Consider the following 57671-nt stretch of genomic DNA (forward strand, 5'->3'; position numbering starts at 1 on the left):
GTAGACTACCCTATGTTGTTATCCCATAAATGAATAGCTTCTCATGTGAGAGCACTGTGGAGAGTTGTCCGAGTGGTTGAAGGAGCACGCCTGGAAAGCGTGTGTGCGGTGATACCGTACCGAGAGTTCGAATCTCTCACTCTCCGCCATTTTTATTGATTTTTCTCAGGGCGGGCTGCAGTGCCTTGGTCTCGCGCAATGGAGCCCTGTGAACCCCGTCAGGTCCGGAAGGAAGCAGCGGTAAGCGGATCGTTTCATGTGCCGCGAGGGTGCCTGGGAACTGCGGTCTGCCGTGGGAGAAATCGGAACAGCGCAGCCCGTGTGGGCTGTTTTTTGTTTGTCAAAAAGGAGGTGCGTGATGGCATACGTTGCACTCTATCGGCGGTGGCGGCCGGAGAGTTTTGCCGATCTCGTGGGGCAGGAGCATATCAGCCGCACGCTTTCCCGTGCGGTGACGAGCGGGCAGACCAGCCACGCCTACCTCTTTACAGGGCCACGCGGCACGGGCAAGACGAGCACGGCAAAGATCCTCGCGCGCGCACTGAACTGCGCCGAGGGGCCGACGCTCACGCCGTGCGGCATCTGTGACTCCTGCCGCAGCATCAGCGACGGCTCGTCGATGGATGTCTTTGAGATCGACGCAGCGTCCAACCGCGGTATCGACGAGATCCGCGATCTGCGCGAGTCGGTGAAGTTCGCTCCGACGGAGGGGCATTATAAGATCTACATCATCGACGAAGTGCACATGCTCACGACGGAGGCGTTCAACGCTCTTCTCAAAACGTTGGAGGAGCCGCCCGAACGTGTGATCTTCATCCTCGCGACGACGGAGCCGCACAAAGTGCCCGCGACGATTCAGTCACGCTGCCAGCGCTATGACTTTCACCGCATTACGGTGACGGAGATCCGCGACCGTCTCATCTATGTCTGTAAGGAATCGGACATTGCGGCGGAGGAGGATGCGCTCGGTATCATCGCTGAGCAGGCGGACGGCGGGATGCGCGACGCACTCTCGATTCTCGACCAGTGTATGGCACTCGCGGAGGGGACGCTGACGGCGGAGCGCGTGCAGGAGACGTTGGGGCTTGTCGGGCGTGCGTGGATTCGGCACATGGCGGGAGAGATCGCTGCGCGCGATGCGGCGGCACTGATCGCACAGCTCAGTGAGCTCCTGCAGAGCGGGCGCGAGTTGAAGCAGGTGCTCGCCGAGCTCGCGCAGCACTTCCGCCGCCTGATGATCGCGGGCGTCGGCGGCGCGGTCAGCGCAGCGGAGCTCTGCGCGGGCGATGCGGAGGAGCTGCGCCTGGACGCGGCTCAGTTCACGCAGGAGGAGATCATGTCGATTCTGCGTCGTCTCAATGAGACGATGCAGGAGCTGCGTACCTCGCCGCAGCCGCGCATTGCGGTGGAGACGCTGCTGATCGGCCTCTGCCATACGGAGGGGACTGCTCCTTCGGGAGAATCGACTGCGCCCCCTACGGGCGGCGCGGATGCTGCGCGGATCGCGCGGCTCGAGGCACAGGTCGAGGAGCTGGCGGCGCGCCTTGCCGCAGGCGGCACGCCTGTATCCGCCTCCGCTTCTGCCACAGCGAGTGCTGCACCTTCGCCGCGCCCACATGCGGCGAAGGCGGACGGCGCAGCAGCCAAAACTGCGACGAAGAAAGCGATATCGTCTGCCGCAAAAGAAGCGGCGGACGGTGCGCCGCGTCAGCTCGACATGAAGATCTGGCAGAGCTTTCAGACACGGCTCAAGGAGCGAAATCGGCTCGCCGCATCCCTCCTCTCGGGCGCGGCGTACGAGGGCATGACGGAGACACATTTCTTCATCCGTCCGTCATCGGATATGGCGCGTGACTATATCAAGAAACGCCATCGTGCCGTCTTTGATGAGGTGATGACGGAACTCGCAGGCCGCCCGCTCGCCGTCGTCTGTACGGGCGGCGAGGAGGAGGAGCTCCCACCACCTCCGCCACCCAAAGAGCCGGACTATCCTGCGCCTGTGGCGGCGCTGCTCGAAGTCGCAGGCGAGGGGGCTCGTGTGGAGGAGGTGACGGCGCCGCTGCGTGCGGCGCAGAAGAAGCCTGCCACGCCCCCGCAGGAGAGCGCAGCGGAAGAGGATGACTACGAGCCGTATGAGCCGACGCCCGATGAGGAAGCTGAGATGTTTGATGATGAGCTTCCGCCCGATGAGTAGGCTTGACGTTGCGGACGGATTTTGCTAGGCTAGGGAAGCAATAGAAGAATTCACTAAGATAAAGGAGAGATACTATGTTTAACGGCGGCGGAAATATGGCCGGCATGATGAAGAAAGTCCAGAAAATGCAGGCGGACATGAAGAAGATGCAGGACGAGCTGCGCAAGAAAACAGTCGAGGTCTCCTCGGGCGGCGGCGCGGTGAAGGTCGTCATGGATGGCGAGAAGCAGGTGCAGAGCCTCATTATCGCTCCCGCGGCGGTTGATCCTGAGGACATCGAGATGCTGCAGGATCTCATCTCGGCGGCGTTCAACGAGGCAACGAAAAAGGTGGACGACATGATGGCGCAGGAGATGGGCAAACTGACGAGCGGCCTCGGCCTGCCGCCCGGACTGCTCTGATATGCAGCAGATCGCACCCCTCGCGCAGCTCATCGAGCAGCTGCGCGCCCTCCCCGGCATCGGGGCAAAGACGGCGACGCGGCTCGCCTACCATATTCTGGATATGGATATGGAGCGTGCGAAGCGTCTTGCCGCTGCCATTACGGGAGCAAAGGAGAAGATCGGCTTCTGTTCCGTCTGCTTCAACCTCACGGACAGCGACCCGTGCGCCATCTGCATGGCGGAAAAACGCGACCACACGACGATCTGCGTCGTCGAGCAGCCGCAGGATGTTGCGGCGATGGAGCGCATGAACGACTATGACGGCGTGTATCATGTTTTGCATGGCGCACTCTCCCCGCTTGAAGGCGTGGGGCCGAACGACATCCGCATCCGAGAGCTCGTCCTGCGTGCGGGCAAGGAAAATGTGCAGGAGGTCATCGTTGCGACCAATCCCAACGTCGAGGGTGAGGCGACGGCGATGTATATTGCCAAACTCCTGAAGCCGATGGGGATTCGTGTGACACGCATTGCTCACGGGCTGCCCGTGGGCGGTGATCTCGAGTATGCAGATGAGGTGACGCTCTCGCGCGCCATGGAAAACAGAAGGGAGATATAACTTGGATATTGCTGCAGGCGTCGCACTCGCCGTTTTGATTTTTGCCGTCCTCGGCAAGGTGCTTTCTTTGCCGTTTCGCATCGTGTGGAAGCTCATCACGAACAGCGTTGTCGGCGCGATCATCCTCTGGGTGATCGACCTCTTTGGCGCGGGGATCGAGATCAACTTCCTGCGCGCCTTGATTGCGGGATTCTTTGGCATCCCGGGCGTCATTGTCCTGCTCCTCGAACGCATGATGGGGCATTGACACCAATTTTTTCAAAAAAACGAAAAAAGGGGTTGACGGGACTCGTGACGTGTGTTATATTATGACAGTCGCGCCGATGAGAGCGGCGGGCGAGCGCAAGCAAGCCCCAGCACTAGAGTGGCGCAGGATGTACCCTGAAAACTACACAATGCAAAACAAGTTAGAGGAAACTCTAACAGCCAGATGCAACATCGTTGTGAAGGTGGCAACACCTTCGGTCAACGAAACAACAATTCTTTTACAAGAATGACATTTTGAGCCAACAGGCTCTCAGATAGACTACGGTCTTTTATGGAGAGTTTGATCCTGGCTCAGGACGAACGCTGGCGGCGTGCTTAACACATGCAAGTCGAACGGGATGATCTTAAAGCTTGCTTTTAGAGAATCTAGTGGCAAACGGGTGAGTAACACGTAGACAACCTGCCGACAGGATGGGGACAACATTCCGAAAGGAATGCTAATACCGAATGAAGTCAGAGGAGGGCATCCTCCTCTGATGAAAGATGGCCTCTTTTTATGCTATCACCTGTTGATGGGTCTGCGTCTGATTAGCTAGTTGGTGAGGTAACGGCTCACCAAGGCGACGATCAGTAGCCGGTCTGAGAGGATGAACGGCCACATTGGGACTGAGACACGGCCCAGACTCCTACGGGAGGCAGCAGTGGGGAATCTTCCGCAATGGGCGCAAGCCTGACGGAGCAACGCCGCGTGAGTGAAGAAGGTCTTCGGATCGTAAAGCTCTGTTGACGGGGACGAACGTGCCTAGTGCGAATAGTATTAGGTAATGACGGTACCTGTCGAGGAAGCCACGGCTAACTACGTGCCAGCAGCCGCGGTAATACGTAGGTGGCGAGCGTTGTCCGGAATCATTGGGCGTAAAGGGAGCGCAGGCGGGCCGGTAAGTCTTACTTAAAAGTGCGGGGCTCAACCCCGTGATGGGAGAGAAACTATCGGTCTTGAGTACAGGAGAGGAAAGCGGAATTCCCAGTGTAGCGGTGAAATGCGTAGATATTGGGAAGAACACCAGTGGCGAAGGCGGCTTTCTGGACTGCAACTGACGCTGAGGCTCGAAAGCCAGGGGAGCGAACGGGATTAGATACCCCGGTAGTCCTGGCCGTAAACGATGGATACTAGGTGTGGGAGGTATCGACCCCTACCGTGCCGGAGTTAACGCAATAAGTATCCCGCCTGGGGAGTACGGCCGCAAGGCTGAAACTCAAAGGAATTGACGGGGACCCGCACAAGCGGTGGAGTATGTGGTTTAATTCGAAGCAACGCGAAGAACCTTACCAGGCCTTGACATTGACTGAAAGCGCTAGAGATAGTGCCCTCTCTTCGGAGACAGGAAAACAGGTGGTGCATGGCTGTCGTCAGCTCGTGTCGTGAGATGTTGGGTTAAGTCCCGCAACGAGCGCAACCCCTGTTCTTTGTTGCCATCACGTAAAGGTGGGCACTCAAAGGAGACTGCCGCGGAGAACGCGGAGGAAGGCGGGGATGACGTCAAGTCATCATGCCCCTTATGGCCTGGGCTACACACGTACTACAATGGAACGGACAGAGAGCAGCGAACCCGCGAGGGTAAGCGAACCTCAAAAACCGTTTCCCAGTTCGGATTGCAGGCTGCAACCCGCCTGCATGAAGTCGGAATCGCTAGTAATCGCAGGTCAGCATACTGCGGTGAATACGTTCCCGGGTCTTGTACACACCGCCCGTCACACCACGGAAGTCATTCACACCCGAAGCCGGCGCAGCCGTCTAAGGTGGGGAAGGTGACTGGGGTGAAGTCGTAACAAGGTAGCCGTATCGGAAGGTGCGGCTGGATCACCTCCTTTCTAAGGATTAGGATGAACCAACGGTTCACAATCTTAGGTCGGTCATTTGGCTTAGTTTTGCATTGTCTAGTTTTGAGGGTAACATCCACATAAAATGGGGGCGTAGCTCAGCTGGGAGAGCACCTGCCTTGCAAGCAGGGGGTCAGGAGTTCGATTCTCCTCGTCTCCACCATCTTTTGTATGTTATCCTAGATCGTAGGAACGTTACGATATAACGGAACTCCGATTTAGTTTACACTCAGCAAAGCGAAAGTTTTGCGTAGGGCAAGGAATGAGAATAAGTTCAAGGGAGCTGTAATGGCAATTACGTTGACCGCAGGACTTATTTGAATGACACAGCCATACACAAAAATCTCGCCTTTGCGCCTAATATGGGCCTATAGCTCAGCTGGTTAGAGCGCACGCCTGATAAGCGTGAGGTCAGTAGTTCAAGTCTACTTAGGCCCACCATTTATTTGTTCCCTGAAAACTGCACAGAAGAAACAAGAAAATCTAAACATGGGAGATATGGTGAACTCATGTCACGATATTTTCCACACTGAAAGATTTTCCCAAGCAAATTAGGATAAAGCGAAAATACCTTAAGTCACAAGATGATGACTTTCGTGATAAACCATGAGAGTTTAAGTTCTGCGCCGATGTGAGATCGACGCCGAAGATTCTGCCGGATGCAAGGAGGCGCAAGGAAACGTAGTTCGCTACGTTGACTGAGCCGACACAGCAGGCGGCGGGATATGCGGTGTCCCCCTCATCGAAGGAGAACCGTAAGTCAAGTGAACAAGGGCATACGGCGGATGCCTAGGCGTTTCGAAACGAAGAAGGACGCGATAAGCTGCGATAAGCCATGACGAGCTGCAAGTAAGCTGTGACTCATGGATTTCCGAATGGGGCAACCCGGCGGGAGTAACGTCCCGTCACTCTGTACTCGATACAGAGAGAAAACACCCGATGAACTGAAACATCTAAGTAGTCGGAGGAAAAGAAATCAAAGAGATTCCCTGAGTAGCGGCGAGCGAAACGGGAAGAGCCCAAACCAAGAGACTTCGGTTTCTTGGGGTTGCGGACCTGCAACAAACTGGACACTTTAGTGGAAGCATCTGGGAAGGTGCGGCAAAGAGAGTGAGACCCTCGTACACGAAAGAGTGAAAGGCGGGCAGGAATCCAGAGTACCACAGGGCACGAGGAACCCGGTGGGAAGCAGGGTGGACCACCATCCAAGGCTAAATACATCGAAACGACCGATAGCGATGAGTACCGTGAGGGAAAGGTGAAAAGAACCCCGGGAGGGGAGTGCAATAGAACCTGAAACCGTATGTCTACAAACAGTCGGAGCACTTTATATGTGCGACGGCGTGCCTATTGAAGAATGAACCGGCGAGTTAATTTATGCTGCGAGGTTAAGCGGGAGACGCGGAGCCGAAGCGAAAGCGAGTCTTAAGAGGGCGCAAGTAGCATGGATTAGACCCGAAACCACAGTGATCTATGCATGTCCAGGTTGAAGCTCAGGTAAAAATGAGTGGAGGACCGAACCCGTGCGTGTTGAAAAACGTTGGGATGAGGTGTGCATAGGGGTGAAATGCCAATCGAACGTGGAGATAGCTGGTTCTCCCCGAAATAGCTTTAGGGCTAGCCTCAGGCGAATCACCATAGAGACGGTAGAGCACTGATCGGGCAAGGGGGCGTAAAGCCTACCGACCCCAGTCAAACTACGAATGGCTCATATGGGCAGCCTGGGAGTCAGAATGCGAGTGATAAGACCCGTATTCAAGAGGGAAACAGCCCAGACCGCCGGCTAAGGTCCCAAATGCTGTGCTAAGTGGAGAAGGATGTAGGACTTCGAAAACAACCAGGATGTTGGCTCAGAAGCAGCCACCATTAAAAGAGTGCGTAATAGCTCACTGGTCGAGAGGCCCTGCGCCGAAAATATCCGGGGCTCAAGCACAGAACCGAAGCCGCGGCAGGGGTGCACATGTTCACAGAGCGCTCAAAGCGCAGGAAAAATTGGTATCTGCAAGGAAACGGAGAGCGTCGTAGCAGCGCTACGGCAAACGACGTTGACACAGCAGAGAGCGATTTTAACAAGCTTTTTGAACGTTGTGTGGATGTGTGCATCACTGGGTAGGGGAGCGTTCTTATCTGGACGAAGGCAGACCGGAAGGACTGCTGGACGGATAAGAAGTGAGAATGCCGGTATGAGTAGCGAAACGACAGGTGAGAATCTTGTCCACCGAAAGCCTAAGGAATCCCGGGCAACGCTCGTCGTCCCGGGGTAAGTCGGGACCTAAGCCGAGGCGAAAAGCATAGGCGATGGACAACTGGCGAAAATTCCAGTACCGGGCGTCTTCGTTTGAGGATGGAGTGACGCAGGAAGGAAGCTGAGCGCGCGAATGGTTGGGCGCGTCGAAGGCGGTAGGCTGATATGGAGGCAAATCCCCGTATCATAAGGCCGAGAACCGATAGATAGGAAAGACTACGGTCAATCTGAATTCAGCTGCACTACACTGCCAAGAAAAGCTTCTAACGAGAAGACGTCCGCCCGTACCAAAACCGACACAGGTAGGCGGGGAGAGAATCCTAAGGTGCGCGGGAAAACCCTCGTTAAGGAACTCGGCAAAATGCATCCGTAACTTCGGGAAAAGGATGGCCGCTGATGGTGAAGACATTTACTGTTGGAGCTATTGGCGGCGGCAGAAAAGAGGCCCAAGCGACTGTTTACCACAAACACAGGTGCCTGCGAAAGCGCAAGCTGAAGTATAGGTGCTGACGCCTGCCCGGTGCAGGAAGGTTAAGGAGAGTTGTTATCCCTTGAGGAGAAGCAGCGAACTGAAGCCCCTGTAAACGGCGGCCGTAACTATAACGGTCCTAAGGTAGCGAAATTCCTTGTCGGGTAAGTTCCGACCCGCACGAAAGGCGTAACGATTTGGGCACTGTCTCAACGAGGGACCCGGTGAAATTGAAATACCTGTGAAGATGCAGGTTACCCGCGACTGGACAGAAAGACCCCATGGAGCTTTACTGCAGCTTGGCATTGGTCTTTGGCATATAACGTACAGGATAGCCGGGAGACTGGGAAGATCGATCGCTAGATCGATTGGAGTCACCGTTGGGATACCGGCCTTTATATGCTAAGGATCTAACCGGAACATTAACCGTGTTCGGGACAGTACCAGGCGGGCAGTTTGACTGGGGCGGTCGCCTCCGAAAGAGCAACGGAGGCGTCCAAAGGTTCCCTCAGCGCGGACAGAAATCGCGCGCAGAGCATAAAGGCAGAAGGGAGCTTGACTGCGAGACTGACGGGTCGAGCAGGTACGAAAGTAGGGCTTAGTGATCCGGTGGAAAGAGAGTGGAATTGCCATCGCTCAACGGATAAAAGCTACCCTGGGGATAACAGGCTAATCTCTCCCAAGAGTCCATATCGACGGGGAGGTTTGGCACCTCGATGTCGGCTCATCACATCCTGGGGCTGAAGCAGGTCCCAAGGGTTGGGCTGTTCGCCCATTAAAGTGGTACGTGAGCTGGGTTCAGAACGTCGTGAGACAGTTCGGTCCATATCCATCGCGGGCGCAAGATACATGAGGGAGGCTGCTCCTAGTACGAGAGGACCGGAGTGGACGGACCAACGGTGTACCGGTTGTCCTGCCAAGGGCACGGCCGGGTAGCTGCGTCCGGAAGGGATAAACGCTGAAAGCATCTAAGCGTGAAGCCCGTCCCGAGATGAAGTATCTCATTCCTATAAGGAAGTAAGACCCCTTGAAGAAGACAAGGTAGATAGGCTGGATGTGGAAGCACAGCAATGTGTGCAGCTGACCAGCACTAATCGGTCGAGGGCTTGACTTAAGCAGCGAACCAAAACTGCGTGAACAAAAGCGAACGAGCAGTTTTGTGTGAGTCACTTAGTCGACGTTTGCGCAGCAAATGTCGACAGTATCAAGTGAGTAAGTATTTCGCTTTAATTTGCAAGGAAGTTTCTTCTGTGAAGTTTTGAGTGAGCAAGACTCATTCAACAAGATGCGGTGATGATGCCTGGACGGTTCCACCTGTTCCCATTCCGAACACAGTAGTTAAGCGTCCACAGGCCGAGGGTACTTCGTTGGAGACGACGTGGGAGAGTAGGTAGTTGCCGCAAGAACGAGGGATTCGTGATGATTCACGAGTCCCTTTTGCTATATATGGAGGTATATGATGAAGAAAAAACTCGCAGTAATTCTGTTTGGGCTGATTTCCCTTGGCATCGGATTGCTGCTGCTGCATCTCTCCCCCGACCCGATGGCTGAGAACCTGGAGCTGGCACGGGAAGCCTCGAATGCTCAGGAAGCGGCGGCGGCGATTTCCGCCAATAACAAAAAGGATGTTGTTTACAGCACGGTCGCTTATCTCTTTGTCGGCATTGGGTTCGGCGCAGCGGGCTACGGTGTTTTTATGAGCGGAAAAAAGGAAGATTCTGAGGAAAAATCCTAAAATATCCTTGTATCGTCAGTATACTTTGACTATAATATGTGCCAGCTATCTTTTTCAATGCAGTGAAAGAAATCCATGATTTCTTCGGGAGGTACTTTCATGATTCTGGATCGTCTGGAAAATCTGCCGCTCGGCAGATTCCAGTACAAGCTGCTTGTTGTCACGGGGCTTGGCTGGCTGTTTGATGCGATGGACACGGGGCTGATCGCTTTCGTCCTGCCGGTACTGGCGCGCGAGTGGAGTCTCACGCCGGCACAGGTGGGATGGATCGGCTCGATTGGGCTGATCGGCATGGCGCTTGGAGCGGTGCTCGCGGGGATGATTGCCGACCGCATCGGCCGCAAGCGGGTGTTTACGATCACGGTTCTCCTCTATAGCATCTCAACGGGGCTCTGTGCCGTTGCGTGGAGCTATGAGTCGCTGCTTGTGTTCCGCTTCCTTGTCGGCTTCGGCCTGGGCGGAGAGCTGCCCGTCGCAGCGACGCTGATGAGCGAGTATGCACCGGCACGCCTGCGCGGACGCTTCATTGTGCTCCTTGAGAGCTTCTGGGGGCTTGGCTGGCTTGCGGCGGCATGCATCGCCTATCTTCTCATCCCTGTCTTTGGCTGGCAGGCGGCGTTCTTTATCGGTGCCCTGCCCGCGCTCTATGTGTTCCTCCTGCGCCTGCACATGCCGGAGTCGATCCGTTATCTCCTTGCCAAGGGGCGTGTGGACGAGGCGAAGGCGATTGTACGCGATATCGAGCGCCAGCTCCATATGCCGGAGCGTCCCTTCCTCGATCAGCTTGCCCCGCACCGTATGCAGGCGGAGCAGGTGGAGACACCGGGATTTTCTGCGCTCTGGGCGAAGGGAATGCGCCGCCGCACGGTGATGCTCTGGCTCGCATGGTTCGGTATTGTGTTCAGCTACTACGGGATCTTTATGTGGCTGCCGTCGATGGTCTATGCGCAGGGCTTTGCCATTGTCAAGACGTTCGAGTATGTCCTCATTATGACGGTCGCTCAGCTGCCGGGCTACTATGCGGCAGCCTACCTCGTGGATGTGATCGGCCGCCGCTATACGCTCGGGCTCTTCCTCCTTCTCAGCGGCGTATGCAGCTATTTCTTCGGCAATGCAGGTGATGTCACTGCCCTCCTTGGTTGGGGCGCGGCGATGAGCTTCTTCAATCTCGGCGCGTGGGGCGTCATCTATACCTATACACCCGAGCAGTACCCAACGGCGATGCGCGCGCTTGGCAGCGGCTGGGCGGCAGGATTCGGCCGTATCGGCGGAATGATTGCGCCGATGCTCGTCGGCGTGATGCTCGCCAATGCATTTCCGATGAGCGGCATTTTTATGATGTTCGCGGCGGTCTTTGTCGTTATCGCGGGGACGGTGCTCCTTCTCGGACGTGAGAGCAAGCAGCAGACGCTCGAGGAGCTGGAGCAGACGCTCGGCGCTGCTGAGTCCTCGGCACTGCGCAACGAATAGAGAAACATCGTTAGACTTGTATGAAAAATTAGTCAGACAGGTTAAAAATTTATAGTAAAAATCCTTTCCGAATGAAATTCTCTGTGGTATACTTGCAGGACAAAAGAAGCAACACGGCTGCTTCTTACCGAGAGATTTTGTTTGACGATGGAGCGTCTGAAACAAATGCGTACCGGTATGGTACGCATTTGTTTTGGGGAGCTAAGGAATTGCTGATAAAATGAAGTCCGTCAGATGGCGGTGCTGAATTTATCCGTGCTTACTTAAGGAAAGAGGGGGTATTTATGCCAGCGGGAACGGAGTCATGAAGCGTCGCCCAGGGCCGGGATGACAGCGTGGTGATGAAGAATCTCTATGAGCTGTCGGGCATTAAGGGCGAGGATGTCTTTAAGAGCACGGCAGAGCATCCCTTCACGATCCGCAAGGACTCCTCCAGCATGTATGCACCGATTTCCTTTGACGGCGTTACGGCGCAGTGGGGCATCGGCTCAGCGACGAACTATGACGTGTTCACCGCCGTGGCACGCCACATGATCTATATCCTCGTCGCCGTTGGCATTATCGGTATTCTCCTGCCTCTGGCGGCACTGATCTCCTTTGTCACGAAGCGGATCTCGACGCCGATGAGCGATTTGCAGGGCGTGGTGGAGAACTTTGCCCGCCTCGATCTGCGTGCAGATAACCCCGCGAATGTACGTGCACGCGGCTATCTCGGCAGAGAGGATGAGATCGGAGCGATGACGGGGGATCTCGCCGAGCTCGCAAACAATCTGCGCGCAACGATGGGCAAGATCAACGCCTCGTCGGAATCCGTGGCAGCGACGAGCGAGGAGCTGACGGCGAGAACGCAGACGACGGCGCATAGCTCTGAGGAGGTCTCGAAGGCGATCCAGAACATCGCTGAGGGCGCGACGAGTCAGGCGGAGGATACGCAGAAGGCCGCCGATCATCTCAGTGAAGTGCTGCGCATCGAGCAGGAGACGGAGCATATCGTCAATGTCCTCAACGAGACGACACAGAAGATCAGTGACCGCAAGGCGGAGGGCTCGGAGATCCTAAACGATCTGCTTGGCCGCGCCGAGGAGATGTTCAAGGCGACAGAGGAAGTCGCCAAGGTTGTCGAGGAGACGAATCAGGGCGCGGACAAGATCGACGAGTCCAGTATGATGATCAAGAGCATCGCCAACCAGACGAACCTCCTCGCGCTCAACGCTGCCATCGAGGCGGCGCGTGCGGGTGAGGCCGGGCGCGGGTTCACCGTCGTGGCGGAGGAGATCCGCAAGCTCGCGGAGCAGAGCTCGAGCTTTACGGACGACATCTGCGGCATCATCCACGAGCTGAAGACGAAGAGCCAGCAGGCGGTGGATACGATGCACGTATCGACGAAGCTCGCATCGGAGTCGCATCAGGGGCTTGAGAGCACGAAGGAGTGCTTCGACCGTATCTCTGAGACGGTCGAGGAGACGGGCGAGGTCGTCAAGAAGCTGAACACATCAGCGAAGACGATGGGCGAGAAGCACGCATCCATCTCGGATGTGGTGCAGAACCTATCCGCACTCGCCGAGGAGAATGCTGCGACAACCGAAGAGGGCAGCGCGTCCGTGGAGACACAGTCGAATGCGCTTGAGGATATCGCGAAGGCGAGCGAGGGGCTCGCAGAGATCGCGACCGATCTCCAGTGCGAGGTGGAGCGCTTCAAACTATAAGATGTATGAAAGAGAGCTGCGGCACGAAGATGGTTCGGTCTTCGTGCAGCGGCTCTTTTCTATTGTGAGCAGTCCTGCTGTGGATGCACGCGAAAACACTAGCGAAATCTCCCTGTGTATGCTACAATAGGGCAGATAACATGAGGGTATTATATTTTGAGGTGACATTTTGCGATATAACTGGAAGCGCCTTGCGGCGGCATCTCTTTTTGCGCTGGCGGTACAATTCTACGCACCGCCGTCCTTTGCGATGCCTCCGATTCTCCCGTACAATGAGGTGACGGAGGGGATGCAGGGAACGGCGTATACCGTGCTCGATACGACGGGCGAGGTGCGCACATTCCCCGTGGAGATCGTCGGTCAGATGGAGGGCGGCAAGGGCTCTCAGCGGATGATTATGGCGCGGACGAGCGGCAATTTCATCGAGCACGTCGGCGGTGTCCTGCAGGGGATGAGCGGCAGTCCGATCTATGTAGACGGTCGTCTCGTAGGAGCGCTTGCAGCGGGGCTGAAGGATCTCAGCCCCTATACCTTTTTCATCACGCCGATCGAGGACATGATTCCGCTTTGGTCGATGCCCGACACGAAGAATAAGACGCGCATCGACACGGTGGATGTCGTGCGCGCCGTTGAGGAGCGCAAGAAGGCAAAGGAAAAGGACGAGCTGCGCGAGCGCAAGAAGAAAGTCGGCAAGATGACACACGCCGAGCGTGAGGCGGAGTGGCGTGATACACTCGCCGCCCTGCGCGGAGAGAAGACAGAGGAAACATCTGTGAGCGGTGCAGGTGCGTCAGAGGCGCAGAAGGCTGCGGACGACACGCATGACGCGACCGCTGATGCTGTGCAGAGTGCGGACAAAGGTGAGCAAACGTCGACCGATCCCGTCACATCATCTCCTGCAGCTAAGAAAGAGAATGTGCATGCTGCCGAGGAGAAGTCCACCTTCTTCGTGAGCGGATTTGGATCGGCGGGGCTGCGCTATCTAGAGAACAATATGCCTGCAGGCAGTACGTTCCTTCCGCTGGGAACGGTCAGTGCAAATACGCCCCTTCCCACGCGCTATGATGCCTCTCTTGCAGGCGGTCAGCCCGTCGGGGTCGCCATTGTCTACGGCGACTTCAGCATCGGCGCGACGGGAACGGTGACGGCGGTGGACGGCAAGAAGGTGCTGGCATTCGGTCACTCCTTTATGCACAAGGGAAACGTGAACTACTTCATGACGGATGCCGATGTGGTCGGGACGATTGCAGGACAGAGCAACGGCGTGAAGATCGCGAACATCGGCAGTGTGATCGGGCGCATCAATCAGGATCGTGAGACGGGCGTTGCGGGGATCCTTGGGACGTTTCCCACCGCTGTTCCCATTCGCATTCACGTGAAGGACGACGCGCTTGGCACGGAGGAGACCTTCGGTGCGCAGATTGCCTACGATGAGGATTTCCTGCCCGTGCTTTCGGGTAGTATTGCCTATGCGGCGATGAGCCGCGTGTCGGATTCCCTTGGCAGCAGCACGGCGCGCATCCGCTTTGCCATCCGTACGAACGCCGTGGACAGCGGGGCCTTTGAGCGGCGCAATATGTACTACAGCGCGGCGGATGTCGGGCAGGTCGCCGTGACCGAGCTGCTGCAGGCGATGAATATGATCGTGACGAATCCGCAGGAGGAGTCCGATATTCTCGATCTCGATGTGGATGTGGAGCTCACGGGCGGACGTCAGACGGCCGTTCTGGTCTCGGCGGTGCCGGATAAGCTGGTGGTAAAGCCGGGCGACACGGTGACGTTCAAGACGAAGATTCGCCCCTATCGCAAGCCGGAGGAGACGCTGTCGATCCCCTATCGCGTGCCGAAGGCGCAGCCGGCGGGGACACTGAACCTCGATATTCGCGGCGGCGGCTTTGTCCCCGTGAACCCCTTGGCACTCCTCGCGCAGGCGGGGCTCGAGATCCCCGACGACGAGGAGAAGTTCAAGTCGACGGCAGATAAGCTGCGTGAGCTTGCCGACCAGGGACAGAACAACGAGATTATCATCGCGCCCGGAGCTGCCCCTGCACCGTCCTCGGAGAAGGAAATGAAGAAGCGCATGCGCGCGGCGGCAAAGGCGTCGGCACGCGCGGCAGAGCGCGAGGAGCCGAAACGCGTGACGCTGCTCGGCGATCCGAAGAAGAAGGATGAACGCGAGAAATTCTATGCGCCGTATGTGATCGAGAACGTGATCCACGCGACGCTGAAGGTTGAGGAATAAGGACGAATGGAACAACTGGTCATTCATGGAGGGCATCCCCTGCGCGGCCATGTGAAGATCGGCGGGGCGAAGAATGCGGTGCTGCCCATCATTGCGGCGGCATTACTCGGTACAAACGGAAAAAGTGTGCTGGATGAGGTGCCTGCACTCGAAGATGTCTATACGATTACGGCGGTGCTGCGTGCCCTTGGCGTGACGGCGGACTACACGGTATCGGAGCATCGTCTGGTCATTGATGCATCACATATTGCGACGGTCGCAGCCCCCTACGACCTCGTCCGCAAGATGCGCGCGTCATTTCTCATCATGGGCCCCTTGCTCGCACGCGAGGGGCACGCAGAGATCTCGCTGCCGGGCGGCTGTGCCATTGGGACACGTCCGATCGATCTGCATCTCAAGGGCTTTGAGGCGCTCGGGGCGGAGATCGAGATCACGCAGGGCGACATTCACGCGCGTGCGCCGCATGGGCTGAAGGGGGCTCGCATCTACTTCGACTTTCCGAGTGTCGGGGCGACGGAGAATGTGATGATGGCGGCTTCCTGTGCCGAAGGGCAGACGATTCTCGAAAATCCTGCGCTCGAGCCGGAGATCGTCGATCTCGCAAACTATCTCAATGTGATGGGGGCGCGCATCCGCGGTGCGGGGACGAACCGCATCAAGATCGATGGCGTGCCGGAGCTGCGCGCGGCAGCCTATACGATTATCCCTGACCGTATCGAGGCGGGGACCTATATGGTTGCGGCGGCAATGACGCGTGGTGATGTGTTCATCGAGAACGCGATTAGCGAGCATCTGAAGCCAGTCATTGCGAAGCTAAAGGAAGCGGGCGCACAGATCGAGGAGGATATTGCAGGCGTACGCGTTTTTGCTGACTGCCCGATGAAGGCGATTGATCTCAAGACGATGCCGTATCCGGGATTCCCAACGGATATGCAGGCGCAGTTCATGGCGATGCTCGCCGTTGCCGAGGGGACGAGCGTCGTGACGGAGACGGTGTTTGAAAACCGTTTTATGCACGTCGATGAGCTTGTGCGCATGGGTGCACGGATCCGTGTGGACGGACGGACAGCAACGGTTGAGGGCGGCACGTCGCTCAGCGGTGCACCGGTGCGTGCGACGGATCTGCGTGCAGGTGCGGCGATGGTGCTTGCGGGACTGGTCGCGTCGGATGAGACGCGTGTCGGCTATATCCATCACATCGACCGCGGGTATGATGATCTTGTGGCGAAGCTCGTGGCACTCGGTGCAGATATTCAGCGCGTGGATGCGGAATGGGCAGGCGTGTAAAAATTGCTTGCATAATAAAGAATGATGCGATAGAATAAATTCAGAACGATGGATTGAGGAGGTATGAAGGATGAAGCACATCAAGACGGTCAACAAGCCGACGATGCAGTCCACGCTCTACACGGGCGGCTGCGGCGAATGCCAGGCATCCTGCCAGTCTGCCTGCAAGACTTCCTGCACGGTGGGCAATCAGCCCTGCGCGAAGTAAGACGGGGAAATCGGCACAGCCCTTCTCGTTTGCGAGAGGGGCTTTTTCTATGTGTTGCTCCACTAAGGTTTGCTTAAGCGTATTACATTTCCAAGAGTGGTTATGAAGGAGAACAAATGAAAGTCCGAACGCATAAGTTCAAGCAGAACGGCATGCACATCCTCGTCGATGTGAACAGCGGCGCGGTTCACGTGATCGACGAGATGATTTACGATATGATGGATGATTTCGACGGGACGAACGATGAGGCGGTCGTGGCACGTCTCAGGGGGCGTTATCCTGAGGGAGATCTGCGCGAGGCGTGCGGCGAGCTGCATGAGCTGATGGCGGCAGGGGCGCTCTTTGCCCCCAATATTGACGTGCCGCCGACCTTCAAGTCGCGCGGATTGGTGAAATCCCTGTGCCTGATGGTGGCACAGGACTGCAATCTGCGCTGCAAGTACTGTTTCGGCGATGGCGGCAGCTATGGTGGGCAGCGCGCAGTGATGTCGCCTGAGGTGGGGCGTGCGGCGGTCGATTTCATCATTGACGGCTGTGGTCCGCGCAAGCACTGTGAGATTGATTTCTTCGGCGGCGAGCCGCTGATGAATCTGAGCACGGTGAAGGCGGTAACGGAGTATGTGCGTCAGCGTGAGCAGGAGACGGGCAAGGAGTTCAAACTGACGCTCACGACGAACGGGATGCTGCTCTCCGACAAGAATATCGCATGGCTGAACGACAACCATATCTCCGTCGTGCTCTCGGCGGATGGACGGCGCGAGGTGCACGATGCGATGCGTCCCGATGCGGGCGGACATGGAACGTACGATGTGGTCATGCGGAATTTTAAGAAGCTCGTCGATGCGCGCGGCGGCAACGACTACTACCTGCGCGGGACGTATACGCACGAGAATCTCGACTTTACGAAGGATGTGCTCGCCATGAATGCAGCGGGCTTTGACATCCTCTCGATGGAGCCGGTCGTGCTGAAGGACAGTCCGCTTGGCTTTACAGAGGAGGATCTGCCGCGCATCTATGCGGAGTATGACCGCCTGACGCAGACCTATCTCGACCGCGTGCGTGCGGGGAAGGGGTTCTTCTTCTTCCACTTCAACATGGATCTCAACCATGGACCGTGCGTCGCCAAGCGCCTCGCGGGCTGCGGTGCGGGGCATGAGTACTACGCCGTCGCAGAGAATGGCGATCTCTACCCGTGCCATCAGTTCGTGGGGCGTGAGGGCTATCGCCTCGGCTCGGTCTTTACGGGCGTTGAGAGCATGGAGCTGCCGACGTACTTCCGCAACTCACATGTGCTGAACAAGCCGCTCTGCCGCGACTGCTGGGCACGGTTCTACTGCAGCGGCGGCTGTCATGCCAACGCCGATCTCTTTCATGGGGACATTCGCCATCCCTACGAGGTCGGCTGCGCGATTCAGAAGAAGCGTCTGGAGTGTGCGATTCTCGTGCAGGCGGTGCTTGCCCTGGAGAAGGAAGAGGCAGAGGAGGAGCAGCGTAAGTTGTAAAATAAATTGACGCAAAAAGTTCCATTTTGCAAACGGTTCAGTTAAACTTTTAGTCACAACACAAAAAGAAACTGAAAGTGAGACTGCAAAATGGAACAGAATCATTGTACTACAAAAACAGGGAAATGGAAACAGCTGACGGAGCGGGATCGGTACAAAATTGAAGCCTATTTCCAGGCCGGGTTGAAGCCGCAGGAAATCGCCGCATACATTGGCTGCTCCAAGCGTACGATTGAGCGGGAGCGGCGTCTTGGAATGACAGCACAGCTCAAACCTGCGACAAAGAATATCAAGACCTGCGGAGACCTGCAGGTGCAGTGGGTGTATCTTGCCGATGTAGCACAAAGACGACACGAGGAAAACGCTGCTCGTAAAGGGCGGGGGCTGAAAATCGATAAAGACCACGCGCTTGCTCGACACATTGAACATAAGATCAAAACAGAAAAATGGTCTCCTGCGGCAGTTATCGGTGAGCTCTGTCAACGCGGCTGGAGCTATGATGTCCGCATTTGTGTCAAGACCCTGTATAACTATATCGATCAGCAGCTGTTTCTCGAACTCACAAACGACGACCTCCTCTACAAAAAGAATCGAGACAAACGGACAGAAAACAGCAGGCACGGCGTTGCGTGGAATAACCGGGACGGGAAAAGCATCGACGAGCGCCCTGAGCCGGTGAATCGGAGAGAGGAGTTCGGACATTGGGAGATTGACTTGGTCGTCGGTCGCAAAGGGACAAAGCCGGTGATTTTAACATTGGTCGAACGGCAGACGAGGAAATCACTCTATGTTCTGATAAAGAACAAGAGCCAAAAAGAAGTACTGCAAGCACTTCGTCGGTTGCAGCGGCGCGTCAAAGGAGACTTTACGCACGTATTCAAGAGTATCACGGCGGACAACGGGTCAGAGTTTTTGGATGGCGAAGGAATGAAGCGTGCCGCCAAATGCGGCGAGGTATATTACGCGCATCCATACAGCAGCTGGGAGCGTGGAAGCAACGAAAACGGAAATCGGATGCTGCGCAGGTTTCTTCCCAAGGGAACGGACTTCAGCAAATTGAAGCCGAAGGAACTGCAGCGGATCGAAGATTGGGTTAACAACTATCCGCGCAAGATTTTCGGATATAAGTCAGCAAATGATATGTATGCTGCGATGATATAACTCGCTAAAAGTTTAACGAGACCTTGCGACAATTAAACTTGCAATTTGCCGGCAGAGGAGGAGCAGAAAAAAATTTCTTGACAATGTTTTCATCTTCCGCTATAATTCGCTATGTTGCTGAGAGAGCGATAGGGGTATCGCCAAGTTGGTAAGGCACGGGATTCTGAATCCCGCATGCGTTGGTTCGAGTCCAGCTACCCCTGCCATTTGAATTTTGAGGAGCTGCCCTGAGGGGCAGTTCTTTTTTTATTGAAAATTTTTATCATCTCTGGTAGGATAGATAAAAATGGCAGATAAGGAGAATGATCATGAGCAGCGAGAAAAAGGGAATCGGCGTGTGTCCGCTTCTGCAGATTGTGCTGAATGCGATATTTTTCATTGGCATACAGACGACTTTTGCACCATGTGCACCGCATGAGGATGGAACGTGGATGACTTGTCATTGGGCAGGGGAGGCGCTGACGGGGCTTGCTGCCGTTATGCTCATCCTGTCCCTCCTGCATCTTGTGCCGCTGCGCTCAGGAGCAAAGACAGGGCTGGCCATTGCGATGATTCCTCTCGCTGTGCTGGTGATCTGTCTTCCGGGACATCTTATTCCGCTCTGCATGATGGAGACCATGCGGTGTCATACGTTAATGCAGCCGTCGGTCAGCGTGATTGCCGTGCTGAACATCATCCTTTCTGCTCTGTATCTGTGGCAGCATCGAAAGGGGGAGAATGAGTGAAGTTCAGTGAAGCACTTGCCCTGCGCACCTGCCGCAGGAATATGGCACGCTCCGCGACGCTTGCTGTGCTGACGGGGATTCTTGCCCTCGTGATCTTCGGCGGCTCGGAGATGCTGCTCGGGCTCCAGGGGGGGCTGATTCAGTTTCAGCAGCGGCTCGGTGCAGATGTCATTGTCCTGCCGAAGGCGGCAGAGGGAGCGGGATCGCTGGAAGGGGTGCTCGTGCAGGGCATTCCTGCGCAGTTCTACATGGAGGAGCACTATCTCTCCGATCTGCGCAGCATGGCGGGGGTGGCGCATGCGACGCCGCAGTTCTTCCTTGCCTCGGCACATGCGGGCTGCTGCTCCGCAGCGGTGCAGCTGATCGGCTTTGATCCCGCCTCGGATCAGACCATTCAGCCGTGGATCCGCGAGAGCTATGGCGGTACGGTCGGCTATGGCGATATTCTCGTCGGCAGCGGCATTTCCGTGCCTGCGGATGGGATGCTGACGTTCTACGATCTGCCCTGCCGCGTTGTGGGACGGCTCACGCCGACGGGAACGGGAATGGATACGGCGGTTTACACGAATATGGAGACGATCCGTGCAATGATGGCGAATGCGGCGAAAAGGGGCTTTGATGTGTTTCAGGGGGTTCCAACGGAGGATGCGATCTCTGCCGTGATGATACGGACGGCGGACGGGTTCTCGCCCGAGGGGGTGGCAGAGGCGGTCAATGCGGCATATCCCGCGCTTACGGCGCGCCCTGCACACGGAATGGTGCACGCAGTGGAGCAGGGACTGGGCGGTATCTTGGAGATGATCGGCGGGCTCGTTATAGTGGTCTGGGGGATCGCCGTCATCGTTCTCGGCATCGCCTTTCACCTGTCGGCGCGCGAGCGGCGGCGCGAGTATCTGATGCTGCGCATCGCGGGGGCGGCGCGCGGATTTTTGACGCGCATGATGCTGACGGAGGCGGCACTTGCCTCGGCGGCGGGCGCTGCGGCAGGAGTTGCACTCGGTGCACTGATTATTCTGCCCTTCGCGGGCCTGATGAAGGCGGGGCTGATGCGCCCCTATATTCTCCCCGACGGCGGAACGATTCTGCTGCTGGCGGTGAGTACGCTCCTCATGGCGACACTGTCAGGGATGCTGGCGGCGGCGTGGACGGTCGGGCGCGTATGTACGGCGCCGGTCAGCACACTGCTGCGGGAGGATGGATGATGGAACTGCGGGCGGAGAAAATCAGTCAGGATTTCCTGCGCGACAGTGCGCGGGAAGGGTACATTGTCGCTGTGGCGGAGACGGATCTATACCTTCCCTCCGGTACGGTGACGGCGGTCATGGGGCGTTCGGGCAGCGGCAAGAGTACGCTGCTGCATATCTTGGGCGGGCTCCTGCCGCCCGTGACGGGGAAGGTGCTCATAGGGGAGACGGATCTCTACGCACTGCCCGAGGATGCGCGTGCGGAGCTGCGCAGCAGTACGCTCGGCATTGTACCGCAGCAGCTGATGTCACTTCGCGCGCTGACAGTGCGGGAGAATGTCCTCCTCTCGGCGCTTCTCTATGGCAGGGAACAGGACGTGTCTGCACATGCGGATGCTCTGATGGAGCGGCTTGGCATCGCACCGCTCGCTCATATCTGTCCGTCGGAACTTTCGGGCGGGGAGCTGCGCCGCGTGATGATCGCGCGGGCCCTTGCCGGCGTGCCGCAGATTCTGCTCCTTGATGAGCCGACGGGCGACCTCGATGCGGAGAATACACGGCGCGTGCTTGATCTCGTGCGCGAGACCGCCGACGCAGGCACGGCAGTCCTCCTCGTCACACATGAGCGCGAGGCAGCATCATATGCGGATATTTGCTATACGATGGCAGAGGGGCGGCTGACGCGCTCTGCGTAGTACAGAAAAACGCCCTTATGGCGCGATGCACCATAAGGGCGTTTTTGTATGCGTTTGTCTGTCTCCCCTAATCCCGCAGCAGCATCAGTGCTTCAGGCGGAAGGCAGATGCGCAGGGATGCGTTTTCGCTCACATGAAGTGCATCCCATGCGGGCTTGTCCACCTCCCAGCGCACGCGGTGAGCACCATCGGCGAAGCGAAGCATGACGATCATGCTGAAGGTGCTCTCGATGATCTCCGCGATCTGTGCAGTGAAGACGTTTTCGCCGTTTTCCTGCACGGGAACGAAGTAATGTGCGCGGATGGCGATGTGGTGCGCATCCGTCACATCGTCTGTGACCGCGAGCGTGATGCCCCAGTCGGTCGCCTCGATATGCGCCGCGTCGAGACGGCGGGCGGCGGAGATGTTCTTGCATCCTGTGAGGCGTGCACCCGCACACGTGCCGGGACTGCGGAAGAGTTCGTGCCGATCCATCGGGGGCGTGAGCTGTCCGCGGTCGACGGTCGCGATCTCCTGCGCGATGCGGAATGCCTCGTCGCGGTCATGCGTGACGAGGATCGCCGCGATGTTCTGACCCATGAGGATCTCGCGCAGTGCGGTTTCGATCTGCCACTTGAGGTGAGTGTCGAGTGCGGAGAGCGGCTCGTCGAGGAGCAGCACATCCGCACCGCGCGCGAGGATGCGCGCAAAGGCGACGCGCTGCTGCTGTCCGCCTGAGAGCCTTGCCGGATAGGCGCTTTCGAGTCCGTCGAGGGAGAAGCGCGCCACGTTCTCGGCGAGGGTGCGCTCCTTTTCCTCCTGTGATCCGTCCAGTGCAAAGATGATGTTCTCTCGGACGGTCATATTCGGAAAGAGCGCGTAGTTCTGAAAGAGATAGCCGACACTGCGCTCCTGCGGCGGGAGGTTGACTCCTGCACTGCTGTCATAGAGCGTGCGGCCGTTGAGGATGATCTGCCCGCGATCCGGCGTCTCAAGCCCCGCGATGCACTTCAGCGTCATGCTCTTGCCGCTGCCCGATGCACCGAGCAGGGCGAGCGTCGTATCCGTGAGCGTAAAGTTTGCGCAGAGCGTGAAGTCACGCAGGCGTTTTTCGATGTTGACGACGAGGTTCATTCACGCACCTCCCGTTTGAGGTAGAGGTTCATCGCACCGATAAAGAAGAGCGAGAACAGGGAGATGATGACTGCCCAGCGAAAGGCAAGGTCGTAGTCGTTCGCCTGCACCGCCGCATAGATGGCGGTGGACATGGTCTGCGTGCGTCCCGGGATATTGCCCGCGAACATGATGGTCGCACCAAACTCGCCGAGGGCACGGGCAAACGAGAGAACGAGCCCTGCGAGGATGCCGTGCCGTGCATTCGGCAGGATGATGCGCCAAAAGATGCGCCCGTTGCTGACGCCGAGCGTCTGCGCCGCATGAATCATGCTGCTGTCGAGTGACTCGAAGGCGCCGCGTGCCGTGCGGTACATGAGCGGAAGACTCACGATGACCGCTGCGATGACCGCCGCACGCCACGTAAAGACAAGCGGCAGGTCGATGGCGAGGAGGGCGCTCCCGATGGCACTGCGCTTTCCGAGAAAGAGCAGGAGGAAGAACCCAACGACGGTCGGCGGCAGGACGAGCGGCAGCGTGATCACAGCATCGGCAATGGTCGCCGCGAGGCGGCTGCGGATACGCAGCACGGCGTAGGCGAGCCCAATACCGACGAAGAAGGTGAGGACCGTAGCAAGCCCCGCCACCTCAAGGGAGATGATGAGCGGGGAGAATGTTTCGTCTGCCATTATTTGACGGTGAATCCGTATTTCTCAAAGACCTTGGCTGCCTTGTCCGTCTGGAGGAAGGCGAGGAATTCCTTCGCGGCCATCTCGTTCTTGGAGTCCTTCAGCACAGCGGCGGGGTAGACGATGGGCTTATGCGTGTCGGCAGGGGCAACGGCGGCGACCTTCACCTTGTCCGAGATGGCGGCATCCGTCGCATAGACCACGCCGCAGTCCGCATCGCCCGTCTCGACCCATGCGAGCACCTGACGTACGTCGGAGCCGTAGACGGCACGCGCCTTGACCTGGTCGAGGATGCCGAGCTTCGTAAAGACCTCCTCGCTGTACTGTCCGACAGGAACGCCCTTCGGCTCACCGAGAGCGATGTGCGCAACCCGCGGGTCGAGCACTGCCTTGAAGTCGGGAAGGTTCAGCTTGCTGTCCTTTGCCGTGATCAGCACGATGTCGTTGACGAGGAGATCGACGCGCGTACCGTCCGCGAGGAGCTTCTTCTCGTCGAGCGCATTCATCTGCTTCTGTGCGGCGGAGACGAATACGTCGGCGGCTCCGCCGTTCTCGATCGCCTGCTGTAGGGCGCCGCTGCTGCCGAAGTTGTAGACGATATGAACCTCTTTGTTGTTCTCCTCGTACATCGTGGCGAGTTCTTTCATCGCGTCCGTGAGGCTCGCTGCCGCAGAGACCTGCAGCTCGATGGGGCTCTCCTGCGGCGTCTCCATCTTGTTCGCGCTGTTGCCGCCGCCGATGCAGCCGGCGGTGAGAAGAGCCGTGCCCGCCAAGAGGGCGGTGAGTGTCTTTTTGATGTTCATGTGATGTTTCTCCTTTGCAAATGGGAGGTATGTCCGTTTCCCGACATACCCTGTGACGATATGCGTCAGGCAGAGTGCCATAGATGTTTCCTTAGACGTGCTCTGCTCGGAGAGGGTGAGGGCGCTGCCCTCCTTCTCAGCGGACGAATGTGCCGCTCTTGCCGCCGGACTTACGCTCGAGACGAATGTCTGTGATCTCCATGCGCTTGTCGATCGCCTTGCACATGTCGTAGATCGTGAGCAGCGCCGTGCTCACGGCGTGCAGCGCCTCCATCTCGACGCCCGTCTCGCCCGTGACCTTGACCGTCGCCGCAGCATATACCGCATGACGCGGCACCTCCTCAAGCGTGAAGTCGATGCTGCACTTGGCAAGCGGCAGCGGGTGGCAGAGCGGGATCATGTCCGCGGTGCGCTTTGCCGCCATGATGCCGGCGATGCGCGCGACACCGAGGACGTCGCCCTTTTTTGCCGTGCCCGCCGTGATCGCCGCATAGACCGCTTCGCTCACGCAGATCCGTCCGCTCGCGATGGCCTCGCGATGTGTCTTGTTCTTGCCGCTGACATCGACCATGATGGCGGCGCCGCCCGCATCGAAATGCGTCAGTCCTATTTCTGGCATCGATATCCTCCTTTCTTCTTGAAATAATTTTATCATAGCGGAATCAGCGTAGAAAATCAATTGTGTTTCTCTAACATTAAATGAATCTATCTATAATTTAGGAAAACTCATAGAGGTTATTTATTTTTTGTGGTATAATCAATAATAGATATTCATAGTTGAGAATCATTTTATGCGATATAATTTAATTTGTGCCGTGACGGCGGTGGATGGAGTGCTTTATAGGAGAGTGACGGCACTTGCGGAATGCCGCCGAATCAAGCGGGGAGAGCAGTATGCGTGAGGTTCGTGTTCAGGATGCGGTGGGGATGGTGCTCTGCCACGACATTACAGAGATTGTGCGCGGGGAGCGAAAGGGCGCACGCTTCCGCAAGGGCGATGTGATCCGTGCGGAGGATATTCCCGTTCTTCTGCGCATTGGCAAAGAGCATATCTTTGTCTGGGAGGACGATCCGAATCTGCTGCATGAGAACAATGCGGCGGCGATTCTGCGTGATGTCTGTCAGAATGAGCACATGGCGGCGAGTGAGCCGAGCGAGGGCAAGATAGAGCTGACCGCGACGACGGCGGGCGTGTTCGAGGTGAACGAGGATGCGCTCAATGCCGTCAACGACATCGAGGATGTGATGATTGCGACGATTGCGCAGCACATGCCTGTCAAGGCGGGGACGAAGCTCGCGGGGATGCGCGTGATCCCGCTCGTCATCGACAAGGCGGTGATGGAGCGGGTGCGTGAGACGGCGGGCACTCAGCCGATGCTGCGGATCCTGCCGTATCAGAAGATGAAGGTCGGCGTGGTGACGACGGGCTCTGAGGTGTTCCATGGGCGCATCAAGGATACGTTCACGCCCGTGATCGATGCCAAGCTGCGTGCCTTCGGCCTGAAGGTGGATGAGCACCGTCTTTCGGATGATGGGACGGAGCACACGCGTGCGGCGATTGAGGAGCTGCTCGACGCGGGGATGGATATGGTGCTCTGCACGGGCGGCATGAGCGTCGACCCCGATGACCGCACGCCGGCGGCGATCAAAGCGACGGGGGCGCGCATCGTGACGTACGGCGCACCTGTGCTGCCGGGTGCGATGTTCCTGCTCGCCTACTATGAGAAGGATGGGCGGCAGGTGCCGATCATGGGGCTGCCGGGCTGCGTGATGTACTCGCCCGCGACGATCTTTGATATTATTCTGCCGCGTGTCGCGGCGGGCAGCGCGTGGACGCGGCAGGAGATCACGCGCCTTGGGATTGGCGGGCTCTGCATGGGATGCAAGGTTTGCCACTATCCCATTTGCCCGTTCGGAAAGTAAGGGGTACAGTGGTTTTGTATCGGGGTACATGCCCTGCGCGAACGCCTCGCTTGCAAGTGATCGCGAGCTTGTACGCTTAAATACCGTTGGACTTCTTAAACGCGCTTCGCTTGGACGAAAGAAGTCCAACGGGGCGTACCGCTCGCTTTACTCACTTGCGCCGCTAAGGTTCGCTTAGGGCATTATCCCATATATCATCACATAACTGCAAGAAGATCATTCAATGCAGAGACAATGACAGGTATCAGCAAGGGAGGATTCCATGCAGGACATAGAACTGGAGCAGGCAATCGAGGTACTGCTCGCACATGCAGTACCCGTCGCGGAGACGGAGCGCGTTCCCTTGCTGGAGGCGGTGGGGCGCGTGGCGGCGGAGGATGTGTACGCAGCGTTTGACAATCCGCCGTTTGACCGTTCGCCGCTCGACGGCTATACCTTTGCGTCGGCGAGCACGGCGGACGCCTCGGCAGAGCACCCTGTGCGCCTGTCGGTGATCGGCGAAGAGTGCGCGGGCGATTTTTTCGACGGCGCAGTCAGCGCGGGGGAGTGTGTCCGCATCATGACGGGCGGCGCGATTCCGAAGGGCTGTGACTGTGTCGTGCGGCAGGAAGATGTGCGCGAGGAGGGGGATGCGATCTTTGTTCCCTTTACGTCACAGCCGTTCGAGAACTACTGCTATGCGGGCGAGGATATTAAAAAGGGAAATCTGCTCGTGCGCCGAGGAAAGCGCATCCATGCGGCGCAGATTGCGGTACTCGCGAGTGAGGGTTATGCTGCGGTATGTGTCCATCGGCGCGTAAGCATTGCCGTTGCCAGTACGGGCGACGAACTGCTGCAGCCCGGCGAGCCGCTGCGTCCCGGCAAGATCTACAACAGCAATCTCTACCTCCTTGCGGGACGCCTGAAGGAACTCGGCGCAGAGGTGACGGTGGTCGGCTCGGTGCCTGATGATGTGGAACGCGCGGCGGAGGTGATCGCCTCCTATGCGGATCGTGTGGATCTCTTTCTCACGTCGGGCGGCGTCTCCGTGGGCAAGAAGGACATCATGCACGGCGTTGTGCCCGCCCTCGGGGCGGAGCGGCTGTTCTGGCGCGTCTGCATGAAGCCGGGCGCCCCCGCCATTGCCTATACGCGCGGCAGCATGCTCGGTATCGCGCTCTCAGGCAACCCGTTCGCCGCCTATGCGACGTTCGAGCTGATGGCGCGTCCGGCGATTGCGCGGCTTGCGGGCGAGACGGATGTGCTCATGCCGCGCCGCCGTGCCGTGCTCGCCGATGCGTTCCCCAAGCCCTGCCGCGGACGGCGTTTCCTGCGTGCACGCATGGAGGCGGATGGGCGCGTCTCGCTGCCCGATCAGCATGAGTCCGGTTCGCTCTTTTCGGCAGCGGGCTGCGACGCGTTCGTGGATGTGCCGGCGGGGACGCCGCCGCTCGCGGCAGGGGCGGAAGTGGATGTTGTGATTCTCTGACGAAGCAGTGCTGTGGTGATGTCCCGCAGCAACCCCCGGCGAAGCAAACGTGCACTTTTCCCGGTTGCTTCGACGCATCAACTTCTGCCTTTCACGTCAACGTATAGGAAAAAGATAGAAAGATAGAAAGATAGATAGAAGGTTCATCATGCAGGATCAGTTTCAGCGGAAAATTGAATATCTGCGCGTTTCGGTGACGGACTGCTGCAATCTGCGCTGCCGCTACTGTATGCCGGCGCATGGGGTCAAGAAGCTGCGCCACGCGGATGTGCTCACCTATGAGGAGATCCTGCGCGATGTGCGTGTGCTCGCGGCACTGGGCGTTCGCAAGGTGCGCCTGACAGGCGGTGAGCCGCTCGTGCGGCGTGACATCACACGCCTTGTGCGCGGGCTGAAAGAGATCCCGGGCATCGAGACGGTGGCGCTCACGACGAATGGAGTCCTGCTCGGCACGATGATGGATGAGCTGCTGGATGCCGGCCTCGACGCGGTGAATCTCAGCCTCGATACACTCGACGGCGGGACATTCTTCTCCATCACGCGGCGGCCTATGTTCGGCGCGGTGATGGAGGCACTCACGCAACTTGCCGAGGAGGAGCGCCTCACGGTCAAGGTGAACTGCGTGCCGATCATGGGCGTGAACGATGAGGAACTCGCCGCGCTCGCCGCGATTGCCCGTGCACATCCGATTGATGTGCGTTTTATCGAGCTCATGCCGATCGGCTGTGCGCGGACGGAGAACTATCGCGGCGTACCGATGGACGAGGTGCGCGCGCGGCTGAAGGATGCGTTCGGCGCACTCCTGCCCGTGGGGGAGGCGGCACATGAGGGCGCGGTGCCGAAGGGGCCCGCCGCCTATGTGAGGCCTGCCGGTTTTACGGGAACCATTGGCTTTATCGATGCGATGGAGCACAAATTCTGCCATACGTGCAACCGCGTGCGCCTGACGGCGGAGGGCTTCCTGAAGCTCTGCCTCTACAGCAGTGCGGGGCTTGACACGCGTGCACTGCTGCGCGGCGGAATGTCGGATGCACAGCTCGCGGATGCCATTGCCCATGCGGTGTGGCAGAAGCCCGAAGAACATCATTTTGAAATCGATCAGGAGACGCGCGATCACCGCGCCATGTATCAAGTGGGAGGCTAATACGGATATGGGAGAGATTCGGGCGCTGTGCATCAGTGAGAAGCGCGGCACGGAAAAACAGGCGACAGACCGCGCCTTCTTTATCACGGAATACGGCATCGACGGCGATGCCCATGCGGGCGACTGGCACCGACAGGTGAGCCTGCTCGGCCTCGGCGAGATCGAGGATTTCCGTGCGCGCGGTGCAGATGTGGCGTTTGGCGCGTTCGGCGAGAACGTCGTCGCCGAGGGGTTCCGCTTCAAGGAGCTCCCCGTGGGGACACGCCTGCGCGTGGGACAGGTTTTTCTTGAGATCACACAGATCGGGAAGAAGTGCCACAGTCACTGCGAGATCTTTCACCGCGTCGGCGACTGCATCATGCCGCGTGAGGGCGTTTTTGCCCGTATTCTGCACGGCGGCTGGGTAACGGTCGGCGATACGCTGGAGATCACGACGGAGAAGATCCCGCTCGACGCCGCCGTCATCACGGCGAGCGACAAGGGCTCGCGCGGCGAGCGTGAGGATGCGAGCGGCGCGGCGATTCGCGAGATCCTGACGGCGGAGGGGTACGATGTCGCGGGCTACAGCATCGTGCCCGACGAGCGTGAGGAACTCGAGCGTGAGATGACGCTCTGGTCGGACCGCGGCGTCGGGCTGATCCTGACGACGGGCGGCACGGGCTTTTCCGTGCGCGACGTGACACCTGAGGCGACGCGTGCCGTGATCGACCGCGAGGCACCGGGCATCGCCGAGGCGATGCGCGCTCTCTCGATGAAGGTGACCCCGCGTGCCATGCTCAGCCGTGCGACGGCGGGCCTGCGGAAACGCTCACTGATCGTCAACCTGCCCGGCAGTGAGAAAGCGGTGCGCGAGTGTCTCGGCTTCATCCTGCCCCAGCTGCAGCACGGCATCGAGATCCTGCGCGGCGACGCGGGGGAGTGCGCACGGTGACGCCCGCCGACCTGACGCTCATCGTCGCGGCGGGCGGCATGAGTACGCGCATGGGCGAGGACAAGCGGTTCCTCCCCATGGCGGACGGTGAGACGCTGCTCTCCCGTACCTTGCGGCGCGGCCGTACGGCAGGGTTTCGCACGATTGTCCTCGCGGCGGAGGGGGAGCGCAGAGAGCTCACGGAGCTAGCGGCGGCGTACGGGGCGCATCTCGTCACGGACGATCGCCCGCAGCAGGGCCCGGCAGCGGCAATTGCGGCGGGACTCGCTGCGGCGGAGACGGAATGGTCGCTCGTCCTCTCAGGCGATATGCCCTTCTACGATTTCGATCTTGTGCGGGCACTGCTGCCCGAGGCACGCGGTGCGGTGCAGGTCGTCCTGCCGACGCTTGCAGGCTATTGGCAGCCGCTCGCCGCGCTCTATCGGCGCGATGCGGGACAGGCATTTGCCGCTGCCATCGCACGCGGCGACCGCAAGCTCGGCATTATCCTGCGCGGCCTCACCGTGCGCGAACTGCCGCTCGCGGTGGATGCGGGACTCTTCTTCAACGTGAACACCCCTGCTGCCTACCGCCTCGCATGCGGACGCATTGCGAACGAGGGGCGTGAGCGGCCCATTCTCTCCGTCGCAGCCCCTGCTTCGGGGACGGGCAAGACAACCTTCATCGAGCGGCTTATCCCGCGCCTTGCGGTACATGGCGTGCGTACAGCGGTCATCAAGAGCGACAGCCACGGTTTTCAGCTCGATACGGAGGGAAAGGATACGGCGCGTTTCATGACGGCGGGGGCGCGGGCAACGGCAATTAGTGCGCCGAATGGCTATTTCATTCAGAAAATAGAAGATCAAAGGAAGGATTTTCAGAATCTTATATCGAAAATAGAATATGATATAGATCTTTTTATTACGGAGTCGCGTTCACGCGGCGCATTGCCGACTCTCATGCTCGACCGCGGACTTGCCGCGCTGGAGATTGATGCACGTGTGACGGCACTTTTTCAAAAGGATGCCGCACCGCATGACGGGCTGCTCTCCTATGATCTCGATGATATGGAGACAGCGGCGCAGATCACTCTCTTTCTTATGGGGCGGCCGCTCTATGGGGCAGACGGCATAATGTTTTTGACGATGTAGGTGCTCGCGTGAGAGCATGCAGTATACGAATGGAAGAATAGAAACGATGGAAATTCAGCGCAGTGACTTTATCGACGTACCCGTGACCCGCTATGTCTCTGAGGAGAATGCGTTTGTCGCGGATCATAAATATACCTCGGAGGAGGTCTTCTTCGACATCGATCTCAACGGGGAGAACTTTACGACGGCGTTCTGCTCACCCGTCGACTTCGAGGATCTCATCGTTGGGATGCTCGCTCAGATGGGACGCATCCGCAGCTTTGACGATATCGTGGAAATGACGGTGGACGCAGAGCATCTGCGCGCCGCGGTCAAGACGACGACGGATGCGCAGTGGTGGGCGGCGGACGCAGTGAAAAATCCGCGCTACTTCTCGGCACGGCGCATCCTGAAACTGCGCCCCGAGGAAATCTTTGAGCGGCCGCGCGACGTGCGCTTCAGCGCGAAGGACATCCTCGCGACAGCGGATGAGCTGCTCGCACATCTCTCCAAGACCCACGATACGACGAACGGCGTCCACAGCGGCGTCCTGTTCGATCAGGCAAACAAGAAAATCCTTGTCTTCCGTGAGGACGTCGGCCGCCATAACGTCTTTGACAAGCTCTATGGCTGGGCGCTCAGGAATCACGTGGAGATTTCCGATAAAATCATCATCTTCAGCGGGCGCTGCTCCTCGGAGATGATGCTCAAACTGGGGCGGATGGGGATCTCCACGGTTGCGGCGAAGTCCGTTCCGACCACCCTCTCGCTCAACATCGCGCGCAAACTCGGCATCACGCTCTGCGCGCGCATGGCGCCGGGCTCGTTCTGCATCTACGCAAACCCTGAGCGCATCACCCTCTGACGGTGTACCTCTGTACATTGCTGAAACCGGGGACATCCTCGTTTCATATAGAAGTTTAGGAGAGCCTGTCGGCGGAATCCCGCCGATACGAAAGGAGAATCACGATGAACCTTAGCAGACGTGACTTTTTGAAAGCCACCGGGCTAAGCGGCGTCGGGCTGGCACTCGCCAGTCTCGGACTTGACGTCGCAACGGTCTCGGCGGCGGCAAAAGAGTACAAGCTGACGGGCGGTCGCGAATTTACCTCCGTCTGCCACTTCTGCGGCTGCGGCTGCGGAACGATCGGCTACGTCAAGGACGGCAAGCTGATCAACCTCGAAGGTGCGGCAGACAACCCCGTCAATCGCGGCGGCCTGTGCCCGAAGGGAATCGGCTATGGTCACATCCCGAACGCGGAGCTGCGTCCGAAGTGCCCGATGTACCGCGCACCCGGCAGCGACCATTGGGAGGAGATCAGCTGGGAGGAGGCCATCGACCGCTCTGCACGTGCCATGAAGAAGGCACGTGACGAGAACTGGGTCGGGCAGGACGAGGCGAACGGCTACAAGTTCATGAGCAACCGTACGGATGCCATCGGCTTTGTCGGCGGCTCGCAGGTCAACAACGAAGAGTGCTATCAGCTCATCAAGATGGCTCGTGCGCTCGGTGTTGTCTATATCGACAACCAGACGCGCGTCTGTCATGCGACGACGCCGCCGGCGCTGAATGCCGCCTTTGGACGCGGCGCGATGACAGGATCGTGGTACAACCTCAAGAAGGCGAAGCTGGTCTGGATCGAGGGCTCGAACCTCGCAGAATGCCATCCGCTCGCGATGAAGCGGGTCATGGAGGCAAAGGACAACGGAGCCACCATCGTTCACGTAGACGTACGCTATACACGTACCTCGCGCGTTGCCGATCATTTCTTCCAGCTGCGTCCCGGCACCGATATCGTTTTCCTTGGAGCACTTATCAACTATATTATTCAGAACAAAAAATACGATGCCGACTATCTGCGCCGCAACACGAATGCCTACTGCCTGCTGCGTGATGACTACTCTTTTGATGCAGGTATCTTCTCCGGCTACAACGAGAAGACGCGGACGTACAACAAGGAGACGTGGGGCTACAAGGTCGATGCGAACGGCAAGCCGATGAAGGCGCTGTCGATGTCGGAGCCGGGCACGGTCATGGATCGCCTGGCGAAGCATTTCTCGCGCTATACATTTGAGAAGGCATCGGCGATCACGGGCATGCCCGTTGCGGACATCAAGAAGGCTGCGGAGCTCTTCTCGAGCATTACGCCGACGGTCATGATGTACGCCCTCGGCATGACGCAGCACACGATCGGCGTGGAGAACATCCGCTGCTTTACGATCATCCAGCTGCTCATGGGCAACATCGGTGTCTCAGGCGGCGGCATTGACGCTCTGCGCGGGCAGCCGAACGTCCAGTCCTCGACGGACTACGGCATCATGTTCCAGTACTACCCATCCTACCTCTCGTATCCGACGCATACGGACGATACACTTGCAAAGTGGACACACCACAACGGTACGTTCCGTGCGAAGTTCCTCAAGAACCTTCTCAAGGCGTGGTTCGGCGATGCGGCAAATGCAGGAAATGACTACCTGTTCAATGCACTGCCGATCCGCAACGGCACGCACAACGACTCCATGTACGTCATGTTCGAGAAGGCGATCGAGGGGCAGATCAAGTGCCTGTACGTCTGCGGACAGAACCCGCAGATGACGAACGCGAACCTCACGATCGTCAACAAGGGGCTCAAGGGCGTCCGTACGCTCATCGTGCAGGATGTCTTCGTCAACGAAACGGCGGCGTTCTGGGAGCGTCCGGGCGACAACCCTGCCGACATCCAGACCGAGGTCATCTTCATGCCGGCGGCCTCCTACCTCGAGCGCTGCGGCACGATGACGAACTCCATGCGCATGATCCAGTGGCGCATGAAGGGCCCCGATCCCACGCACGACTCGCGTCCGGACTACTGGATCTGCGACAAGCTCTGGAAGCGCATCGTGGAGCTCTACAAGGACTCGACCGACCCGAAGGACAACACGATCAAGCTCCTCACATGGAACTACGGCGATCCCGAGGCGAACGGCGAGGCGTATGTCGAGAACATCATGAAGGAGTGCAACGGCTACGACCTGAAGGATGGCCATCTCCTGCGCGGCATCCGCGAGATCCGCGACGACGGCACGACGATGGCGGGCATGTGGATCTTCACGGGCATCTACGGTGACGGTGTCCACATGGCAAAGCGCCGCGGACAGGAAGACAACGGCAACATGGGCATCTTCCCGAACTACGCATGGACGTGGCCCGACAACATTCACATGCTCTACAACCGTGCGTCCTGCGACGAGAACGGCAAGCCGACCCGCCCCGATCAGGCACTTGTCTGGTGGGATGAGGCCAAGGGCATCTGGGATGGCTACGACGTCCCGGACGTCGGCGATCGCACACAGGGACCCAACACCCCGGGCGGACAGAAACCGTTCCGTATGAACGGTGAGGGCATCGGCCGCCTCTTCGCCGCCGAGTACAGCGACGTGGAGAGCGGCGAGACGCGCGATCACTCCTACGTCCCCGTAGACGGCCCGCTGCCGGAGTTCTATGAGCCTGTCGAGAGCCCGACAAAGAACATGATGAACGAGGGACAGAAGGCGCAGTTCAACCCCTGCGTTATCTATCCGCGTGTCCCCGAACTGCAGAAGATCGGCACGCCGGATGAGTACCCCTACGTCCTCTGCTCATCGAGCCTGACGGAGCACTGGTGCTCGGGCACGATCACGCGCAACATCCCGTACCTCAACGAGCTGGTCAAGGAGCCGTTCGTCGAGATCTCGGAGCAGCTTGCCGCGAAGATCGGCGTGCGCGGCGGCGACCGTGTCCGTGTCAGCACGACGCGTGCTGCAATTGAGGTCAAGGCGATGGTCACGAAGCGTGCTCAGCCGCTCATGATCAACGGCGTGGAGACGCACATGATCTGGATGCCCTACAACTGGGGCTTCAAGGGGCTCTCGACGGGTCCTTCCGGCAACTATCTGACCATCGATGCACTCGATCCGAACGTGCAGGAGCAGGAGTTCAAGGCCTGCCTCGCCAACGTCGAACGCGTGTAAGTTCCCCGCGGTACGCCGCGTATGGGGGCTGACCGCAGAACGAACATTCACAACAACGAACGTCTGAAAAGACGAGGAGAACCCCTTTTTATGAAATCGAAGAACACCGATCCGATGAAGCGCTTCCTGAAGAAGCATCCGTTCCTCGCCGAGACTGAGCGCGTCTATCGCCTCGTCGACGCGGCGGTCGGCACGCCGGAGCCCATACAGCTCCCCGCGCGTGCCGTCACGAAGACGGTCGCGGAGAAGCTGCCGATCCTGCAGCAGGAGACATATCGCAAACGCATGGTGCGTGCGGTCTACCTCATGCAGGAGGACGTCTTTGCCCGCATCGCCGAAGCGGATGTGCCGCCCCTCATGCAGGAGTCGGCGCGCGGCTATCTCGCCGCGCTGAAGCCCCTGCGCAAGGCGGCAAAGGAAGAATTCATCATTGCCGTGCTCACACAGGACAAGAAGGCGTTTGCAGCACTCTGCCAGCGCTATGACCTGAACGAGGGCTTTATCCGCAGCACGATCTGGCGCATCATCGCCGCGCTCGTCCCTGCGGAGCTGAAGGATCCCACGATGTGGAATCCCGACCGCGACCAGCCGCGTTTCAGTGAGAACTACTGCCCCGTCTGCGGACGGCAGCCCGTCATCGCCGATCTCAGGAAGTACCGTCAGGGGCGCGCACGCGATCTCGTTTGCGGCGGCTGCGGCACGCGCTGGCACTATACGCGCGTCGGCTGCGTCTACTGCGGCAACACGGATCTCCAGAAGATGCACACGCTCGAGCCGGAGGACAGCGACATCATGCGCCTTGATGTCTGTGATGCCTGCCATCACTACATCAAGACCTATCGCGGCCCCGTCGACGACGATACGAGTGATTTCATCTATCGGCAGGACTGGGCAACGGTGCACCTTGACCTCCTCGCGGAGGAACAGGGACTTCAGAAAAAGGGCAATCCGATTCTGGAATAAAAGACAACAGATAAAAGGAGGAGAAAGCGTCATGACACAGGAAATCGCAATGCTGCATGATATGACACGCTGCACAGCGTGTCGCGGCTGTATGGTTGCCTGCAAACAGTGGCATGATCTGCCGCCCGATATGAGTACGCCCTTCGAGGGACAGTACCAGTCGCATAAGGATCTGACCCCGACCGTCTTCACGCTCATCGAGATGAAAGAGCGCGTTGACGACAAGGGGAAGTTCCACTGGGACTTTTTCAAGAAGAACTGCTTCCACTGCGGCGACCCCGCCTGCGCGAAGGGCTGCCCGGAGAACGCAATTGACCGCAACGAGAACGGCACCGTCGTCATCAATCAGGACAAATGCGTCGGCTGCCACTACTGCGAGCACAACTGCCCATGGCACATTCCAAAGATCGACGATGTGAAGCATAAGTCGTACAAATGCGATCTCTGCTATGACCGCATTGCGCATGGCTATGAGACGACGGGCGAGGTGCTGAAGCCTGCCTGCGCCAAGACCTGTACCGCGCATGCGCTTGAGTTCGGTACGCTGGAGGAGATGAAGCAGCTTGCGGCGGAGCGCGTCGATCTCGCACGCGCATCGCATCCCGATGCGAACATCTACAGCCCGAAGGGCGTCGGCGGTACGCACATGATCTATGTCCTGCCCGAGAAGCCCGAGGTATTCGGACTCCCGGCGGATCCCGTCACCCCGGCATCCATCGATGTCTGGAAGGTGGGCCGTACCCTCACGAAGCTCGCCATCGGCGGCGCAGCGGCCGGCATCGTCGGGGCAATGGTGCTCCGCAAGATGGCAAGCGGCAGCAAGAATGACCAGCAGGGGAAGGGGTGAGCACAATGTTGATCGACAAAAAATACGTTCCGCGCCATGAGAAGGCGTTTGCCATGTGCCACTGGCTCAACGCATTTGCGTTCTTCATGCTCTTCCTCACGGCACTCCCGCTCTACACGGACACGTTCCGTTTCCTTTACAACATCTTCGGCGATAAGACGCTCATGTATGCGCACCGTGTGTTCGGCGTCATGTTTATCCTGACCCCGATTATCGGTTTCATCATCGCACGCAAGGGCTACATCATCATGCTGAAGGAGATCTTCAGCTTCGGCAAGAAGGATATGGAATTCATGCAGAAATTCCCCCTCGAGCTGATGGGCAAAGATCCCCACATGCCCCCGCAGGGGTTCTACAACGGCGGCGAGAAGATGAACATCGCCCTACAGCTTGCGCTGTCGGTCGTCATCGTCGTCACCGGTCTCATCCTCTGGATGGGCGACAGTATCCTGCCCGCGACGATTACGGCGTATGCCATCCCCGTCCACAGCATTGCGGCAGCAGTCTGCTTTGCCGCAGCGCTCGGGCATATCTACCTCGCGGCGGGCGTCAACCCCGACTCCCTGCACGGCATGACGGACGGCACGATCAAGGCATCGTACGCCGACCATCACCATGGTGCATGGGTGAACGAGCTCATCTCCGAGGGCATCGTTACGCGCGCGGAGATCAACGAGGCGGAAAAGGCAGAGGGAAACCACTGAGGCGTTTCCTCTCTGTTCCGTAATCCCTATGAAAGACACGGCTTTGCCTGCGCAGAGCCGTGTCTTTTTTTTCCCGCCCGTTTATGGTATCATGACAGAGTATATGGAGTAACGGTCTCTGTTACCCGTAACACAATCGCAGTGCATCATGGGGAGATGGACAGATGAAAAATATTCGGTCGACCGTGCAGGGGCGCATCGGCTACGTCGCGCTCGTAATGATCGGCGTTCTCGTTATCTTGGTATTCCGCTATGCCTATCTGCAGATCGTGCAGGGGGATGCGCTCGCCCAGCGGATGCGCGACCAGAGCGGCTACGAGTTCCACATCCAGTCCCTGCGCGGGGCGATTCTCGACCGCGGCGGCAAGGAACTCGCCGTCAGCAGCATGACGAAATCCCTTTTCGTCGACCCAAACCACGTCTATGACACCCACAACCCCGAGGAGATCGCAAGTGATATTGCACCGCTTATCGGCCTCACGGAGCAGGACATCCTCGACGACATCGCGCGCGGCGGCGGATTCGTCTGGGTCAAGCGGCGGCTGGAGCACACGGAGTACGAGGCCGTGCGCGCCGTCATTCGTGAGAAGGGCTACAGCGACTGCCTCGGCTTTCAGAACGAGGCAAAGCGCTACTATCCGAACGACGCGCTCGCGGCGAACGTCATCGGCTTCGTCGGCACGGACGACGAGGGACTTGACGGCGTGGAGCAGGCACTTGACCCGCTCCTGAAAGGCGAGGTGCGCGAGGAGCGGCTCACCGTCGACGGACAGCGCCGCCCTATCCTCGACTCCATCTTTGCGGGACGGCGCGTCTACGGCAGCGACTACTGCAAGACCGTTTCACTGACCATTGACAGCACAATTCAGTTCATGGTCGAGCAGGAACTTGACCGTGCGATGGCGGAGAACAACCCCGACTCCATCACGGCGATCGTCATGGATCCAAAGACGGGCGAGATCCTCGCCATGGCATCACGCCCCTCCTACAACCCCAACCGCTTCTGGGAGTATCCGCAGGAGAACTGGAAGAATCGCGCCGTTGCCTTTATCTATGAGCCTGGCTCGACGTTTAAGGCCGTCATTGCGGGCGCGGCACTGCAGGAGGCCATCGTTACGCCGAATCAGGTCTTCTTTGACCCCGGCTACGTCATGGTCTCGGGACGACGCATCCAGAACTGGAGCAACGAAAGCTACGGCGCGGTCACCTTCACCGACATCGTAAAGAAGTCCCTCAACACGGGCTTTGCACAGGTGGGGCTCTCCCTCGGCGCGGAGAAGATGATGCACTACACTCGCGTCTTTGGTTTCGGCGAGCGCACGGGCATTGACCTCCCGGGCGAGGAGGAGGGCATCCTCTTCAGTGCGGATGATATGCGCGACTCGGATATCGCGACGACGGCGATCGGTCAGAGTATCGCCGTGACCCCACTGCAGCTCGTCACGGCCATGGCGGCCATCGCGAACGGCGGCACGCTCATGCACCCCTATATCGTGCGTGAGATTCGGAACCCCGACGGCTCTGTCTACGAGGAGCGCACACCGCGTGAGATACGGCGTGTGCTCGAACCGACCGTTGACCGCACGCTGATCGGGCTCTTGGAGCAGGTCGTCGCGAGCGGCGGCGGCATGAAGGCGGGAGTCAAGGGCTACCGCATCGCAGGCAAGACCGGTACGGCACAGAAGATCCGCCGTGAGACGGCGGGCTATCTTGAAGGCCGCTATATTGCCTCCTTCTGTGGCTTTGCACCCGTCGAGGATCCGATCTTCACCGTCCTCGTCATGATTGACGATCCGCGCGGCGGAGACTTCTACGGCGGACAGATCGCCGCACCTGTCGCCTCGCGCATCTTTACCCAGCTCCTGCGCTATGCCCATGTCGAGCCGTCGAGCAACACCTTTGCCGAAACGACGGGGGGCACGGAGAAGGGGCGCAGCGACGACGAAGAAAAGCGCATGGAAGCGGCCGCGACACCGCCCGAGGGCAAGGCTGTCGTGCCCGACTTTACGGGACTCTCCTTGCGCGAGGCGGCGCGCCTCGCCGAGCTGCGCGGACTTACCTTCGAGAGCGAGGGCACGGGTGCCGCCGTCAGCCAGAGCCTCAGCGTCAACGACATCGTCGACCAGGGCGAACGCGTAAAGGTCTACTTCCATCCGACATAAGGAATCGCTGATAAAATGAAGTCCGTCAGATTGGCGTAGATTTTTCGTCCGATTGAGGAGACAAACCGGACGCATAGCCAAAGCTATGTGGAGGATTTGCCGACAAAAAGCGGGCAAAAAAGATGCGCTAAGATGGCGGTGCTGAATTTATCAGTGCTTCCATAAAAAACAACTCAAAATAGTACTGCTGTACGAAGCTGTAAATATCGTACAGCAGTCTTTTTTCATTTCCTCCCTTGACACAGTACTTGAAATCGTGTAAACTACAAACATAGTTTTTTGGTATGTTTGATAATAATATAAAGATGAAGGAGACGATACAATGGGGAAGGTATATCAGAGTGTGACGGAGATCATCGGTCGCACGCCGCTTCTCGCGGCGAAATCGTTCGCGAAGGCGCATGATCTCAAGGCGAATCTCCTCGTGAAGCTCGAGTATTTCAACCCGTCGGGCTCGGTGAAGGATCGTATTGCGGTTGCAATGGTTGAGCAGGCAGAGAAAGACGGCAGGATCGCGCCGGGGGCGACGCTGATCGAGCCGACGAGCGGCAACACGGGCATCGGTATCGCCTCGGTGGCGGCGGCGCGCGGCTACCGTGCGATTCTCACGATGCCGGAGACGATGAGCGTGGAGCGCCGCAACCTGCTGAAGGCATACGGCGCAGAGATTGTCCTCACGGAGGGGGCACAGGGGATGAAGGGCGCTATTGCGCGTGCAGAACAGCTGCAGAAGGAGATCCCGAATTCGTTCATCCCCTCGCAGTTCGAGAATCTCGCGAATCCTGCCGCGCACGAGCGGACGACGGGCCCCGAGATCTGGGCGGACACGGACGGCAAGGTGGATGTCTTTGTCGCCGGGGTCGGTACGGGCGGCACGGTGACGGGCACAGGCCGCTATTTGAAGCAGCAGAATCCCGCCGTATACATCGTCGCAGTGGAGCCGACGGACTCGCCCGTGCTCTCGGGCGGCAAGCCCGGCCCGCACAAACTGCAGGGACTCGGCGCGGGCTTCGTCCCCAACACGCTCGACACGAAGGTCTATGATGAGGTGATCCGCGTGTCGAATGACGATGCCTTTGTCTACGGGCGCGAGTTCGCTCGGCGCGAAGGCGCGTTGGTTGGCATCTCCTCAGGTGCAGCACTCGCAGCGGCGGTGGAGCTGGCAAAGCGTCCGGAGTATGAGGGTAAGACGATCGTCGCCCTCCTGCCCGATGGCGGTGACCGCTACCTCTCAACGGACCTCTTTGCAGGTAAGTAAAAAATTACTTCTTATTAGTCCTTCGTAAAAAATACGCAAAAGCATCTCTTATTACAAAAAATGACTGTAATAGGAGATGCTTTTTTCGATATATACCTTGGGATGTTTATCCCAGTGCTTTCTTCTTATGTGATAGAGCCTATTCTTTAGGTTGATACCGTGCGGGACACATCACAAAACGTTGGAATATCGGGTGTTGAAGAAGGATTTGTGCGATATAAGACCAAGAGAGTGGAATTTATAATTTTGTTCCTGCTCTCTTTGTATTGTTTCTTAAGAAAATGCGATAAAATGTAGCTGCTAAAAATTCGGATCTTCATCGATATAGTTGCTATTTCCATATCGTGCCATTATTTGTTATTTGTTGTTTGGCGGAAATGGCATGGGTTGTATGGACTATCCCTTGGTGAGATGCCGACTGTCGCAAGAATAGGATGATGACATGAGTACATGGACAAAAAAGGCGATGTTCGTTGGGCTTCCACGCTATCTGGAGCAGCTGCTCGGTGCATGCTGCGCAAAGGAGGGGTGGGAGCTCTATCGTTTTCGCGCGGTGGAGGGAGAACGTCCTCCGCAGGGGATTCACACGTATGACTGCGAGGTGGACAGTGCGGAGGCGGCACAGGTCTTTTCGGTTCAGAATCTGGATCTGCTCGTCTACCGACTGGAGCGCGACACCTCCGTTGCGATGCGTCGTCTGGATGCGCTCCTGCGCATGGCGCAGGAGCGTGCGGTCAAGCAGGTTTTTCTGCTCTCCGACGACGAGGTGTTTGCCGCCGGGACGCAGCCGACGGAACGTGATGCAGTGAATCCACAGAATGCGGACGGCAGGCTTTTCGTACGGCTCGAAGAGCTCGGCATGGCGTATCGTGCACAGGGCGTTCCCGTCTCTGTCATCCGTCTTCCCGAGCTCTATGCTCCGGGGATGACGGCGGAGGATGGCCTGATCGGACGCCTGTTCAGCATGGCGCTCACGGGGCGTTCTCTGCCGAAGTACGTCGCGCCCGCCGAGACGATGTGCGGGTTGGTCGATGCGCGTGACGCGGTCTATGCAATCTATCAGGCAACGGCGCGTGACTTTCATGAGCCATATCTCCACATTGCCCCCACAGAGGGGACGACGATGGAGGATCTCTATATGATCTGCGCGGACTTCTTCCCCTCGATGCATACGTCCGCCACCCCGCATCACCCGCACGGGATTGCCGTGCTTCGGAGCACGATAGCTTCGGAGCTGCTGGGCTGGCAGCCACGCCGCCCACTTGTCCCCGGGCTGCGCGAGACATGGGCGGCGATGAAGGCGGCGCGCGAGACGGCGCAGGCGGAGGGCATGGAGTACATCCGTCGGGCACAGCGTGCGCGCATCATGCGCACCGTCGTCCCCTTCGTGGAGAATATCGTCGGTGCACTCCTGACGCTCGGTGTGACGCATTTGCAGGGCGGAACGCCGGTCAATCCGATCATCTATGTGGACTTTGCCTTTATCTACATCAGCTGTATGGGGCTTCTCTACGGAAAGCAGCAGGCACTCCTTGCCGCCGGATTTTCACTCGTGATCCTCATCCGCTCGCTGCTCGGGCAGGGCTGGGATCTCGTGGCGCTCCTCTACAGCCCGCCGGAGTTCCTCCACTTTGTTTCCTACTTTTTTACCGCCGTGCTGACGGGCTACTTTGCCGATCGTGAGGCGTTCCGTCAGCGTGCGGATGGGCGGGTCAAGCGCCGTCTGCAGTACCGTGTCTCCTTCCTTGAGAATCTGTTCAAGGAGAGCGTTGCCATCAAGGATCGTCTCTACCGTCAGATCATCAATTCGGACGACAGCATCGGCCGCCTCTATCGCATCACCTCGCGTCTGGACTCGGTCGAGACAGAGAACCTCTATACGCAGACAGCAGCCGTGACGGCAGAAATCTTGAGCGTCAAGGATGTCGTGGTCTATGTGGTGGGTGAGGGTGGCTACTATCTGCGCCAGAAGGTACGTCTCGGCGACAGCACCTACGAGCTGCCGCGCTCGCTGCGCGTGGAGGATCATCCGTATCTGAAGCGGGTGCTCGAGGATCACGAGATATTTGTCAACCGCGACCTCATGAAGGGGGTCCCCGATCTCGCCGCACCGATTGTCCACGACGGCAGGGTCATTGCGGTGGTCCAGATTTATCATCTGGACTTCGAGCAGTGGAGCCTCTACGAGCAAAATCTGCTCTCGATTACGGCGCGCCTGGTCGCGGGCTCGCTCGCGAATGCCTACGCATGGGAGAAGGAGACGGCCGACCGCAAGTATCTCGACGATACGCGCATCCTGCGTGCGGAGGAGTTCGATAAGGTGGTCGCGGAGTTCCGCGAGCGCCGTCGGCTGCAGCCGGACTATCCTGTCACGCTGCTCCCGATCCACATTCATCACATGAGTTATCGCGAGCTCGACCATAAGATCGCGAACAGCATTCGTGCCGAGGATGTGATCGGCGCGACAGAGAAAGGCGTCTCGCTGCTCCTCTCGGATGTTACGGGCAAGACGCTTGCCATGGTGCGGGAACGTCTCGCAAAGGTCGGGATTGAAACGGGGGAGAGTCAGTCACTATGATGAACGAGGGCGTTCCGGGCGGATGGATCTTCGTCGCCATATACCTCGTCGTGGTTCTCGTCTGTACCGTGCTCGAATGGCGTTATCGCGGGTGGATCTCGGCACTGTCCAAGGCTCTCGTCTCCCTTACCATACCGGTCGCGGGACTCGTGCTGCTGCTGCTCTACGAGCTGATCGGTCAGGTGCTCGGGCTCATGCGCCGTACAGGACCGGACGAAGAAGACGAGGATCTGAGCCTTTCGATCGATGATCCCGCCTACAGCGGCGATATTGTGCCGCTGCGTGATACCTTTCTGCTCGATGATGCGAAGCTGAAGCGCAAGTTCTTCACCGATGCGATCAAGCAGAATGTGGTGGAGCGGCAGTCGATCCTGAACGAGGCAGTACACGACAGCGACCGTGAGATCGCCTACTATGCAGTGTCGCTCATGACGGCGCACATGGAGCAGCTGAACGAGGAGATCTATACCCTCGAGGAGCAGATCAAGCGCGGCGCGGACGACGACGCCCTGCTGGACGAGTACGTCAAGAAGGTGCGCGAGTTCCTCTTGCGTCAGTACGGCGACGAGGTGACGCGCGAGCAGCAGCGCACGCGCTACAGGGAGATGCTGCGTCTCCTCGCGGAGCGCCATCCCGAGCATCCCGCCTACCGAGCGGAGGAGATCCGTGAGCTGATTCACGGTGGACAGATGCTCGAGGCGGAGGCGTCCTGTCTGGAGATGCGGGAGCAGCACCCGAATGACGAGCTGCCGCTCCTCCTCCTGATGAATGTCTATCAGGCGTCGCATCGGCGGGAGAAGCTGCTGGAGATGATCAGCGCCCTGAAGAAGCTGCCGGTACGTCTCAGCAACGAGGCAATGCAGGCGATACGGTATTGGGATGGAGGTAGAGTGCATGAATAAGCGCAGTCTTTACATCCTCCTTTTCGTTTCGTTCTTCCTCGGATGTTTTTTCCAGTACAGCCGTCTCGACGGCTTCCTCCACCTCGGTGCACTCTCCAATCGTTTGCTCGGGAACCATACGGTGTATGACAAACCGTTCGACGGGGATATGCCGCAGGAGAAGTTCCTCATCCTCTACGATCCGACGGATGTGCTGAGCATGTATACGCGGCACAATGTGGAGAAGCTGCTGACGGAAAAGCGCAAGGCATACGAGAGCCATCCGATGGATGAGAGTGTCCCGCTCGATGATTCCTATACGGGCGTGGCGATTACGACGGGGCATCTCCAGCGGGTGACGATGCTGCCTGCAGTCATGGACTATGTGCGCGGCGGCGGAACGCTCCTTGCCATGCAGCGGATCTGGCAGGAGGACAAGGATGCGATCGATGCGTCACTGCTCGCGGATGTCGGCATTGCCGATGTGGGTACGGTGGAAGATGCGCTCGGGATCTATGTGGTCACGAACTTTCTCGTCGGGGCGAAGGGATTCAGCTTTAACGGCGGTGACAGCTACACGACACAGGTCAATCTGACGACACTCACGCCCGATGCCGAGGTGCAGATTGCCACGGCAGCGGGCGTGCCGCTCGTCTGGGAGAAAAGCCTTGGCGACGGCCATGTCTATATGTATAATGGGATGGAGCGCGACGACAAGACAAATCTCGGTATCTATATGGCAATGCTCGCGCACTGCGGAACGGATCCGATCTACCCCGTGGTCGGTGTCAAGATTTTCATCCTCGACGACTTCCCGGCACCGGTGCCCGATGGAGATTTCCCCCATATCTACAATGAGCTCGGCGTGGATACGGCGACATTCTACCGGAAAATCTGGTGGCCGTTCGTGCGCAAACTCGCAAAGGACGAGAACCTCCGCCTCTCGGGGGCGATCATCGAAAACTATAACGCACAGATCAAAGGCCCCTTCCATGCGCTCGGCGGACGTGCGGCGCGCGACGCGCTCATCATCTATGGCCGCGAGCTGATCGACATGGGTGGGGAGCTCGGGCTGCACGGCTACAATCATCAGCCGCTCGCGCCTGCGGGCTATGGTCAGGCAAAGCTCGACTATGTGCCGTGGGAGAGTCAGGCAGATATGATCGACTCCTTGACGGAGCTGCGCAGGTATATAAAATCCGTCTATCCGGACTATGATTTCCGCTACTATGTGCCGCCGTCGAACATCTCGAGCCCCGAGGGGATCGCTGCCGTGCGGCAGGTGTTTCCGGAGCTCATCGCGGTCTGTTCGCTTTACGACGGACTCGCGACGGATCATGCGTGGTATCAGGACTTTAACTACAAGGATGGCATCTACAATATCCCGCGCATCAGCTCGGGGCATGAGGACGATGAAGCGCAGTTCTGGGGCGAGATCACAGCGCTGAACTACATCGGCGTGTTCTCGCATTTCATCCACCCCGATGAGCTGTTCTACGCGGAGAGTGCCAACCAGTCTTGGCATAGTATGTCGACGGGTCTGAAGTCGTTCATGCACCGCCTCAGTACGCGCTATCCGTGGCTGACGCCCGAGACGGTCTCGGATAGTATTCCCATTTTCTCGGATTACTACGACATGGATTATCGCGTCGTGCACGAGGAGAATGGGCTGCATATTTACTCCTGGGGCTACAGCGGGGAGCTGCGCTTCCTGCTGCGCACGGAGAAGGAGATCGACCATACGGACGGCTGTAAGACAGAGGCGGTGGAGGACGGTGTCTACATCGTCCGCGTGACGAAGCCCGAGGCACATATCTATTGGAAGGAGGAGCCCTGATGCGGATCTGTCTGCTGACGGAAGGCTCATATCCCTACGTTGTGGGCGGCGTATCGTCGTGGGTACAGATGCTCATGGAGGGGCTCCCGGAGTATGAGTTCGTCGTCTATTCGATCGGTGCGGAGGGGAAGGATCGCGGCAAGTTCAAGTACAAGCTGCCGAAGAACTGCATCAGCATCGAGGAGGTCTTTCTCGACGAGATCCTCGCCCTGCGCTCCTCGGATATGCTCGAGGGCATCCTCACGGGGCAGGAGCAGCAGACGCTCTATGAGTTCGTCCGCGGAAAACATACGGTGTCGATTGAGCATCTCGCGGAGATCTTTCGCCCCGGACGGTGGAAATCGCCGCTCGCGGTCTTTATGTCGAGCGATTTCTTCGATGTGATTGTACGCTTCTATCGGGAGGAATATCGAAATCTCCCGTTCACTGATTTTTTCTGGACGATGCGCTCGATGCTGCTGCCGCTCTTTTTCCTGCTGCAGCAGAAGCTGCCCGAGGCCGATGTCTATCACAGTGTGGCGACGGGATACTGCGGTGTGGTCGGCGGCATGGCGACGACGCTCAGCGGAAAGCCGTTTATGATTACGGAGCACGGTGTTTACTCGCGTGAGCGCGAGGCAGAGATCATCAAGAGTGACTGGGTGAAGACGGATTTCAAGGGCCTCTGGATCCAGTATTTTTATCATCTGGCGCGGATCGCCTATCGGTCGGCGCAGCGGGTCTATACGCTCTTTGAGCACAACGGCAGGATCGCCGTTGATCTCGGCTGTCCCGCAGACCGAATCCATATCGTGCCGAACGGCGTCCACATGGAGCGCTTTGCGCACATCGAGGAGCTGCGCGACCACGGCGGTGCGTTTCAGGTCGGTGCAGTCGTGCGCGTTGCGCCGATCAAGGATATCCTGACGCTCCTGCGTGCCTTTGCCATCGTTAAGCGCGAGATGCCCGAGGCGAAGCTCTGCATCATGGGCGGTCTGGAGGAGGATCCAGACTATGTGGCGGTCTGCTACCGTACGGTGAAGATGCTCGGTCTTGAGGATGTGGAGTTCACGGGGTCTGTGCCCGTCGCGGAGTACCTGCCGAAGATGGATGTGCTCGTGCTCTCCTCGATCAGCGAGGGGCAGCCGCTCGCTGTGCTCGAGGGGTTCTCGGCGCATCGTCCGTACGTGACAACGGATGTCGGCTGCTGCCGTGAGCTGATCTACGGCGACAGCAACGATACGCTCGGCACCGCCGGAGCGGTGGTCGCCCCGATGGATTTTGAGGCGATGGCATACGAGATTCTGCGCCTCGCGCGCGATTATGAGCTGCGCCGCTCCATGGCGGCGGTCGGCTTTGCGCGGACGAAGGCACACTATACCTACGAACAGTTTATTTCATCGTATCGGACTGCCTATCGTGAGGCAGCGGAGGAGGGATCCCATGGCGGGCGTCGGGTTTGAGCTGAAGCGGCTGTTCCGTGCGCGGACGGCGGCAGGACATCTCAAGGCGTACTCGTACTCCGCCATTGTGACGACGGGGCCGTTCGTCCTCCTCACGAGCATGGTGCTCGCTGTGCAGCTGCTCTTCATCGCGTACGGCGCAGGCGATGATGCCTCGGCGGTGTTCCTCGGGGCGGTGATCTATTCCTTCATCTTCTCGCAGCTGCTCTCCTCGGGCTTTACGATTGTACTGACGCGCTATCTTGCGGACTGCATCACGGTGCAGCACTATCGCGACGTGACGCCGTCCATGTTCGGCATGAGTGCGATTCTCCTTGCACTCGGGACGATTGCGGCGGTGATTTTCTTCTGGAACAAGCCGCTCGCCTTCGAGCTGAAACTGCTCTCTCATGTCTTTTTCTCGGAGCTGCTGCTGATCTGGGTGGGCGGGGTCTACCTGACGGCGGTTAAGAAGTTCAAGTATCTCATCCTCGGCTATCTCGTGGGCGTGCTTATCAGTCTCCTGCTGACCGTACTGTTCTTGGAAACGAGCTGGCTGCCGCCGACGGAGGGAGCGCTCCTATCCGTGGATGTGGGGATGGGCGTTCTCGCGCTCTTCTTCTTCCTCTATGTGACGAGCCGCTTCGGACTGCCGCGCGACGGGATGCTCTTTGCCTTTCTCCCCTATCTCGGGCGTCACGGACGCCTCTTCATCGGTGCGTTCGGCTATACGCTCGGCCTCTTTTTGCCGAACATCATTATATGGCAGGGGCCATGGGGCGTGCTCATCCACGGGACATTCCTCTATGCGCCGCGCTATGATGTGGTCGTCTTCTACGCACTGCTTTCGATTCTGCCGCTCATGACGATCTTTGTGGTCAAGGTGGAGACGCAGTTCTACGAGCGCTATGCCCACTACTTCGGAGCGATCACGCACGGCGGGAACCTGCACCTCATCGAGGACTCGCGCAAGGATCTGCTCTATTCCATGTGGTTCGAGATGCGGCAGGCGCTTGAGTTCCAGTTCGTCTTTACGCTGATCTTCCTCGCTCTTGGCAACTACATCCTCTCGTTTGCGGGGCTGGACTACAATGCGATCAATATGTACAACGTGATCCTCTTTGCGTCCTTCTTCGTCGGGACACTGCAGATCTTTATGATCATGCTGGAGTACTTTGACTTCCAGAAAGGCGTGTGGCGGATCGGCGCAATTGCCGCCGTCGGCAACATCGCCTTTGGCGTCGTCAGCTTCTGGCTCGGCGACAAGAGCTACGGTTTTGGCTTCTTCCTCGCATCGGCACTCGCCCTCGCCTACGGCGTGTGGCTGCTCCGATGCTTTTCCAACGGGATCAACTACTATGTGTTCTGTGCGCAGCCGGTGTTCTATCAGGCAGACGCGGGGATTTTTTGGACGATTGCCCATCTGCTGTATGGGGACAAGCTCCCCGATCTGGAAAGGATGGAGAAGGCATGAGTATGCTGAGACGGGCGCAGCGCCGCCGTGATCTCCTGCGGCGCACGACTGCGGCGGCGTGTACGCTCCTTTTTGCCATGACGGGGCATGAGGCCCTCGCGGGCAGCAACGATGCGCTGCACGATGTGTACGGCTACTACTCGTATATGATGGATGTCAAGGATGAGATCGCCTCCTACCGTGCAGCAAAGGAGGCTCTCGCGCAGGCGAAGAAGGATCTCGCCGACGCACAGCAGAACCTCGCCGATGCCAAGGCAGGCGTGGCGGATGCCGCGGCGAATCTCACGCAGGCCAAGTCGAATCTGCACGATGCAGAGGAGCAGCTGGCTGCGGTGAAGAACGCTCTTGCAGCAGCAGAGGCACTGAGCGCACAGCGTACGCAGGAGGCGATCGCGGCGCAGCAGGCGGAGGCGGACTACGCACCGACAGTCTATGCGCAGCGCGCACATGTGGAGGCGATAAGTGCACGGTATGATCGCATGGCAGCGGCGAGCGGTGACACGTCGGCTCCTTTGAGCAGCGCTGCCGAGAAGGATCGGGCGGCGGTGGTGGCGCGCGTCCTGAACGAGGTCGGCTACCAGCAGAACCGCGTCAACGATGCACAGGCCATGGTCAATGCTGCTCTCGCGGGTGCAGCACCGGCAGAGACGGCGGAGGGGACGTCGGATACGAGCGCGATTGATGCGGCCTCCGCCGAGGTGGACGCCGCACAGTCCGAGCTGGATGCGGTCGAGGACTATTTCTCTCAGCTGACGGCGGCACGTGAGGCGGCAGAGGATGCGGAGCGCGACGCGCGCGAGGCTGTTGCGGGCTATCAGCAAGATCTTGCTGACAGCACGACAAATCTCGCGGAGGCAACATCCTACGTGATGGATGCGGAGAACTATCAGCAGCAGGCCGCAGCGTGGGAGCGCGATGCCGTGCGCGATGAGGGCACGGCAGAACAGCAGCTTCGCGTCGCGCAGCATGATCTCAACTGCTTCGGTGAGGGGGCGGGCTGGCAGACCGGGGCAGAGTACTATGCGTGGCGCGGGGAGCGCGGCGGGCATCAGCTTTATCTGCCGCTCTCCTACTACAAGCGCACGCACCGCGGCAAGCAGAAGCTCGACTACGGACTTTCGACGGGCTATGTGAAGTCCGATACGGGCTTTGTAAACGGCGCGGTGTCGGGCTGGACGGATACCTCGCTGAGCCTGACCCTGCGCAACGAGAACCCCATCAACAGCGTTCGCTACGGATTCGGCCTCAGCATTCCGACGGGGCAGAGCCGCATTGGTGCAAAGGCGGTTGTGCCGGAGAGCCTTGCGCGCTTTACCGACTTTGGCGCAGGCTGGCAGTATATCCCGAGCATTGAGGTGCTGCATAAGATCACGGAGCAGGATCGTCTGACGGGACGAATGAGCTATACGATGCGCGGCGGCTACAACTACTCGCGCGAGGTGTGGGATGCCCATGTCTCACCCGGCAATATCTTTGCACAGGAGCTCGAGTATCTGCATACGGATGCGAAGAAAACCTACATGGTGCAGCTCTACCACAATTCGACAGGGAATGCCGTGCAGGACAGCATCGATACGGATGCTGGAACGATCACGGGGAAGAGCCACTACCGTGACGGCGACGACTGGGAGCTGCGCTTCTTCTACCATCGCGGTGTCACGAAAAAGGATGTGCTGCGCTACTATACGATCCTCTCGCAGACGCAGGCGGGCACAGCCCCCAGCTCCTCGTCCATCGGGCGGCAGTACTACGGCATCGGCGTGCGGCATACGATCTCGAAACGCCTCACATGGCAGGTCATGGCGCACTATCAGAAGGTGAATTCGACCTACGATCCGCTGCGCACGGAGCTCAATACGGGCGGCGGGTTCAGCCGCCGCTCCCTGCTCGCGGAGCTCGCGTGTCGGATGAGCGACCGCAAGCAGCTCGTTTTGCAGGCGGAGCGGTACGTGCGTACGGATGAGGGGGGCGGCGGATACCACGGCTGGGGTATGACGCTCTGGTACAATGAGAGCCTCTGAGATAAGAGATCAGAAAGGGAGCTTATGGGCAAGGTAAAAAAGGGAATCGCAGCACTCCTCGTGGGAGCGGCAGGACTGTTCGGCGTGCATCAGGCACTCCCCTCGGCGGAGGGCGGACGTGAGCACGTCGTTCCGGAAACGGCGATGATCGACCTCACGGAGCAGCTCGGCAGCTATGCGCGCGAGCGACATCCGGGCTTTCTGCTCGTCGGCAACGGACCTGTGGGGCTGCTGGAGGTGACGAAGGACAACTCCGAGGAGAATGTCGCACGTCTCGTGCGTGCGCTCGACGGCATTCTGATGGAGTCCCGCTTCTATGACGGCTATGAGGAGAACGGCGACACGCCGGAGCGCAACGACGGCGATCTGGATGAATATCTCACCGCGATGCTCCGCAAGCCACTCATGGCAGGCAAGGCAGTCTTTACCCTCGACTATGTGAAGGGCAAGAGAATTCATGAGGTAGAGGAGCTCGGTGCGGAGCAGGGTTATGTCGCCGAGGCGGGCGACCGCCTGCTCGATGTGATTCCAAGGCGTCTGCCGATGAACGAGAACGCGGACGATGTTACGCAGCTGAAACAGGTGAAAAACTTCCTCTTCCTGCTGAACCCCGAGCACTTCCATACGCGCGACGCCTATATCAACGCCCTTGCAGCAACGAACTACGACCTCCTCGTCGTCGATCTCTACTACGGCGACCGTCCGCTGACCCCGGCAGAGACTGCGCGACTGAAGGTAAAGGCGAACGGCGGCAAGCGTCTTCTGCTCTCCTACATGAGCGTTGGGGAGGCGGCGGACTACCGTCCCTACTGGAAGGAAGAGTGGAACACAGAGCGTCCGCACTGGCTCGCCGAGCCGAATCCTGAGTGGCCGGGCAGCTACAAGGCTCGCTACTGGTCGAAGGAGTGGTGCGATATCCTCTATGGCAGCCCCGATGCCCATCTGGACATGATTATGGCAGCGGGCTTTGACGGTGCCTTCCTCGACGTGATGGATGCGTGGCAGTATTTCAAAGAAAACAAATAAACAAGTGACTTCCTCCGTCTGGGAGGAAGTCTTGTTTTTTACACCATAGTGGTGTAAAATGTAAGAGAGGAGGGGGGTCATTGGAGCATAAAACTTATCCTGTGATGGATAAATACAAGCCTAGGGAATCGCTGATAAAATGAAGTCCGTCAGATTGGCGTAGATTTTTTCGTCCGAACAAGGAGGAAAACCGGACGCATAGCTAAAGCTATGTGGAGGATTTTCCGACGAAGTGCGGGCAAAAAAGATGCGCTAAGATGGCGGTGCTGAATTTATCAGTGCTTCCCTAGTTATGATCTTAGGAAGATTCAGCAAACTGGGTATTTTATTACGAGAACAGCGCTCATGTCAGCGGCAGAATTGGGATTTGATGCGGATGGGATTCATGAAGTAATCGCCTCCATGGAGCAATCGCATTTCTATAAGTCCATGACCTCGAAGTATAACCACAAGGTTTGGCAGGATGTTTATCATGTGCCTTTTGGTGAATATTTACTGTACATCAAGTTTACGGCAAACGATATTGTGTCGGACTTTTGGCTGCTGTCGTTTAAGGAAAAATGAAATGGAGTGAATTGCGATGAATCAAGATGATATGATGATTGACCCAGAGACGGGGGAAGAACTGCATCGTGATATTCGCCCGATGACATTCACGTACCAAGGGGAGAGCGTTACGGTGGATATGCCGGGGTGGTACTCAGCGGATGGGACACGGAGTGTGCACTCGCATGAGGATACAAAGGTGTCTGACCGTGCTCTGCACGTGATGAAGGCACGCGTGGAGGGGCTTCCTCTCCCGACGGAGATTCGATCCATTCGGAAGAAATTCGCACTGACGCAGGAGGAGGCAGGGACGATCCTCGGCGGCGGGGCACGGGCATTCCAGAAATATGAGTCCGGTGACATCCTGCCGAGCCGCACGATGGCAAACCTCCTGCTCCTCCTGCAGGAATATCCGCAGGGGCTTGAGACGCTGCGGGCACACCGCAGGGAACGCGAGAAGGTCAGCTGAATCAAAGAACGACACAAAAAGAGAAAACACAGCGATGATGCTGTATTTTCTCTTTTTGTATGCTTATTTATCCGAATGCCTTGGCGAGATGTGCGAAACCCGTTTGGAGGGTACTGCGTGGGCAGGCAAGGTTCATGCGCTGGAAGCCGCTGCCGCCCGCACCGAAGATCGGGCCGTCGTCAAGCCAGAGGTTCGCCTCATGGATGACCTTCTCGTTGAGTTCCTTGTCCGAGAGACCGTAGGCGGAGAAGTCCATCCAGATCAGGTAGGTTCCCTCAGGCTCGATGAGCTTTACCTTCGGCAGATGCGCAGCGAGGTATTCCTTCGTAAAGGCGTAGTTCTCCTCGATGTAGGCGAGCAGTTCCTTCAGCCACGGAGCGCCGTGTTCGTATGCTGCTTTTGCGCCTGCGAGCCCGAGCGTGTTCGGCTCATCGTAGCCGGTACGGCTCAGTTCTTCCTTGAAGCGGCGGCGCAGGGATTCGTTACTGATGAAGATATTGGAAATCTGCAGTCCCGCAAGGTTGAACGTCTTGCTCGGGGAAGTGCAGGTAACGGTGATGGCGGCGGCGTCCGCGGAGAGAGAGGCAAAGGGAATGTGGCGGAAGCCGGGGCGCACGAACTCTTCGTGAATTTCGTCCGCGACGACAATGACGTGACGGCGCAGGCAGATGGCAGCGAGCTGCTCGAGCTCCGTGCGCGTCCATACACGCCCGACGGGGTTGTGCGGGCTGCAGAGGATGAACAGCTTTACCTTATGGTCGATGATCTTCTGCTCGAAATCCGCGAAGTCGATGCTGTAGCGTCCGTCAGCGAACTGCAGGGGGCTGTCGATGAGCGTGCGCCCGTTCTGGCGGATCATGCTCGCAAAGGGGTAGTAGACGGGCTGCTGAATGATGACGGCCTCATTCGGTGCGGTATAGGCGCGGATGGCAGTGGCGACGGCAAAGACGACGCCGGGCGTGATGACGAGCTCGCCGCGCTGCACCGTCCACGCGTGATGCGTACGGAACCAGTCGCGCAGGACGTTGAAGTAGTCGTCCTTGATCTGCGTATAGCCAAAGATGCCGTGCGCCGTGCGCGCCGCCAGGGCGTCAATGACGGGTACGGGCGCGCGAAAGTCCATATCCGCGACCCAGAACGGGAGGACATCCTTGGGGTAGCCGCGCTCAACAGCAAAGTCGTATTTCAGACAGGACGTGCCGCGGCGGTCGATGATTTCGTCAAAATTGATGGACATAATGTTTTTTCCTTCCTCTTTGGGGCAGACAGGGGAACGGTGTGGGGAGGACAGTGCCGTCCAAAACCAAACCCTGCTGCTACGCCCGTGCTGCCTTCTCCAGTGCCTGCGCCAGATCTTCCTTCAGATCCTCCACGTCCTCCAGGCCGACGGAGAGACGCAGGAGGCGGTCGTCGAGCCCTGTGCGCGCGATGAGTTCGCGGGGCATCTCTGCGTGTGTCTGCACGAGTGGGTAGGTCAGGAGACTCTCGACGCCGCCGAGACTCTCGGCAAACGCGATCAGGCGCAGATGTGCGAGGACGTTCTGCGCGATGGCGGAGGTCTTGACCTTGAACGAAATCATGCCGCCATAGCCCGTGCTCTGACTCTCATGCAGGGCGCGTCCGGGATGGTCTGCGAGCCCCGGGTAGTAGACCTCCGTGACCTCGGAGCGGGTGAGCAGCCACGCTGCGATGGCACGCGCATTCTCCGCATGGCGTTCGACGCGCACGCCGAGTGTCTTGAGGCTGCGCAGCATGAGCCATGAATCCATGGGGGAGAGATTCGGACCCTCGGACTTCACGAGCAGCTCAATCCGCTGTGCGAGGTCGGAGTCCGCGTCCCTCACTGCGAGTGTGCCGCAGATCACGTCGTTGTGCCCGCAGAGGTACTTGGTCGCGCTCTCGACGACGATGTCTGCACCGAGCGCAAGCGGCTTCTGTGCGTGCGGTGAGAGGAATGTATTGTCCGCGACGAGGAGTGCGCCGTGCTCATGAGCGACAGCGGCGAGTGCGCGGATGTCCGTGATGAACATCATCGGGTTGGAGGGCGTCTCAATGAAGATCATTTTCGTCGTATCACGCATCTTGGCCTCGACCAGCGACGTATCGCGCATATCGATGTACTCGAAGCCGATGCCGTAACGGCTGTAGATGTCGTTCGCGAGACGCACCGTTCCGCCGTAGAGATCCTCAGGCAGGAGTACGTGGTCCCCAGGGGCGCAGAGGGCAAAGACGAGATTGATCGCCGCCATGCCCGAGGAGAGTGCCCATGCGCGTTCGCCGCCCTCGAGGAGGGCAATCGCCTTCTCAAAGTCGCTGCGGGTCGGATTCGCAACGCGGCTGTAGTCGTAGCCCGTGCTCTGACGGAATGCGGGATGGCGAAACGTCGCCGAGAGATAGACGGGCGTGGTGAGTGCGCCCGTCGCGTCGAACTCGTGACAGCCATGCACCTCAGCAGTGTAATCCTTCATTGTATTTCCTCCCATAGTTCCCTGTATCGTTTATGTCCTGCGCAGACGGGGCATGGACAGTCACGCCCAGCCCGCTGCATCGCAGAACCGTTTTGGTCGTTTCATTATAAACATCGCCAGGATACTTTGTCAATCAAAAAATATATAAAACATACTTGACAACTATGATACTTGCGTGTAAGATAGCAGCATCGAACAGGAAAACATATATGCAAACATAGTTATGGAGGAAATACAATGGCACAGTCAAAAAAGGAACTCGTCCTCAGCGCAATGGACCGCAGGGAAGTGGAGCGCGTCCCATCGGGATTCTGGTTCCACTTTCTCGCGGATGAGATCCACGCCGATGCCTATGCCGACCCTCGTCTTGAACAGACGCTTTTGGATGGGGAACTGCGTTACATTGACGGCTTTCAGCCGGACTTCGTAAAGATCATGACGGATGGGTTCTTCTCCTATCCGAACCCCGCCGTGCAGACTGCACGTACGGCAAAGGAACTGGCAAAGGTGCAGCCGCTGCCCGATGACCACCCCTTCTTTACGCGGCAGATCGCCTATGCGAAGGAGATCACGAAGCGGTACGGGAACGAGGTCGCAACATTCTACAATCTTTTCTGTGCGGGCACAACGGTGAAGTTCATGCAGCCCGGGACGCTTGCCGAGGATGAGGCATTCCTCGCACAGCTCGTCCGCGAGGACGCCGCAGCGGTACGCGCGGCGTTCGATGTGATCTCCGCCGATCTCGCGAAGCTGGCACGCCGCATCATCGCCGAGGCGGGCGTGACGGGCATCTACTTCAGCCTGCAGAACCTCATTGGCGAGGGCGCGAGCCGCGCGGTCTACGAGGAGGTATTCGCCCCCGGGGAAAAGGAGATTCTGCGCGCGGCAAACGCCGAGAGCAGCTACAACATCCTCCATATCTGCGGCTATGCGGGACACCGCAACGCGCTGGACTGGTATCGTGACTACGATGCCAAGACGATCAACTGGGCATCGGTCGTCGAGGGGGTTCCCCTCGAGGAGGGACAGAAGATCTTCCCGCAGCACGCACTGCTCGGCGGCTTCGGCAATCTCGCATCCGATGTGCTCTATCGCGGCACGCAGGCGGAGATCACGGCGGAGACGCACCGCATCCTCGATGCGGCAGGGCGCACAGGAATTCTGCTGGGGGCGGACTGCACCGTGCCGCGCGACATTGACTGGAAGCATTTTGACTGGGTACGCGACGCGGCAGGACCGCAATAAAAGGAGAGCATGACATGAATCTGAAGAAAATCACGAAGGCGGCACTCGCGGGGCTTCTCGCCGCAGCACTTGCGGCAGGGCTGGCGGGCTGCGGAAAGAGCGGCGCGGACAGCGCGAAGTCGGCAGACGGGAAGAAGATCGTCACCGTTGCCCATACGAATTACTATGTTCCCTACGACTATGTGAACGAGCAGGGCGAATCCGACGGCTTCGAAGTTGCCGTCATGAAGGAAGTGGCGAAGAAGCTGCCGCAGTATGAGTTCAAGTTCGTCCCGACCTCGGACGATGATCTCCTGATCGGCGTTGAGTCCGGGAAGTACACCGTCGGCACCAAAGGGATCTGGATCACGGATGCGCGCAGGAAGAAGTATGTGTTTCCGAAGAACAACATCGGTGCGAGCGTGATCGGCCTTGCGATCCGCAAGGATACGGCAGACAAAATCAAAGATCTGGAGACCTTTGCCCAGTTCAGCGGAAAGATTGTTCCGATCGCTCCGCAGGATGCGCGCTATATGGTCATCGACGAGTACAACAAGGAGAATCCTGACAACCAGATCAAGCTGACGTCCTCGGAGGCATTCCAGGTGGCGGATGCGTACAGCTGGGTGCTCGAGGGGCGCTATGACGGCTACCTCGATGTCGAACTGAGCTACAAGAACAACATCGCGAAGGAAGACGCTCCGTATCATCAGTTCAACGACAAGATGGCAT

The 57671-nt window shown here is 58.4% G+C and carries 45 protein-coding genes, 4 tRNA genes, 3 rRNA genes and 1 riboswitch (1 of these 53 running past the window's edge); of the genes, 46 read left to right on the forward strand and 6 right to left on the reverse strand.

Annotation, left to right across the window (positions count from 1 at the left end; all coding sequences use genetic code 11):
* The first annotated feature begins 58 nt into the window (after nucleotides 1-58).
* The 22 genes from ADJ74_RS05635 to ADJ74_RS05735 all read left to right on the forward strand — a co-directional run bounded on the left by ADJ74_RS05635 (nucleotide 59) and on the right by ADJ74_RS05735 (nucleotide 21910).
* Nucleotides 59-149, forward strand: a tRNA-Ser gene (locus ADJ74_RS05635).
* Between the two features lie 209 nt (nucleotides 150-358).
* Entirely contained in the window at nucleotides 359-2194 is a 1836-nt protein-coding gene (dnaX, locus tag ADJ74_RS05640; RefSeq protein WP_050342584.1) for a DNA polymerase III subunit gamma/tau, read from the forward strand.
* 74 nt (nucleotides 2195-2268) lie between these two features.
* Entirely contained in the window at nucleotides 2269-2595 is a 327-nt protein-coding gene (locus tag ADJ74_RS05645; protein WP_006690478.1) for a YbaB/EbfC family nucleoid-associated protein, read from the forward strand.
* A gap of 1 nt (nucleotide 2596) precedes the next feature.
* Complete coding sequence (recR, locus tag ADJ74_RS05650; RefSeq protein ID WP_050342586.1) at nucleotides 2597-3193, forward strand: recombination mediator RecR; 597 nt, start codon at nucleotides 2597-2599, stop codon at nucleotides 3191-3193.
* Between the two features lies 1 nt (nucleotide 3194).
* Complete coding sequence (locus ADJ74_RS05655; RefSeq protein WP_050342588.1) at nucleotides 3195-3440, forward strand: pro-sigmaK processing inhibitor BofA family protein; 246 nt, start codon at nucleotides 3195-3197, stop codon at nucleotides 3438-3440.
* A 288-nt stretch (nucleotides 3441-3728) separates the two neighbouring features.
* A 16S ribosomal RNA gene (locus tag ADJ74_RS05660) occupies nucleotides 3729-5272 on the forward strand.
* Nucleotides 5273-5368: 96 nt separating this feature from the next.
* Nucleotides 5369-5444, forward strand: a tRNA-Ala gene (locus tag ADJ74_RS05665).
* Between the two features lie 201 nt (nucleotides 5445-5645).
* A tRNA-Ile gene (locus ADJ74_RS05670) sits at nucleotides 5646-5722 on the forward strand.
* A gap of 317 nt (nucleotides 5723-6039) precedes the next feature.
* Nucleotides 6040-9109: ribosomal RNA gene (locus ADJ74_RS05675) — 23S ribosomal RNA — on the forward strand.
* Between the two features lie 172 nt (nucleotides 9110-9281).
* Nucleotides 9282-9398, forward strand: a 5S ribosomal RNA gene (gene rrf, locus ADJ74_RS05680).
* The 16S, 23S and 5S rRNA genes sit together here with 2 tRNA genes alongside, the layout of an rRNA operon.
* Before the next feature lie 56 nt (nucleotides 9399-9454).
* Nucleotides 9455-9730 carry a hypothetical protein gene (locus ADJ74_RS05685; RefSeq protein WP_050342590.1) on the forward strand — a complete coding sequence of 92 codons (276 nt, stop codon included), beginning with the start codon at nucleotides 9455-9457 and terminating at the stop codon, nucleotides 9728-9730.
* Nucleotides 9731-9829: 99 nt separating this feature from the next.
* On the forward strand, nucleotides 9830-11200 hold the full coding sequence (locus ADJ74_RS05690) for an MFS transporter (RefSeq protein WP_050342591.1): 1371 nt from the start codon (nucleotides 9830-9832) through the stop codon (nucleotides 11198-11200).
* A gap of 341 nt (nucleotides 11201-11541) precedes the next feature.
* Nucleotides 11542-12906 (forward strand): methyl-accepting chemotaxis protein, encoded by a 1365-nt coding sequence (locus ADJ74_RS05695; protein ID WP_050342593.1) that lies wholly within the window; start codon nucleotides 11542-11544, stop codon nucleotides 12904-12906.
* Between the two features lie 169 nt (nucleotides 12907-13075).
* A complete protein-coding gene (locus ADJ74_RS05700; protein WP_050342595.1) occupies nucleotides 13076-15148 on the forward strand; it encodes a SpoIVB peptidase S55 domain-containing protein in 2073 nt (690 codons plus the stop codon).
* A gap of 6 nt (nucleotides 15149-15154) precedes the next feature.
* Nucleotides 15155-16435, forward strand: a complete 1281-nt coding sequence (gene murA / locus ADJ74_RS05705) for a UDP-N-acetylglucosamine 1-carboxyvinyltransferase (protein ID WP_050342596.1) — start codon at nucleotides 15155-15157, stop codon at nucleotides 16433-16435.
* A 70-nt stretch (nucleotides 16436-16505) separates the two neighbouring features.
* A complete protein-coding gene (gene scfA / locus ADJ74_RS10985) occupies nucleotides 16506-16643 on the forward strand; it encodes a six-cysteine ranthipeptide SCIFF (protein ID WP_006691237.1) in 138 nt (45 codons plus the stop codon).
* A gap of 116 nt (nucleotides 16644-16759) precedes the next feature.
* Nucleotides 16760-18145 carry a thioether cross-link-forming SCIFF peptide maturase gene (gene scfB, locus ADJ74_RS05710; RefSeq protein ID WP_050342597.1) on the forward strand — a complete coding sequence of 462 codons (1386 nt, stop codon included), beginning with the start codon at nucleotides 16760-16762 and terminating at the stop codon, nucleotides 18143-18145.
* Nucleotides 18146-18235: 90 nt separating this feature from the next.
* Nucleotides 18236-19306 (forward strand): IS30 family transposase, encoded by a 1071-nt coding sequence (locus ADJ74_RS05715; RefSeq protein WP_050342599.1) that lies wholly within the window; start codon nucleotides 18236-18238, stop codon nucleotides 19304-19306.
* Between the two features lie 130 nt (nucleotides 19307-19436).
* A tRNA-Gln gene (locus tag ADJ74_RS05720) sits at nucleotides 19437-19512 on the forward strand.
* A gap of 96 nt (nucleotides 19513-19608) precedes the next feature.
* A complete protein-coding gene (locus ADJ74_RS05725; protein WP_050342600.1) occupies nucleotides 19609-20031 on the forward strand; it encodes a DUF4418 family protein in 423 nt (140 codons plus the stop codon).
* Nucleotides 20028-21233: an FtsX-like permease family protein gene (locus tag ADJ74_RS05730; protein WP_050342603.1), complete on the forward strand. Its 1206-nt coding sequence runs from the start codon at nucleotides 20028-20030 to the stop codon at nucleotides 21231-21233. The genes ADJ74_RS05725 and ADJ74_RS05730 overlap by 4 nt, the downstream gene beginning before the upstream one ends.
* Nucleotides 21230-21910 (forward strand): ABC transporter ATP-binding protein, encoded by a 681-nt coding sequence (locus tag ADJ74_RS05735; RefSeq protein WP_172664516.1) that lies wholly within the window; start codon nucleotides 21230-21232, stop codon nucleotides 21908-21910. Before ADJ74_RS05730 ends, ADJ74_RS05735 begins: the two co-directional genes overlap by 4 nt.
* 67 nt (nucleotides 21911-21977) lie before the next feature.
* Here ADJ74_RS05735 and ADJ74_RS05740 read toward each other — a convergent pair whose 3' ends face one another.
* The 4 genes from ADJ74_RS05740 to moaC all read right to left on the reverse strand — a co-directional run bounded on the left by ADJ74_RS05740 (nucleotide 21978) and on the right by moaC (nucleotide 25150).
* Nucleotides 21978-23024, reverse strand: coding sequence for a sulfate/molybdate ABC transporter ATP-binding protein (locus ADJ74_RS05740; RefSeq protein ID WP_006691232.1), 1047 nt, complete (start codon nucleotides 23022-23024; stop codon nucleotides 21978-21980).
* The gene (gene modB, locus ADJ74_RS05745) at nucleotides 23021-23692 is read right to left on the reverse strand and encodes a molybdate ABC transporter permease subunit (protein ID WP_050342607.1); all 672 of its coding nucleotides are present in this window, start codon (nucleotides 23690-23692) and stop codon (nucleotides 23021-23023) included. The genes ADJ74_RS05740 and modB overlap by 4 nt, the downstream gene beginning before the upstream one ends.
* A complete protein-coding gene (modA, locus tag ADJ74_RS05750; RefSeq protein WP_050344225.1) occupies nucleotides 23692-24495 on the reverse strand; it encodes a molybdate ABC transporter substrate-binding protein in 804 nt (267 codons plus the stop codon). Before modA ends, modB begins: the two co-directional genes overlap by 1 nt.
* A riboswitch (molybdenum cofactor riboswitch) is annotated at nucleotides 24489-24619 on the reverse strand. It overlaps the preceding gene by 7 nt.
* 12 nt (nucleotides 24620-24631) lie before the next feature.
* The gene (gene moaC / locus ADJ74_RS05755) at nucleotides 24632-25150 is read right to left on the reverse strand and encodes a cyclic pyranopterin monophosphate synthase MoaC (RefSeq protein ID WP_084708995.1); all 519 of its coding nucleotides are present in this window, start codon (nucleotides 25148-25150) and stop codon (nucleotides 24632-24634) included.
* A 239-nt stretch (nucleotides 25151-25389) separates the two neighbouring features.
* Here moaC and ADJ74_RS05760 point away from each other — a divergent pair, with 239 nt between their 5' ends.
* The 22 genes from ADJ74_RS05760 to ADJ74_RS05860 all read left to right on the forward strand — a co-directional run bounded on the left by ADJ74_RS05760 (nucleotide 25390) and on the right by ADJ74_RS05860 (nucleotide 53247).
* The gene (locus ADJ74_RS05760; protein ID WP_050342610.1) at nucleotides 25390-26418 is read left to right on the forward strand and encodes a molybdopterin-binding protein; all 1029 of its coding nucleotides are present in this window, start codon (nucleotides 25390-25392) and stop codon (nucleotides 26416-26418) included.
* 262 nt (nucleotides 26419-26680) lie between these two features.
* Complete coding sequence (gene glp / locus ADJ74_RS05765; RefSeq protein ID WP_050342614.1) at nucleotides 26681-27886, forward strand: gephyrin-like molybdotransferase Glp; 1206 nt, start codon at nucleotides 26681-26683, stop codon at nucleotides 27884-27886.
* A gap of 148 nt (nucleotides 27887-28034) precedes the next feature.
* The gene (moaA, locus tag ADJ74_RS05770; RefSeq protein ID WP_050342616.1) at nucleotides 28035-29030 is read left to right on the forward strand and encodes a GTP 3',8-cyclase MoaA; all 996 of its coding nucleotides are present in this window, start codon (nucleotides 28035-28037) and stop codon (nucleotides 29028-29030) included.
* A 7-nt stretch (nucleotides 29031-29037) separates the two neighbouring features.
* Nucleotides 29038-29961, forward strand: a complete 924-nt coding sequence (locus tag ADJ74_RS05775) for an MOSC domain-containing protein (protein WP_050342617.1) — start codon at nucleotides 29038-29040, stop codon at nucleotides 29959-29961.
* On the forward strand, nucleotides 29958-31091 hold the full coding sequence (gene mobB, locus ADJ74_RS05780; RefSeq protein ID WP_071844301.1) for a molybdopterin-guanine dinucleotide biosynthesis protein B: 1134 nt from the start codon (nucleotides 29958-29960) through the stop codon (nucleotides 31089-31091). Before ADJ74_RS05775 ends, mobB begins: the two co-directional genes overlap by 4 nt.
* A gap of 46 nt (nucleotides 31092-31137) precedes the next feature.
* Nucleotides 31138-31935, forward strand: a complete 798-nt coding sequence (gene fdhD, locus ADJ74_RS05785) for a formate dehydrogenase accessory sulfurtransferase FdhD (RefSeq protein WP_172664517.1) — start codon at nucleotides 31138-31140, stop codon at nucleotides 31933-31935.
* Nucleotides 31936-32039: 104 nt separating this feature from the next.
* Nucleotides 32040-35060: a formate dehydrogenase-N subunit alpha gene (fdnG, locus tag ADJ74_RS05790; protein WP_050342619.1), complete on the forward strand. Its 3021-nt coding sequence runs from the start codon at nucleotides 32040-32042 to the stop codon at nucleotides 35058-35060.
* Between the two features lie 90 nt (nucleotides 35061-35150).
* Nucleotides 35151-36023: a formate dehydrogenase accessory protein FdhE gene (locus tag ADJ74_RS05795; RefSeq protein ID WP_050342623.1), complete on the forward strand. Its 873-nt coding sequence runs from the start codon at nucleotides 35151-35153 to the stop codon at nucleotides 36021-36023.
* A gap of 31 nt (nucleotides 36024-36054) precedes the next feature.
* Nucleotides 36055-36870, forward strand: coding sequence for a 4Fe-4S dicluster domain-containing protein (locus tag ADJ74_RS05800; RefSeq protein ID WP_050342625.1), 816 nt, complete (start codon nucleotides 36055-36057; stop codon nucleotides 36868-36870).
* Nucleotides 36871-36875: 5 nt separating this feature from the next.
* Nucleotides 36876-37574 carry a formate dehydrogenase subunit gamma gene (locus ADJ74_RS05805; protein ID WP_009753172.1) on the forward strand — a complete coding sequence of 233 codons (699 nt, stop codon included), beginning with the start codon at nucleotides 36876-36878 and terminating at the stop codon, nucleotides 37572-37574.
* A gap of 164 nt (nucleotides 37575-37738) precedes the next feature.
* Complete coding sequence (locus tag ADJ74_RS05810) at nucleotides 37739-39736, forward strand: penicillin-binding protein (RefSeq protein ID WP_050342627.1); 1998 nt, start codon at nucleotides 37739-37741, stop codon at nucleotides 39734-39736.
* Nucleotides 39737-39775: 39 nt separating this feature from the next.
* Complete coding sequence (locus ADJ74_RS11545) at nucleotides 39776-39901, forward strand: secretion protein HlyD (protein ID WP_253271736.1); 126 nt, start codon at nucleotides 39776-39778, stop codon at nucleotides 39899-39901.
* A gap of 157 nt (nucleotides 39902-40058) precedes the next feature.
* The gene (cysK, locus tag ADJ74_RS05815) at nucleotides 40059-40994 is read left to right on the forward strand and encodes a cysteine synthase A (protein WP_009753170.1); all 936 of its coding nucleotides are present in this window, start codon (nucleotides 40059-40061) and stop codon (nucleotides 40992-40994) included.
* A gap of 442 nt (nucleotides 40995-41436) precedes the next feature.
* On the forward strand, nucleotides 41437-43572 hold the full coding sequence (locus tag ADJ74_RS05820; protein WP_050342629.1) for a GAF domain-containing protein: 2136 nt from the start codon (nucleotides 41437-41439) through the stop codon (nucleotides 43570-43572).
* Nucleotides 43569-44474, forward strand: coding sequence for a hypothetical protein (locus tag ADJ74_RS05825; protein ID WP_050342630.1), 906 nt, complete (start codon nucleotides 43569-43571; stop codon nucleotides 44472-44474). The genes ADJ74_RS05820 and ADJ74_RS05825 overlap by 4 nt, the downstream gene beginning before the upstream one ends.
* Entirely contained in the window at nucleotides 44467-46290 is a 1824-nt protein-coding gene (locus ADJ74_RS05830; RefSeq protein WP_050342632.1) for a DUF2194 domain-containing protein, read from the forward strand. Before ADJ74_RS05825 ends, ADJ74_RS05830 begins: the two co-directional genes overlap by 8 nt.
* Complete coding sequence (gene pelF / locus ADJ74_RS05835) at nucleotides 46290-47732, forward strand: GT4 family glycosyltransferase PelF (protein ID WP_009753166.1); 1443 nt, start codon at nucleotides 46290-46292, stop codon at nucleotides 47730-47732. Before ADJ74_RS05830 ends, pelF begins: the two co-directional genes overlap by 1 nt.
* A complete protein-coding gene (gene pelG, locus ADJ74_RS05840) occupies nucleotides 47713-49185 on the forward strand; it encodes an exopolysaccharide Pel transporter PelG (RefSeq protein WP_050342638.1) in 1473 nt (490 codons plus the stop codon). The genes pelF and pelG overlap by 20 nt, the downstream gene beginning before the upstream one ends.
* A complete protein-coding gene (locus tag ADJ74_RS05845; protein ID WP_050342639.1) occupies nucleotides 49182-51206 on the forward strand; it encodes a hypothetical protein in 2025 nt (674 codons plus the stop codon). The genes pelG and ADJ74_RS05845 overlap by 4 nt, the downstream gene beginning before the upstream one ends.
* 24 nt (nucleotides 51207-51230) lie before the next feature.
* Nucleotides 51231-52232, forward strand: a complete 1002-nt coding sequence (locus ADJ74_RS05850) for an endo alpha-1,4 polygalactosaminidase (RefSeq protein ID WP_050342641.1) — start codon at nucleotides 51231-51233, stop codon at nucleotides 52230-52232.
* Between the two features lie 345 nt (nucleotides 52233-52577).
* A complete protein-coding gene (locus ADJ74_RS05855; RefSeq protein WP_253271675.1) occupies nucleotides 52578-52796 on the forward strand; it encodes a type II toxin-antitoxin system MqsR family toxin in 219 nt (72 codons plus the stop codon).
* A 16-nt stretch (nucleotides 52797-52812) separates the two neighbouring features.
* Nucleotides 52813-53247, forward strand: coding sequence for a type II toxin-antitoxin system MqsA family antitoxin (locus ADJ74_RS05860; protein ID WP_050342645.1), 435 nt, complete (start codon nucleotides 52813-52815; stop codon nucleotides 53245-53247).
* Nucleotides 53248-53314: 67 nt separating this feature from the next.
* Here ADJ74_RS05860 and ADJ74_RS05865 read toward each other — a convergent pair whose 3' ends face one another.
* Together ADJ74_RS05865 and ADJ74_RS05870 are read right to left on the reverse strand one after the other, a co-directional pair.
* Nucleotides 53315-54484, reverse strand: a complete 1170-nt coding sequence (locus ADJ74_RS05865; protein WP_050342646.1) for a MalY/PatB family protein — start codon at nucleotides 54482-54484, stop codon at nucleotides 53315-53317.
* Between the two features lie 79 nt (nucleotides 54485-54563).
* Nucleotides 54564-55715, reverse strand: a complete 1152-nt coding sequence (locus ADJ74_RS05870; RefSeq protein ID WP_050342648.1) for a PLP-dependent aspartate aminotransferase family protein — start codon at nucleotides 55713-55715, stop codon at nucleotides 54564-54566.
* Between the two features lie 237 nt (nucleotides 55716-55952).
* Here ADJ74_RS05870 and ADJ74_RS05875 point away from each other — a divergent pair, with 237 nt between their 5' ends.
* Together ADJ74_RS05875 and ADJ74_RS05880 are read left to right on the forward strand one after the other, a co-directional pair.
* On the forward strand, nucleotides 55953-56960 hold the full coding sequence (locus ADJ74_RS05875; RefSeq protein ID WP_050342649.1) for a uroporphyrinogen decarboxylase family protein: 1008 nt from the start codon (nucleotides 55953-55955) through the stop codon (nucleotides 56958-56960).
* Between the two features lie 14 nt (nucleotides 56961-56974).
* Nucleotides 56975-57671, forward strand: partial view of a transporter substrate-binding domain-containing protein gene (locus ADJ74_RS05880; RefSeq protein WP_050342650.1) — the 5' portion only. It continues 164 nt past the right edge of the window; 697 of the gene's 861 nt are visible here — the first part of the coding sequence; its start codon is at nucleotides 56975-56977; its stop codon lies beyond the right edge, outside the window.

The organism is Selenomonas sp. oral taxon 478 (assembly GCF_001189555.1).
Classification (GTDB): domain Bacteria; phylum Bacillota; class Negativicutes; order Selenomonadales; family Selenomonadaceae; genus Centipeda; species Centipeda felix.

What these genes read in the sequence shown, in the direction of transcription:
- dnaX (WP_050342584.1), top strand. Translation starts at nt 359, where the DNA reads ATGGCATACGTTGCACTCTATCGGCGGTGGCGGCCGGAGAGTTTTGCC.
- ADJ74_RS05645 (WP_006690478.1), top strand. Translation starts at nt 2,269, where the DNA reads ATGTTTAACGGCGGCGGAAATATGGCCGGCATGATGAAGAAAGTCCAG.
- recR (WP_050342586.1), top strand. Translation starts at nt 2,597, where the DNA reads ATGCAGCAGATCGCACCCCTCGCGCAGCTCATCGAGCAGCTGCGCGCC.
- ADJ74_RS05685 (WP_050342590.1), top strand. Translation starts at nt 9,455, where the DNA reads ATGAAGAAAAAACTCGCAGTAATTCTGTTTGGGCTGATTTCCCTTGGC.
- ADJ74_RS05690 (WP_050342591.1), top strand. Translation starts at nt 9,830, where the DNA reads ATGATTCTGGATCGTCTGGAAAATCTGCCGCTCGGCAGATTCCAGTAC.
- ADJ74_RS05695 (WP_050342593.1), top strand. Translation starts at nt 11,542, where the DNA reads ATGAAGAATCTCTATGAGCTGTCGGGCATTAAGGGCGAGGATGTCTTT.
- murA (WP_050342596.1), top strand. Translation starts at nt 15,155, where the DNA reads ATGGAACAACTGGTCATTCATGGAGGGCATCCCCTGCGCGGCCATGTG.
- scfA (WP_006691237.1), top strand. Translation starts at nt 16,506, where the DNA reads ATGAAGCACATCAAGACGGTCAACAAGCCGACGATGCAGTCCACGCTC.
- scfB (WP_050342597.1), top strand. Translation starts at nt 16,760, where the DNA reads ATGAAAGTCCGAACGCATAAGTTCAAGCAGAACGGCATGCACATCCTC.
- ADJ74_RS05715 (WP_050342599.1), top strand. Translation starts at nt 18,236, where the DNA reads ATGGAACAGAATCATTGTACTACAAAAACAGGGAAATGGAAACAGCTG.
- ADJ74_RS05725 (WP_050342600.1), top strand. Translation starts at nt 19,609, where the DNA reads ATGATCATGAGCAGCGAGAAAAAGGGAATCGGCGTGTGTCCGCTTCTG.
- ADJ74_RS05735 (WP_172664516.1), top strand. Translation starts at nt 21,230, where the DNA reads ATGATGGAACTGCGGGCGGAGAAAATCAGTCAGGATTTCCTGCGCGAC.
- ADJ74_RS05740 (WP_006691232.1), bottom strand. Translation starts at nt 23,024, where the DNA reads ATGAACCTCGTCGTCAACATCGAAAAACGCCTGCGTGACTTCACGCTC.
- modB (WP_050342607.1), bottom strand. Translation starts at nt 23,692, where the DNA reads ATGGCAGACGAAACATTCTCCCCGCTCATCATCTCCCTTGAGGTGGCG.
- modA (WP_050344225.1), bottom strand. Translation starts at nt 24,495, where the DNA reads ATGAACATCAAAAAGACACTCACCGCCCTCTTGGCGGGCACGGCTCTT.
- moaC (WP_084708995.1), bottom strand. Translation starts at nt 25,150, where the DNA reads ATGATAAAATTATTTCAAGAAGAAAGGAGGATATCGATGCCAGAAATA.
- ADJ74_RS05760 (WP_050342610.1), top strand. Translation starts at nt 25,390, where the DNA reads ATGCGTGAGGTTCGTGTTCAGGATGCGGTGGGGATGGTGCTCTGCCAC.
- glp (WP_050342614.1), top strand. Translation starts at nt 26,681, where the DNA reads ATGCAGGACATAGAACTGGAGCAGGCAATCGAGGTACTGCTCGCACAT.
- moaA (WP_050342616.1), top strand. Translation starts at nt 28,035, where the DNA reads ATGCAGGATCAGTTTCAGCGGAAAATTGAATATCTGCGCGTTTCGGTG.
- ADJ74_RS05775 (WP_050342617.1), top strand. Translation starts at nt 29,038, where the DNA reads ATGGGAGAGATTCGGGCGCTGTGCATCAGTGAGAAGCGCGGCACGGAA.
- fdhD (WP_172664517.1), top strand. Translation starts at nt 31,138, where the DNA reads ATGGAAATTCAGCGCAGTGACTTTATCGACGTACCCGTGACCCGCTAT.
- fdnG (WP_050342619.1), top strand. Translation starts at nt 32,040, where the DNA reads ATGAACCTTAGCAGACGTGACTTTTTGAAAGCCACCGGGCTAAGCGGC.
- ADJ74_RS05795 (WP_050342623.1), top strand. Translation starts at nt 35,151, where the DNA reads ATGAAATCGAAGAACACCGATCCGATGAAGCGCTTCCTGAAGAAGCAT.
- ADJ74_RS05800 (WP_050342625.1), top strand. Translation starts at nt 36,055, where the DNA reads ATGACACAGGAAATCGCAATGCTGCATGATATGACACGCTGCACAGCG.
- ADJ74_RS05805 (WP_009753172.1), top strand. Translation starts at nt 36,876, where the DNA reads ATGTTGATCGACAAAAAATACGTTCCGCGCCATGAGAAGGCGTTTGCC.
- ADJ74_RS05810 (WP_050342627.1), top strand. Translation starts at nt 37,739, where the DNA reads ATGAAAAATATTCGGTCGACCGTGCAGGGGCGCATCGGCTACGTCGCG.
- cysK (WP_009753170.1), top strand. Translation starts at nt 40,059, where the DNA reads ATGGGGAAGGTATATCAGAGTGTGACGGAGATCATCGGTCGCACGCCG.
- ADJ74_RS05820 (WP_050342629.1), top strand. Translation starts at nt 41,437, where the DNA reads ATGAGTACATGGACAAAAAAGGCGATGTTCGTTGGGCTTCCACGCTAT.
- ADJ74_RS05825 (WP_050342630.1), top strand. Translation starts at nt 43,569, where the DNA reads ATGATGAACGAGGGCGTTCCGGGCGGATGGATCTTCGTCGCCATATAC.
- ADJ74_RS05830 (WP_050342632.1), top strand. Translation starts at nt 44,467, where the DNA reads ATGAATAAGCGCAGTCTTTACATCCTCCTTTTCGTTTCGTTCTTCCTC.
- pelF (WP_009753166.1), top strand. Translation starts at nt 46,290, where the DNA reads ATGCGGATCTGTCTGCTGACGGAAGGCTCATATCCCTACGTTGTGGGC.
- pelG (WP_050342638.1), top strand. Translation starts at nt 47,713, where the DNA reads ATGGCGGGCGTCGGGTTTGAGCTGAAGCGGCTGTTCCGTGCGCGGACG.
- ADJ74_RS05845 (WP_050342639.1), top strand. Translation starts at nt 49,182, where the DNA reads ATGAGTATGCTGAGACGGGCGCAGCGCCGCCGTGATCTCCTGCGGCGC.
- ADJ74_RS05850 (WP_050342641.1), top strand. Translation starts at nt 51,231, where the DNA reads ATGGGCAAGGTAAAAAAGGGAATCGCAGCACTCCTCGTGGGAGCGGCA.
- ADJ74_RS05855 (WP_253271675.1), top strand. Translation starts at nt 52,578, where the DNA reads ATGTCAGCGGCAGAATTGGGATTTGATGCGGATGGGATTCATGAAGTA.
- ADJ74_RS05860 (WP_050342645.1), top strand. Translation starts at nt 52,813, where the DNA reads ATGAATCAAGATGATATGATGATTGACCCAGAGACGGGGGAAGAACTG.
- ADJ74_RS05865 (WP_050342646.1), bottom strand. Translation starts at nt 54,484, where the DNA reads ATGTCCATCAATTTTGACGAAATCATCGACCGCCGCGGCACGTCCTGT.
- ADJ74_RS05870 (WP_050342648.1), bottom strand. Translation starts at nt 55,715, where the DNA reads ATGAAGGATTACACTGCTGAGGTGCATGGCTGTCACGAGTTCGACGCG.
- ADJ74_RS05875 (WP_050342649.1), top strand. Translation starts at nt 55,953, where the DNA reads ATGGCACAGTCAAAAAAGGAACTCGTCCTCAGCGCAATGGACCGCAGG.